The 57671-nt window shown below is 71.8% G+C and carries 38 protein-coding genes (1 of these 38 running past the window's edge); 6 read left to right on the forward strand and 32 right to left on the reverse strand.

The features are described 5' to 3' along the window. Window positions 1–2913, reverse strand: a 2913-nt coding sequence (locus ABZ267_RS32490; protein ID WP_356755534.1) for an amino acid adenylation domain-containing protein, incomplete at its 3' end; no start/stop codon positions are given. Between the two features lie 115 nt (window positions 2914–3028). Further along, window positions 3029–4156 carry a cytochrome P450 gene (locus ABZ267_RS32495; RefSeq protein WP_356755532.1) on the reverse strand — a complete coding sequence of 376 codons (1128 nt, stop codon included), beginning with the start codon at window positions 4154–4156 and terminating at the stop codon, window positions 3029–3031. A 298-nt stretch (window positions 4157–4454) separates the two neighbouring features. On the opposite strand from ABZ267_RS32495, the gene ABZ267_RS32500 reads away from it, so the two are divergent. Continuing rightward, complete coding sequence (locus ABZ267_RS32500; RefSeq protein WP_356755530.1) at window positions 4455–5345, forward strand: LLM class F420-dependent oxidoreductase; 891 nt, start codon at window positions 4455–4457, stop codon at window positions 5343–5345. A gap of 30 nt (window positions 5346–5375) precedes the next feature. Here the strand turns inward: ABZ267_RS32500 and ABZ267_RS32505 are convergent, their stop codons facing one another. The 13 genes from ABZ267_RS32505 to ABZ267_RS32565 all read right to left on the reverse strand — a co-directional run bounded on the left by ABZ267_RS32505 (window position 5376) and on the right by ABZ267_RS32565 (window position 31074). Next, window positions 5376–5864 carry a hypothetical protein gene (locus tag ABZ267_RS32505; RefSeq protein WP_356755528.1) on the reverse strand — a complete coding sequence of 163 codons (489 nt, stop codon included), beginning with the start codon at window positions 5862–5864 and terminating at the stop codon, window positions 5376–5378. A gap of 65 nt (window positions 5865–5929) precedes the next feature. Beyond that, complete coding sequence (locus ABZ267_RS32510) at window positions 5930–7051, reverse strand: tryptophan dimethylallyltransferase family protein (RefSeq protein WP_356755526.1); 1122 nt, start codon at window positions 7049–7051, stop codon at window positions 5930–5932. 21 nt (window positions 7052–7072) lie between these two features. Continuing rightward, the gene (locus ABZ267_RS32515; RefSeq protein ID WP_356755524.1) at window positions 7073–8257 is read right to left on the reverse strand and encodes a cytochrome P450; all 1185 of its coding nucleotides are present in this window, start codon (window positions 8255–8257) and stop codon (window positions 7073–7075) included. Next, entirely contained in the window at window positions 8235–9428 is a 1194-nt protein-coding gene (locus ABZ267_RS32520; RefSeq protein ID WP_356755522.1) for a nitric oxide synthase oxygenase, read from the reverse strand. The genes ABZ267_RS32515 and ABZ267_RS32520 overlap by 23 nt, the downstream gene beginning before the upstream one ends. Before the next feature lie 348 nt (window positions 9429–9776). Further along, complete coding sequence (locus ABZ267_RS32525; protein ID WP_356755521.1) at window positions 9777–10985, reverse strand: cytochrome P450; 1209 nt, start codon at window positions 10983–10985, stop codon at window positions 9777–9779. A 134-nt stretch (window positions 10986–11119) separates the two neighbouring features. Further along, window positions 11120–11953, reverse strand: coding sequence for an ABC transporter permease (locus tag ABZ267_RS32530; RefSeq protein WP_356755519.1), 834 nt, complete (start codon window positions 11951–11953; stop codon window positions 11120–11122). Then, the gene (locus ABZ267_RS32535; RefSeq protein WP_356755517.1) at window positions 11950–13032 is read right to left on the reverse strand and encodes an ATP-binding cassette domain-containing protein; all 1083 of its coding nucleotides are present in this window, start codon (window positions 13030–13032) and stop codon (window positions 11950–11952) included. The genes ABZ267_RS32530 and ABZ267_RS32535 overlap by 4 nt, the downstream gene beginning before the upstream one ends. Beyond that, complete coding sequence (locus tag ABZ267_RS32540) at window positions 13016–13483, reverse strand: DNA-binding protein (RefSeq protein WP_356755516.1); 468 nt, start codon at window positions 13481–13483, stop codon at window positions 13016–13018. Before ABZ267_RS32540 ends, ABZ267_RS32535 begins: the two co-directional genes overlap by 17 nt. A gap of 78 nt (window positions 13484–13561) precedes the next feature. Then, window positions 13562–14671, reverse strand: coding sequence for a histidinol-phosphate transaminase (locus ABZ267_RS32545; protein WP_356755514.1), 1110 nt, complete (start codon window positions 14669–14671; stop codon window positions 13562–13564). Window positions 14672–14700: 29 nt separating this feature from the next. Beyond that, complete coding sequence (locus ABZ267_RS32550) at window positions 14701–14940, reverse strand: MbtH family protein (protein WP_356755512.1); 240 nt, start codon at window positions 14938–14940, stop codon at window positions 14701–14703. Window positions 14941–15012: 72 nt separating this feature from the next. Next, window positions 15013–15771, reverse strand: a complete 759-nt coding sequence (locus ABZ267_RS32555; RefSeq protein WP_356755510.1) for an alpha/beta fold hydrolase — start codon at window positions 15769–15771, stop codon at window positions 15013–15015. Further along, a complete protein-coding gene (locus tag ABZ267_RS32560; RefSeq protein WP_356899736.1) occupies window positions 15761–29863 on the reverse strand; it encodes an SDR family NAD(P)-dependent oxidoreductase in 14103 nt (4700 codons plus the stop codon). Before ABZ267_RS32560 ends, ABZ267_RS32555 begins: the two co-directional genes overlap by 11 nt. Window positions 29864–30003: 140 nt before the next feature. Then, entirely contained in the window at window positions 30004–31074 is a 1071-nt protein-coding gene (locus tag ABZ267_RS32565) for a cytochrome P450 (protein WP_356755506.1), read from the reverse strand. A 226-nt stretch (window positions 31075–31300) separates the two neighbouring features. Here ABZ267_RS32565 and ABZ267_RS32570 point away from each other — a divergent pair, with 226 nt between their 5' ends. Then, window positions 31301–32152, forward strand: a complete 852-nt coding sequence (locus tag ABZ267_RS32570; protein ID WP_356755504.1) for an alpha/beta fold hydrolase — start codon at window positions 31301–31303, stop codon at window positions 32150–32152. A 68-nt stretch (window positions 32153–32220) separates the two neighbouring features. On the opposite strand, the gene ABZ267_RS32575 is transcribed toward ABZ267_RS32570, so the two are convergent. Together ABZ267_RS32575 and ABZ267_RS32580 are read right to left on the reverse strand one after the other, a co-directional pair. After that, a complete protein-coding gene (locus tag ABZ267_RS32575; RefSeq protein ID WP_356755502.1) occupies window positions 32221–33153 on the reverse strand; it encodes a ParB/RepB/Spo0J family partition protein in 933 nt (310 codons plus the stop codon). A 699-nt stretch (window positions 33154–33852) separates the two neighbouring features. After that, on the reverse strand, window positions 33853–34137 hold the full coding sequence (locus ABZ267_RS32580; RefSeq protein WP_356755500.1) for a hypothetical protein: 285 nt from the start codon (window positions 34135–34137) through the stop codon (window positions 33853–33855). A 337-nt stretch (window positions 34138–34474) separates the two neighbouring features. Here ABZ267_RS32580 and ABZ267_RS32585 point away from each other — a divergent pair, with 337 nt between their 5' ends. The 3 genes from ABZ267_RS32585 (at window position 34475) to ABZ267_RS32595 (ending at window position 38022) form a co-directional block, all read left to right on the forward strand. Further along, window positions 34475–35668 carry a helix-turn-helix domain-containing protein gene (locus ABZ267_RS32585; protein ID WP_356755498.1) on the forward strand — a complete coding sequence of 398 codons (1194 nt, stop codon included), beginning with the start codon at window positions 34475–34477 and terminating at the stop codon, window positions 35666–35668. Beyond that, window positions 35665–36297 (forward strand): transcriptional regulator, encoded by a 633-nt coding sequence (locus tag ABZ267_RS32590; RefSeq protein ID WP_356755496.1) that lies wholly within the window; start codon window positions 35665–35667, stop codon window positions 36295–36297. Before ABZ267_RS32585 ends, ABZ267_RS32590 begins: the two co-directional genes overlap by 4 nt. A 78-nt stretch (window positions 36298–36375) precedes the next feature. After that, entirely contained in the window at window positions 36376–38022 is a 1647-nt protein-coding gene (locus tag ABZ267_RS32595) for a pyruvate, phosphate dikinase (RefSeq protein ID WP_356755494.1), read from the forward strand. Between the two features lie 160 nt (window positions 38023–38182). On the opposite strand, the gene ABZ267_RS32600 is transcribed toward ABZ267_RS32595, so the two are convergent. From ABZ267_RS32600 to ABZ267_RS32635, 8 genes are all read right to left on the reverse strand, one after another. Further along, window positions 38183–39802 carry a GMC family oxidoreductase N-terminal domain-containing protein gene (locus ABZ267_RS32600; RefSeq protein ID WP_356755492.1) on the reverse strand — a complete coding sequence of 540 codons (1620 nt, stop codon included), beginning with the start codon at window positions 39800–39802 and terminating at the stop codon, window positions 38183–38185. A 2-nt stretch (window positions 39803–39804) separates the two neighbouring features. Continuing rightward, window positions 39805–41046: a cytochrome P450 gene (locus tag ABZ267_RS32605; protein WP_356755490.1), complete on the reverse strand. Its 1242-nt coding sequence runs from the start codon at window positions 41044–41046 to the stop codon at window positions 39805–39807. Between the two features lie 32 nt (window positions 41047–41078). Beyond that, window positions 41079–42530, reverse strand: coding sequence for an NAD(P)/FAD-dependent oxidoreductase (locus ABZ267_RS32610; RefSeq protein WP_356755488.1), 1452 nt, complete (start codon window positions 42528–42530; stop codon window positions 41079–41081). Between the two features lie 41 nt (window positions 42531–42571). Continuing rightward, window positions 42572–43471 (reverse strand): NAD(P)-binding domain-containing protein, encoded by a 900-nt coding sequence (locus tag ABZ267_RS32615; protein WP_356755486.1) that lies wholly within the window; start codon window positions 43469–43471, stop codon window positions 42572–42574. A gap of 260 nt (window positions 43472–43731) precedes the next feature. Further along, window positions 43732–44910: an acyl-CoA dehydrogenase family protein gene (locus ABZ267_RS32620; RefSeq protein WP_356755484.1), complete on the reverse strand. Its 1179-nt coding sequence runs from the start codon at window positions 44908–44910 to the stop codon at window positions 43732–43734. Between the two features lie 259 nt (window positions 44911–45169). Beyond that, window positions 45170–46015, reverse strand: a complete 846-nt coding sequence (locus ABZ267_RS32625; protein ID WP_356755482.1) for an AfsR/SARP family transcriptional regulator — start codon at window positions 46013–46015, stop codon at window positions 45170–45172. Window positions 46016–46163: 148 nt separating this feature from the next. Beyond that, entirely contained in the window at window positions 46164–47321 is a 1158-nt protein-coding gene (locus ABZ267_RS32630) for a transposase (protein WP_356755480.1), read from the reverse strand. 361 nt (window positions 47322–47682) lie between these two features. After that, complete coding sequence (locus tag ABZ267_RS32635) at window positions 47683–48339, reverse strand: ScbR family autoregulator-binding transcription factor (protein ID WP_356755478.1); 657 nt, start codon at window positions 48337–48339, stop codon at window positions 47683–47685. A 166-nt stretch (window positions 48340–48505) separates the two neighbouring features. Between ABZ267_RS32635 and ABZ267_RS32640 the strand changes: the two genes are divergently transcribed. Continuing rightward, a complete protein-coding gene (locus ABZ267_RS32640) occupies window positions 48506–49366 on the forward strand; it encodes a ScbA/BarX family gamma-butyrolactone biosynthesis protein (protein ID WP_356755476.1) in 861 nt (286 codons plus the stop codon). Between the two features lie 73 nt (window positions 49367–49439). On the opposite strand, the gene ABZ267_RS32645 is transcribed toward ABZ267_RS32640, so the two are convergent. The 7 genes from ABZ267_RS32645 to ABZ267_RS32675 all read right to left on the reverse strand — a co-directional run. Further along, window positions 49440–50204: a glucose 1-dehydrogenase gene (locus ABZ267_RS32645; protein WP_356363954.1), complete on the reverse strand. Its 765-nt coding sequence runs from the start codon at window positions 50202–50204 to the stop codon at window positions 49440–49442. Window positions 50205–50225: 21 nt separating this feature from the next. Then, window positions 50226–50732 carry a hypothetical protein gene (locus ABZ267_RS32650; RefSeq protein WP_356755474.1) on the reverse strand — a complete coding sequence of 169 codons (507 nt, stop codon included), beginning with the start codon at window positions 50730–50732 and terminating at the stop codon, window positions 50226–50228. After that, window positions 50729–51223 carry a flavin reductase family protein gene (locus ABZ267_RS32655; RefSeq protein WP_356755472.1) on the reverse strand — a complete coding sequence of 165 codons (495 nt, stop codon included), beginning with the start codon at window positions 51221–51223 and terminating at the stop codon, window positions 50729–50731. The genes ABZ267_RS32650 and ABZ267_RS32655 overlap by 4 nt, the downstream gene beginning before the upstream one ends. A gap of 142 nt (window positions 51224–51365) precedes the next feature. Then, the gene (locus ABZ267_RS32660) at window positions 51366–52679 is read right to left on the reverse strand and encodes a methylmalonyl-CoA mutase family protein (protein ID WP_356755470.1); all 1314 of its coding nucleotides are present in this window, start codon (window positions 52677–52679) and stop codon (window positions 51366–51368) included. Window positions 52680–52840: 161 nt separating this feature from the next. Next, window positions 52841–55042 carry a BTAD domain-containing putative transcriptional regulator gene (locus tag ABZ267_RS32665; RefSeq protein WP_356755468.1) on the reverse strand — a complete coding sequence of 734 codons (2202 nt, stop codon included), beginning with the start codon at window positions 55040–55042 and terminating at the stop codon, window positions 52841–52843. 199 nt (window positions 55043–55241) lie between these two features. After that, window positions 55242–56828, reverse strand: a complete 1587-nt coding sequence (locus ABZ267_RS32670) for an aminotransferase class III-fold pyridoxal phosphate-dependent enzyme (RefSeq protein ID WP_356755466.1) — start codon at window positions 56826–56828, stop codon at window positions 55242–55244. Window positions 56829–56992: 164 nt separating this feature from the next. Further along, window positions 56993–57671 carry the 3' portion of an aminotransferase class III-fold pyridoxal phosphate-dependent enzyme gene (locus ABZ267_RS32675; protein ID WP_356755464.1) on the reverse strand. 893 nt of this gene lie beyond the right edge of the window, so only the last 679 of its 1572 coding nucleotides appear in the window; the start codon falls outside the window, past its right edge; the stop codon is at window positions 56993–56995.

Consider the following 57671-nt stretch of genomic DNA (forward strand, 5'->3'; position numbering starts at 1 on the left):
AGAACGCACCGGATTCAGCCGCTCCACCACCAACTCGAACGGCACATCCTGATGCGCATACGCCTCCAAGCACGCCTCACGCACCCGCCCCAACAACACCTCGAACGACGGATCCCCCGACACATCCGTCCGCACCACCAACGTATTCACGAACAGGCCGACGAGACGGTCCAGCCCCTCGTCCGTGCGGCCGGCCACCGGCGAACCCACCACGACATCCGACCCCGCGCCGAGCCGCCCCAGCAGCGCGGCCAGACCCGCCTGCAACACCATGAACAGCGTGGCGTCCGCCGTGCGTGCCAGCTCCCTCAGGCCCGCGTGCAGATCCGCCCCGACCTCGAACGGCACCACGCCACCGTCGTACGACGCCGAAAGCGGACGCGGCCGGTCCCCCGGCACCGTGACCTCGTCCGGGAGCCCGGCCAACCGCTCGGACCAGTAGCCGAGCTGTGTTTCCATCGCACTGCCCGCGTCTCCCACCTCGCCCAGCACCTCGTGCTGCCACATGGTGTAGTCCGCGTACTGCACCGGCAGCACCGACCACTCCGGCGCCCGCCCGCCCGCGCGGGCCGCGTACGCCGCCACCAGGTCCCGCGCCAGCGGACCCGCCGACCAGCCGTCCCCCGCGATGTGATGCAGAACGAGAAGGAGGACGGTGGCGGCCGGGTCGTCCTCGACCGGGAAGAGCCATGCCTTGACGGGGATCTCGGCCGCGAGGTCGAAGGGGTACCGGGCGGCGGTGCGGAGCTCGTCGTCGAGGCGGTCGCGGTCGACGGTGCTGGTGTGCAGGGTCAGGTGGGCCCGGTCCGCGGGGAGGACCCGCTGGAAGGGGCGGCCCGCGGTCTCCGAGAAGACGGTGCGCAGGGGCTCGTGCCGGGTGACGAGGTCGTTGATCGCCGTTTCCAGCGCGGCCCGGTCGAGGTCGCCGGTGAGCCGGAGCGCCAGCGGCATGTTGTACGTGGCGGAGGTGCCTTCGAGCTTGTGCATGAACCACAGCCGCTGCTGCGCGAACGACAACGGCAGCAGCTCCGGACGCTCCCGCGCGACCAGCGCCGGACGCACCTCACCCCGGCCGAGACGACGGACCAGCTCGGCGACCGTCGGCGCCTCGAACAGCACCCGCAACGGCAGCTCCACCCCCAGCACCCGCCGCACCCGGCTCACCAACCGCGTCGCCAGCAGCGAGTGTCCGCCGAGGTCGAAGAAGCTGTCCTCCACCCCCACCGACGACACACCCAGAACGTCTGCGAAGAGGCCGCACAGCACCTCTTCCGTCCGGGTGCGCGGTGCGCGGGACGTTCCGGTGCCATCGTATGCCGGGGTAGGCAGCGCGGCCCGGTCGACCTTCCCGTTCGGCGTCAGCGGCAGCGCGTCCAGGACGACCACGGCGGAGGGCACGAGGTACTCCGGCAGCACCGCGGCCAGTTCAGCACGCAGCGACGCGGGCGTCACCTCGGCACCGGCCGCCGGAACGACGTACGCGACAAGCCTGGTGTCTCCGGTCGGGTGCGCGGACGGCAGCACCACGGTCTGTGCCACGGCGGGCAGCCGCCGCAGCGCCTCCTCCACCTCTCCCGGCTCCACCCGGAACCCCCGCACCTTCACCTGGTCATCCACCCGGCCCATGAACTCCAGCTGGGCGTCGGCGTTCCACCGCACGACGTCGCCGGTCCGGTACATCCGGCCGCCGGCCACCCCGAACGGGCACGCCACGAACCGCTCCGCCGTCAGACCCGGCCGCCCCCCATACCCCCGCGCCAACCCGGGACCGGTCACGTACAGCTCACCCGGGATGCCGGGCGGCACCGGGGAGAGGCCGTCGTCCAGGACGAACACCCGGACCTCCGCGACCGGGGTTCCGATCGGGACCTGGGCGGCGCTGCCGTCGGGGGTGGTCCGGGCAGCGGCGAGGGGGCCGGTGAGGGTGGTGGCGACCGAGCATTCGGTGGTGCCGTATCCGTTGACCAGTTCACGGTCGGCGGACCACCGGCGTACGAGGTCGGGCGGGCAGCTTTCGCCGCCGATGTGTATCCGGCGCAGTGCGGGCAGGGCGGCCTCGGTGCCCGGGGGAAGGGTGGCGAGGACGGGGACGGGCAGGGTGACGTGGCTGATCCGCTCGGCGGCCAGCACGTGGGCGAGTTCCTCGCCTAGGAGCCGGTGCTGTTCGGGGACGACGATGGTGCCTCCGCCGGCGATGGTGGTGAGCAGTTCCCAGACGGCCACGTCGAAGGTGGCGGGCGCCAGTTGGAGTACGCGGGAGCCGGCGGTGGTGGCCTGGTGGCGGGTTGCCGTCGCCGCGAGGGCGGCGAAGCCCGTGTGCGGGACGCCCACGGGTTTCGGGGTGCCGGTGGAGCCGGAGGTGTGGATGACGTACGCGAGGTGCTGCGGGAGCAGTGGCCTGGCCCGGTCGGCGTCGCGGGGTGCGGAGGCGGGGCAGGCGGCGAGGGCGGGGTTGGTGTCGGGGCCGTCGAGCAGGAGCGGGCGGGCGTCGCCCGGGGGGAGGCGGTGGGCGAGGTCGCCGGGGAGCAGGACGGCTTGGGGGGCGATGTCCCGTAGCAGGTGGGCGAGGCGCTCGGTGGGCTGCTCGGGGTCCAGAGGTACGTACGCGGCTCCGGCCTTCATGATGCCGAGCAGGGCGGCGATGTGTGCGGCGCCTCGGGGCAGGGCGACGGCGACCCGGTCGTCGGGGCCCGCGCCGCCGCCGATGAGCCACCAGGCGATGCGGTTGGCGTGTGCGTCGAGTTCGGCGTACGTCCAGGCGAGGGTGCCTGCGGAGACGGCGCCCGCGTGCGGGGTCGCCGCGACCCGGGCCTCGAAGATGTCCGGCAGCGTGACCGGGGTGAGTGCCGCACCCGGGTTCGTGCTTCCGCCGTCGGACCGTCCGCTCGTGTTCGACTCGTCAACGTGTCGCATGGTGAATCCTTCTGCCCCTGAGGTCCGAGTGGTGCGCGGTACGGCGGAGTGGTGATGGGTGCGGTGCGCCGGGAGTGTGTGGTGGCCGGGTGGCGGCCGGGCCGGAGGGTGGTGCTCAGCCTCGGCCGACGGCCACCGGGAAGGACCTGAGTCCGGCGATGCTCGGGTTCCGGTAGTACTGGAGGGGCCCGTCGGTCCGTTCCAGCACCGGGAACCGCCGCAGCAGTGCGGCGAGCGCGATCCGTATCTCCGTACGGGCCAGTGGGGCGCCCAGGCAGTAGTGGACGCCTTGACCGAACCCGACGTGCTGGTTGTGCTGCCGGCCGATGTCGAAGTGCTCGGGAGCGTCGAACTGCCGCTCGTCGTGGTTGGCCGAGAGCGCGGAGAGGGAGACGAACTGGCCGGCCGGGATGGTGACATCGGCGAGCCGGGTCTCGCGGGTGGTCATGCGCAGGCTGTTCACCACGGCGGGCCGGTAGCGGACCGATTCCTCGATGGCGGCCGGTATCAGCTCGGCGTCCTGCCGTAGGGCGGTCAGCGCATCGGGGTGGCGCAGCAGTTCGAAGACAAGGCTGGCGAGGGAGCAGGCGGTGGTGACGTGTCCGCCGATGAGCAGCAGCTTGCCGAGGTTGACCACGGCGTCCTCGGTGAGCCGTTCGCCGTCCACCTCCGCCGTGGCGAGCCTGCTGAAGAGGTCGTCCTTGGGGGCGGCGCGCCGCAGTCGGTAGTGCTCGCGGAGGTAGGCGAGCAGTTCCGCGCCGGCCGCGTCGATGGCCTTGACGAGCTCCTCCCCGGCCAGGTCGCCGACTTCGAACGAGAGCAGCCGGTCGGCCCAGCCGCGCAGCAACTCACGGTCCTCGAAGGGCAGTCCGATCAGCTCGGCGATCACCATGACCGGCAGCGGGTCGGCCAGGTCGCGGGCCACGTCGATCTCGGCGCGGTCGTCGACGGCGTCGAGCAGGCGTTCCACGGTGGCCTCGATCTCGGGGGCGAGACCGGCGACCGTCCGGTTGGTGAACGCCTTGCCGATCACGCCTCGCAGCAGCCGGTGTTTCGGCGGGTCCATCTCGGTGAGCCTGCCTTCGCCCCAGGTGTCGCCCTTGCCCCACTCGGCGGGGTAGGCGCGCCACAGTTCCGAGGAGTACGTGGCGTGGTCGAGGCTGGCCGCGACGACGTCGGCGTAGCGGAGAACCAGCCACGCGCCGGTCACGGGATCCTGGTGGACGGGCTGCTCGTCGCGCATGGTGCGGAACCAGTCCTGGAGCGCTTCTCCGTCGTCCTGGGAATAGGGCGGGGGTGCCGCCGATTTTCCTGCGGTTTTTTCTGTGTCCGCCTTTTCTGAGCCCACGAAAGATCCCTTCACCCAGCACGATAAATACAGCGGGACAGGCGACATTCGCATCGAGAGTCGATCATCCGGCTTGCCGGTGTCAAGTTCATCGAATTTGAACAGCGGTGGTGGGCAGCCGGATCCGGAGTTTCTTCCGGTGCGATAGGGCGGGAATATTCTGGGATTCCGGTGCCGCTGCTAACGTCGCCGCATGACTCTTCCCGAGAATCGTCCGTTCCGTTTCGGCGTCAATCTCGTCATGCCCGCTCCACGGCGTGCGTGGGCGGAAAAATCCCGCAAGGTCGAGGACCTGGGGTTCGATGTGCTGGGCGTACCCGACCACTTGGGGGCGCCCCCTCCGTTCCCCGCCCTGGTGGCCGCCGCCGAGGCCACCGAGCGGATCCGGGTCAGCACCTTCGTCCTCAACGCGGCCTTCCACAACCCGGTGCTGCTGGCCCGGGAGGTGGCCGGTACCGATCTGCTGACCGACGGCCGGCTGGAGGTGGGGCTGGCGGCCGGGTCCATCCGGCAGGGCACCGGCTCCGACGGCGTCCCGTTCCCGTCCGCCGGGGAGCGCGTCGACCGGCTGGAGCACACGGTGAAGGAGCTGCGCGGGCTGATGGTGAACCCCGACCACTCCCCGCAGCCGGTCCGGCCGGGCGGTCCGCCGCTGCTGGTGGCGGGGAACGGCGACCGGGTGCTGCGGCTGGCCGCCGAGCATGCCGACATCATCGGCTTCACCGGCATCTTCGCGGGGCGCGGGGAGTTCCCGCAGCTGGCGAGCCCGGAGGAGCTGGACGATCGAGTGGCGCTGGTCCGGGAGCAGTTGGGGTCCAGGGCCGCCGAGGTGGAGCTGAATCTGCTGGTGCAGCAGGTGATCGTGACGGACGATCCGCGGGGCACCGCCGAGGAGTGGGCCCGGCATCCGCTGGCGCACTTCACTCCCGAGCAGCTGCTCGCCGCGCCGGCCTGGCTGATCGGGACGGAGCGGGAGATCGCCGATCGGCTGCTGGAGTACCGGGAGCGGTTCGGGTTCAGCTACATCGTGGTCCTGGAGCCGTGGCTGGAGGCCTTCGCCCCGGTCGTCGAGCTGCTGAAGTGAGCGCGCGGACCGGATGCCGGGCGAGCGGGGTCACCGCGGACCCGGCTCCGGGCCGCCGCCGCCCGCTTCGAGCGCGTCGGCGGCACGGTTGATCTTCTCCAAGGCCTCTTCCCGGAGTTCCAGTCCGTGCCGGTAGTAGTCGCCCTGGCCCTCGGGGTGGTCGTGCAGGGAATGGCGGACCGCGAGGAGACCGGGCGGCCGGATCGGTTCGAGGCCGGGCAGGGGTCCGTCCACCGCACCGTTGAGCAGATCGACGGTGCGCCAGCCGAAAAAGTAGAAGGCGTCGGTGTACACCGACGCCCAGTCCCATGCCTCAAGAAAACGCCGGCGTTCGTCCGCGGTGGTCTCCCTGTCGTCCGCCGGCGCCCATGAGGTGGAGTCCAGCACCGAGACGATGGATTCCATCAACATGTCCAGCTGCCCGAATCGGGTATGGATTTCCGCCAGTACACCCGGCGATGCGCGCCAGGAGGTCGGCGGCTTGTTCAGCAATCCCGAATAGCGCTTCCACGCGTCCACCACAGGCTCATACACAAGTGACGATTATGGCACGGGCCCGCGGGGTGCCACAGTGTTCGGACGGATCATTCCTGGGCGTCGATGGCGTACCTGGCCATCGGATCCGCGTGCCGGAGTTCCGGTGAGAAGTACGCCTTGAGCCTGGGGCGGCCGGGGCCCGGCCGCCAGGCCACGTAGTTGTGGATGCCGCGTGCCGTGTCGAGCGGACGGTTCGCCACCGCGCGCAGCGCCCGCTCGTACGGTGCGGACGGCCGGCCGCAGGCGGCCAGGGCGTCGTTCATCCGGCGGCGCACGACCTCGTCGTCCGGGGCGTAGGTCCACATCGGCAGGTAGACGGTCGCCCCGGCGGCGGCGGTGGGGCGGGCGCCGGTGAACGACAGGCAGGTGACCGGTGGTTGGGGAGAGAGGTCGGCGGCCGCCTCGGGGAGCATCACACGGCAGAACTCGCGGACCGGGGATGCCTCGAACCCCGGGTACGGTGCCATCAGTTCGGCCAGGCGGTCGGCGTCGGTGGCGTAGTGCCGGAAGTACAGCTTGACCCGCGCCTCGGGGGCCGCCGAGAGGTCGAGCGAGAACATCACCGGCCGGTCGAGCCGTTCGCCGCGCGGCATATGGTCGGCCACAGCGGTCCAGGCCGCGCCGAGGCCGACGGCCGCGAGGCCCTGTTCGCACAGCTCCGCGGCCCGGTCGGGGCCGCCCACGGCCGGATAGAACCAGACCTTGAACTGGGGGTCCCCGTGCTGTCGTACCTCGGCGCCGAACATGGCGACGTGTTCGGTGGCGGGTTTCTCCGGCAGGTACAGGTCGGCGACCTGTGCCCATCGGCGCTCGTCCGCCTCGTGCCGGCGGACCAGGCGGTCCATGGCGGCGCGGGCGGAGACGACCCGGTCGACCGGGCGGTCTCCGGGGCTCAGGGCCTCCACCGCGAACTGGAGGGCGAGTTCGTCGTCGAAGCCGACGGCGAACTCCAGCGGCGAGCCGTCGGACGACACGTCGGACTCGGCGAGCTCCGCGGCGGTGGCCGCGCCCCATGAACGGGTCATGTCCCGGAACGCCTCTGTACAGACGGCGCTCCGGTCGCCGAGGCCGAGGCCGGTGGCCAGCGCGGCCAGACGTGCGGCGCCTGCGTCCTGGGCCGACGGGGGCGGCTCCATAGCTGTCTCGTTGGTCCCGCTCGCGGTCTCCATCGCTGCCGATACCCCTTCGGATCAACCGCAGGTGAGGGGCAGCCGGGAGAGCCCGCGCAGCGTGCCGTTGGGCCGGACCACCGGCTCGCCCGCCGGGCGGACACCGGGGTGCCGCAGCAGGGCTGCGAGCGTCACCTGGGCTTCCATGCGGGCGACGTTGAGGCCGAGGCAGGAGTGCGCGCCGCGGCCGAAGCCCAGGTGGTTGCTGGGTTTGCGGTCCAGCCGCAGGGTCTCCGGGTCGGGGAACTGGTCGGGGTCCCGGTTGGCCGCGCCGATCAGGGCGGTCACCACCTGGCCCGCCTTGACGCTCACCCCGCCCAGCTCGGTGTCCTCGACGCAGGCGCGGGCCAGCGCCTGGACCGGTCCGACGTAGCGGATCAGTTCCTCGACGGCGGTGTCGACACCCACCTCACCGCGGACCAGCTGCTGCCAGGCGCCGGGCGTGGTGAGCAGGGCGGCCAGGGCGTTGCCGAGGAAGCGGCTGGGCACTTCGAAGCCGGCGTGGAAGAAGGCGCGTACCGAGTTGACCAGGACGTCGTCGGCCTCCACTCCCGACCCGGGCAGCCGCCGCACCACCTCGGGGAGGACCCCGTGCGGGCCGGGGGCGGCGAGCCAGTCGCGCACCAGGCCGTTGAAGTGGGCGCGGGCGCGCAGCCCGGGCTCCTCCGCGTCGGGGTCGAGCTGGGCGTCCATGCTGTGGTCGAGGTCGTCGTTGAAGCGGGCGAACGCCTCGTCGGTCTCGGGTGGTTCGACGCCGATGAACCGGGTGATGGCGCGCAGGGTGAACACGTCGGCGTAGTCGTGGATGAAGTCGAAGGATTCCCGTCCGGCCAGTTCGTCGAGCAACTGGTCGGCGAACGAGGTGAGTTCCTTGCGCAGGGCGTCGAGGTCCTGGGCGCGTACCGCGTCGAGGGCGAGGTGGCGCAGCGGGGTCTGGTCCGGCGGGTCGAGGGTCTGCAGGCTGAGCAGGGTCGGCGGGGTGGGGATGCCGATCTTCCGGAAGTCGGTGCTGAACCGGCCGGGGTCGCGCAGGACCGCCGTGCAGTCGGCGTGCCGGGTCAGCAGCCAGGAGTCCAGGCCGGCGTGCCAGTAGACCGGCCGGGCCTCCCGCAGGCGCCGGTAGACGGGGTAGGGGTCGGCGAGGACGGCGGGGTCGAGGGGGCTGAAGAGGGGGTCGGTGTGCTCAGGGGCGGACGATACGGTCACGGCTGTCTCCGGTGTTGGCGCCGACGCTGACGGGCGGCTGTGGTTCCGGTCCGGTCCGCTCGCCCCCGGTCGCCGGAGCGTGTCCGGTGACCGGGCAGCGGCCGATGGCCGGGGGTGGCAGGAAGGCGGGCGACGACTCGTGGTCGTCGTAGTAGCGGTGGAAGACGGGGGTCACACCGCCGGAGACCGGGGGCACGATCCAGGACCAGTCGGCGGGCACCGTGCGTCCGGCCTTCTCCTCGCGGCGCAGGTGGCGCAGGAACCGCTCGGACTCGGTGTGGTGGTCGGTGATGGTGACGCCGCTCCGCTCGAAGGACCGGAGCACCGCCACGTTCAGCTCGACCAGCGCGCGGTCCTTCCACAGGGTCCGGTCCGTGCTGCGGTCCAGGCCCATCCGGTCGGCGATCTCGGGCAGCAGGTCGTAGCGGTGCTGGTCGACGAGGTTGCGGGCGCCGATCTCGGTTCCCATGTACCAGCCGTTGAAGGGGGCGGCGCCGTACCGTATGCCGCCGATCTCCAGCACCATGTCGGAGATGACCGGCAGCGCGTGCCAGCGCAGGCCGAGGTCGGCGAACCAGGGGTGGTCGGGGTGGTGGAGCGGGACCTCGCGCACGGCGTCGGGCGGGAGGGCGAAGAGACGGGGCGGTTCCGCCGGGGTGTGGACGAGCAGCGGCAGCACGTCGAAGCGGGTGCCCGGGCCGTCGGGCCAGCCCAGCGCCCGGATCCGGTCGGTGAGGTCAGCGGAGGCGGGGTCGCCGGTGATGCGGCCGCCCGGTCCGCGGTAGCCGGCGTACCGGATGAGCTGCGAGTTGTGGATGCGCGGGCCGGAGCCGTCCGGGCCGTCGGCGGCGAAGACGCTGATCATGGGGCGGATCCGGCCGCCGTTGTAGGCGAGCCGCAGGTGTTCGACGCACTCGCGGTGGATGTCCTCGGCGGTCCGGACGCGGCGCAGGTCCCGCACGACCAGGCTGGGCCAGTAGAGCCGGCCGATACAGCGGCTGCTGTTGCGCCAGGCGACCCGGGCGCCGAAGGCGAGTTCCCGGGCGGTGTGCACATAGCTGCCGGACTGGTGGATCTCGTGGCGGATCTCCGCCAGGCGGTCGGCGGGCGAGGGCTCGTCGGTGTTCTCCGCGCAGTACAGCCGTACGAATTCCTCGGCGCGTGCGATCAAGCCCGGTATATCGGTGCCTTCGGGCCCTGCCATTCTGCAACCCCCGTCCACAGCGCCGTAGCCCGGCACGTTGGCCACGCCGGGCTACGGCCCACGGTCTTGTCCCTACTTTCAGTGCAGGTAACGCATATCGATTCACCTCCCCTGCATAGCCCGATTCCCACGGCGCCTCTCCCGCTTGCCGAAACTCTCGGCGGTGGCGCAATGAATCGCCTTCGGAGAGGCGGGGAATTCGGGCAGTCGTCAATCTATGGTTCGCCCGGAGCGCCGTCAACGAATCACCCGAACACCTGCTGAATGCCGTTCCGGTCGATTCTGCGAATCCACGGGTTGATTTCGGTGTGCGGCTCAGAGGGTGACCGGGAGGGCGGTGAGGTGCCAGCTGCCGGGGTTGGGCAGCCTCGGTACCTCCTCGGGCGGGACGGCCAGTGCGAGCCCGGGGAACCGGTCCAGCAGGGCGCCGAGCGCCACCTCCGCCTCCACCGAGGCCAGCGTCGCGCCGATGCAGTAGTGGGGGCCGTGGCCGAAGCCGAACTGGACCGCGGTGCCGGCGGGCCGGGTGATGTCGAGCGTGTCCGGGTCGGCGAAGACCCGCGGGTCGCGGTTGGCCGAGGCGATCACCGCCACCACGGGGTCCCCGCGGCGCACCGGTGCGCCGCACAGCTCGAAGTCCTCCAGGGCGTAGCGGATGGCGGTCAGCAGGAGCGGGGGCCGCCAGCGCATCAGCTCCTCGACGGCACGCGGCATCAGCCCCGGGTCGGCGCGCAGGGCGGCGAGTTGCTCCGGGTGCGAGAGCAAGGCCACCACGGAGTTGGCGATGAAATTCGCGAGGTTGTCCTGACCTGCGAAGACGGTGTGCCACACCATGGTGATCAGCTCGGTGTCGGTGATCCTCTCGGCGGACTCGGCCTGCGCCTGGAGGAGGTCGGAGACGAGGTCGTCGCCGGGCTTCTCGCGGCGCAGCGCGACGACCTGCCTGGCTCCCTCGACGGCGTCGCGCAGGGCGTCGTCGTAGGTGGCGCCGGAGCTCATCCGGCCGACGTAGGCACGCCAGAGGGGCCGGTCCGCCTCGGGGATGCCCATCACGTCGCCGACGACGAAGGTGGGCAGCGGCCGGGCGAAGTGCTCCAGCAGGTCGACGGCGCCGTCCTCGGCGTGGCCGGGCAGCGCGTCGAGCAGCCGCTCGGTGCTCCGCCGGATCATCTCGCGGCGGGCGGCGACGCGGCGAGCGGTGAAGGCCCGCACGGCGAGCTTGCGGAGCCGGCCGTGGTCGGCGCCGTCCATGTGCGACATGGTCAGCATGTACGGCTTGATGTCATCCGGTATGCGCTGGTTCCAGCTGTCGGCGGTCATGGCGAGGCGCGGATCGTTGAGTACGGCCTTGGCGTCGTCATGGCGGGTGACCGCCCATATCGAGCCGAATCCGGGTGCCATCAGCCGCACTATGGGGGACCGTTCCCTGGCCTCACCGTAGGCGGCGATCGGATCTTTCAGCACGCCGGGGTCGATCATGGCGATTTCAGGGATGTCGGTCCGGGCGTTCTCACTGTTGAGCACGGCACTCCCCCAAGAGAATTCAAACGATTTCCGGTGCGGTGCGGACGATGTTATCCATGGTCCACACCGGCGGCAAATGTTCGAATTCTCTTGGAGGAGCAGCCCGCCGCGCGGGAAAGAATTCTGCCTTTTACTTATTCGCTCTTGTTGTAGCGCATCAGGCTGAGCGGCACGAACACGACCAGCAGCACCGCGCAGGAGATGAGCGCGGGGCCGACATCGGCCGCGCCGTCGCCGCTCATCAGGGAGCGGGAGGCGGTGACCACGTAGCCGATGGGGTTGATGTCGACAAACGCCTTCAGCCAGCCGGGCATGGTGGTCGGCTCGGCGAAGATGTTGCTGGCGAAGGTCAGCAGCGACAGCAGCATCATGCCGAGCGCGGAGACGGCCTGCGGGGTGCGCAGCACCAGGCCGAGGAACGTCCAGATCCACGAGACGCAGAAGCCGAAGAGGACGGCGAGGAGCACACCGCCGACGACCCCCAGCACTCCGCCGTCGGGCCGGAACCCCAGCGCGAGTCCGACCGCGACCACGACCACCGACGAGATCAGGTAGCGGACCACATCGCCGATCAGTGCGCCCGTCAGCGGTGAAGGCCGCCAGATCGGCAGTGACTTGAAGCGGTCGAAGATGCCCTGCTGGAGATCGGTGGTGAGCGCCACGCCGGTCTGCGTGGAGATGAACAGCACACCTTGGACCAGGACTCCGGGCAGCAGGAACTGCAGGTACTCACGGCTGCTTCCGGAGATCGCACCACCGAAGAGGTAGGTGAAGATCAGCATGAACATCACCGGGGTGATGGTCGCGTTGAACATCTGTCCCGGTGAGCGCTTGATCTTCACCAGGGCCCGCCAGCCGAGGGCCAGCGACGTCGACAGGGCGCCGGGGCGCTGCTCGGGGCGGGTGTCCTCGCCGAGGACCCGGCGCAGCCTCTCGTCCGCCTCGGTGGGCAGCGTGGCGGTAGTCATCGGGTCTCCTCGGTCGTCGGAGCGGTCGTGCCGGCGCGGCGGCTCCTGGAGCGGCTCGCTTTAGCGTCCCGGCGGCCGGGTCCGCCGTCCTGGGAGCCCGGCTTGCGGCCGGGACGGCGGGCCGGGGGGACCTCGGACACGGCGGGGCGGCCGGTCAGGGCGAGGAACACCTCGTCCAGGCTCGGGCGGTCCATGGAGAAGTCGTCCACCTCGATGGTCTGGGTGAGTTCACCCAGTGCGCGCGCCACACTCCGCGGATCGGTTCCGCGTACGGTGAGTTCGGCCCGGCCGGTGCTCTCGGCGGACGCTCCCAGGGCGCCGGTCAGGATGCGGTTCGCCTCCGGCAGGTCGTGCGGGTCGCGCAGCTCGACACGGAGGGAGCCGCGTCCCACCGATCGCTTCAACTCGTCGGGGGTGCCCTCGGCGACGAGCTTTCCGTGGTCGATGACCGCGACGCGCTGCGCCAGCTGGTCGGCCTCTTCCAGGTACTGGGTGGTCAGCAGGACGGTCGTACCCCGCCGGACGGTGGCCCGGATGATGTCCCAGACCTCGTTGCGGCTGCGCGGGTCGAGTCCCGTGGTCGGCTCGTCCAGGAACATCAGCTGGGGCCGCACGATGAGCCCGGCGGCCACGTCGAGCCGGCGGCGCATCCCTCCGCTGTATCCCCGGGCCGGCCGCTCCGCCGCCTCGACCAGGTCGAACGCCTCCAGCAGGTCGCGGGCCCGTTCCCGGGCGGCCGCCCGGCGGTAGCCGTGCAGCCGGGCGAGGAGCACCAGGTTCTCCACGCCCGTGAGGTCGTTGTCCACGCTGGCGAACTGGCCGGTCAGGCTGATCCGCTCCCGCACCCGGTTCGCCTCGCGGACCACGTCGTGGCCGAAGACCCGCGCGCTGCCGGAGTCGGGGGCGAGGAGCGTCGCCAGGATGCGCAGGGTCGTGGTCTTGCCCGCGCCGTTGGGTCCGAGGACCCCGTAGACGGCGCCGGCCGGGACGGACAGGTCAAGGCCGTCGACGGCTTTGGTCGCCCCGAAGGACTTGACCACGCCGGTGGTCTCCACCGCGAGTTCAGTGTTCACATTCACCCTTGAGTTCGCTTGCGGCTGGGACCGTGGGGCCGGCCGGTGGGGTCGTGCCCGGGCCGTGGACGCCGCGTCCGGCCCGCTTCTGTGCCGCCTGGGGGGACCGGAGTCCGAGACCGTAGGCGATGTCCTGCCACGTCAGCCCGAGGTCCCGGGCGACGAACAGCAGGCTCGCCTCCAGTACGTCCAGGTCGGCGCGGGCTCGCGGGAGCAGCGTGAGGGCCGCCATGACGTCGGCCCGGTCTATCTCGGGCGTACCGCCGGACCGCCCGGCCCAGGAGGCGATGAGGTGGACGGCCTCCTGGGCCGTCGGACGACCCGCCGGATCCGGCTTGTCGGTGCCGGCCGCCCGCTCGGCCACGTGACGCAGCGCCACATGCTCCCGGCGCGCGCGGGCGTGGTCGGGGTCCTCGGGGCGGCTCAGGGCGTCGGGACCCTCCGCATGATCGGTCATGGGAGGATAGTGACGACATCAACTGCTGGTTGTCAACCAATGGTTGAAGTCAGGGGTGGCGTGTCGGCCGTCTCCTCCTCAGCCGGACGGGGCCCGCCGGGCGGTCCGCGCCGTACCGGCCGGGGCGAACTGCCGTGCCGCGGCCAGGAAGGCATCGTTCTCGGCGTCCGCGCCGACCGTCACCCGCACCCCCTCGCCGGGGAACGCCTTGACCAGGATCCGCCGCCCCCGGCAGTGCGCCGCGAAGGGTTCCGCGGCCGGACCGAGCGGCAGCCAGAGGAAGTTGGCGCTGCTGACCGGCACGTTCCAGCCGCCGTCGAGCAGCGCGGCCCGCATCCGCTCCCGCTCCCCCACGAGGTACCCGCAGCGCTCGCGTACCTCCTGCTCGCACTCCAGTGCCGCGAGCGCGGCGCGCTGCGCCAGGGTGGCGACCGCGTACGGGACGGCGACCCGGCCCAGCAGTTCCGCCACCGGGGTGGCCGAGAGGCAGTAGCCGACCCGCAGCCCGGCCAGTCCGTACGCCTTGGAGAAGGTGCGCAGCGCGACCACGTTGGTCCGGCCCCGCCCCAGCAGCTCACGCACCAGACCGAATCCGTCGAGCGGGTCGGCGTCCCCGGTGGTGAACTCCGCGTACGCCTCGTCCAGGACGATCAGGACGTCCGGCGGGATCTCGGCGAGGAACCGCTCCACGTCGGTGCGGGTCACCGCCGCCCCGGTCGGGTTGTTCGGCGAGCACACGAAGACCAGCCGGGTGCGGTCGGTGATCGCCGCGGCCATGGCCGGCAGGTCGAGGGCGTGCCCGGCGGTCACCGGGACCCGGCGCACCACGGCACCCGCCGTGCGGGCGATGGCGGGATAGACCTCGAAGGAGCGCCAGGGGATGACCACTTCGTCTCCCGGCCCGCAGGTGATCTGGATCAGCCGCACGCACAGGTCCACCGACCCGGCGCCGAGCGTGAGGCCGGCCGAAGGCACTCCGTACCGCTCGGCGAGCCGGGCCGTGAGGTCGGCGGACGCGTTGTCGGGGTAGCGGTTCAGCTCTCCGGCGGCGGATATCGCGGCCGCGACGGCGGCGGGCGGCGGGAACGGCGACTCGTTGCGGTCCAGGCCGATCATCCCGGCCTCGGCGGCCCGCCCCCGGAACAGCGGCAGGCCGTCCAGATCCGGCCGGACCCGCGGGCGGGGCACGGCCGCACGTTCCGCGCGGGCCGGGCCCATCACCCGGCTCGGCGGACCGTGTCGCCGGCCGCCGCGCTCATCGCGTCCACCAGGCTCTTGGGCCGCATGTCCGTCCAGTGCTGGTCGATGTACTCAAGGCAGGCGCTCCGCCCCGCCTCGCCGAACACCGCGCGCCAGCCTTCGGGAATGTCGATGATCACCGGCCACAGCGAATACTGCAGTTCGTCGTTGATCAATACGACGTACGACGCGTTTTCATCCTCGAACGGATTCGACATCGCTTCTCCGATTCTTTTCCCTGCATTCTCACGTCAGGAAAGGTGACGTTTTCGGTGACGGCGAAAAGCGTCTCACGGGCGTTGCGGCACAACAAGGCTTCGCCGGACGAGTTCCAGCAGTTCGGCAGCGTTCTCGTTCAGGAAGAAGTGACCGCCGGGAAAGACCCGGAAATCGAATGCCGCGTCGGTGTGCCGCTGCCAGCCGGCGGTGTGCTCCGGCCCGGCCCTGGGGTCGTCGCGGCCGACGAGCACGGTGAGCGGCGCCCTGACGCGGGCTTCGGGAGGAGAGCGGTAGCCGGCCAGTGCCCGGTAGTCGTCGCGCAGCGCGGGCAGGGCGGACCGCAGCCGCTCCTCGTCGGCGATGAGCTGGTCCCCGGTCCCGCCCAGCGCGCGCAGATCGGCGATGATCCGTTCGTCGCTCCACCGCTCCGGCCGGACTTCGAACGCCGGGCAGGACGGAGCCCGGCTGCCCGACGCGAAGAGGTGGCCGACGGCCCCCGGCCGCTCGTCCTCCAGCAGCCGTACGGTCTCGAACGCGACCAGCGCGCCCATGCTGTGCCCGAGAACGGCGGTCGGCAGCTCCCGCTCGGCCAGCAGGGCGTCGGCCGCGCCGCGTGCCAGCCCGTGGATGCCGGTGGCGGCCGGCTCCGTACGACGCCACTGGCGTCCGGGGTACTGGACGCCCACCACCTCCAGACCGGGCGGCGCGGCGCGCACCAGCGGGAAGACGGCGCCGGCCGAACCGCCTGCGTGCGGGAAGCAGACCAGACGGAATCGTTTGTCCCGGCCCGGATTGAAGGACATCGTCCAGCGGCCCGCTTCAGTGGTCACGGCCGGCCTCCGACCCGTCGTCGATTCGGCGGCCGGCGTGTGCGTTCCTGGATTTCCCGAGGCTCGCCCCGGCCGCTTTCCCGCCGTTCTCCGATTCCTCCGGCCAGTCGGGGCGCTCCTTCCGCAGATGGCCTGCCAGCGCGCTCGGGGTCGGGAAGTCGAAGATGAGCGTGGCCAGCAGCGGAATTCCGGTCGCCGCGACAATGCGGTTACGCAGTTCGATCGCCCCGAGCGAGTCGAATCCGAGTTGCGGGAAGAGCGCGTCGGGCGCGACGGCCTCCGGCGAGTCGTGTCCGAGTACGGAGGCGGCTTCGGCCCGCACCAGTTCGAGCAGTGACCCGCGCCGCTCGGGGGTGGCCGACGGGGCGGAGTCCGTACCGCTGCCGGTATCGGCCGCCGCCGGGGCGCCGTTCGCGCGGGCAGGCGGCCGAGGCGGGTCGAGGCGGGCCGCGACGACGGCCGGTACGCCGGTGGCGAGCGCCTCGTCGAAGAGGGCCAGGCCGCGTTCCGCCGACAGGGCGAGGATGCCCTGGCGGGCGAGCCGTTCGTGGTCCTGGGCACGCAGCCGCCCGGTGATGCCGCTCGCCGGCTCCCACAGCCCCCAGGCGATCGACAGGCCGGGGAGCGACCGGGCCCGGCGGTGCTCGGCCAAGGCGTCCAGGAAGGCGTTGGCGGCGGCGTAGTTGCCCTGGCCCGCCGAGCCGTTCACCCCGGCGACCGAGGAGAACAGGACGAAGGACGACAGGCCGAGGTCTGCGGTCAGTTCGTGCAGGTTCAGCGCGGCCACCGCCTTGCCCCGGACCACCTCCGTCACGGCGTCCCGGGTCAGCGAGCCGATCGCCGCGTCCTGGGTGGTGCCCGCGGCGTGCACCACCGAACCGATCCGGATGCCCCCCTCGGCCAGCTCGGCCAGGAGTGCCGCGAGCGCCTCCCGGTCTCCCGCGTCACACGCCGCGACGGTGACGCGCGCTCCCAGTCCGCGCAGTTCGGCGGCCAGTTCGGCGCTGCCGGGGGTCGCGGGGCCGCGTCGGCCGGTCAGCACCAGGTCGCGTACCCCGTGCCGCGTCACGAGGTGCCGGGCGGTGAGCCCGCCCAGCGTGCCCAGACCACCGCTGACCAGCACCGCGCGGTCGGTCTCGAAGTCCCGCACGGTGAGGACCACTTTGCCCACGTGGCGCGCTTCCGCCACATACCGGTAGGCGGCCGGAGCGTCGCGGAGGTGGCGCAGGGTGACCGGCGGCGGGGTCAGCGTCCCGTCCTCGAAGAGCCGCAGCAGCTCCGCGAGCATCCGCCGGATGCCGTCGGGCCCGGCCTGCCGGATGTCGAAGGCGGTGTACGCGGCGCCGTCGTGCGCGGCGGCCACCTCGCCGGGGTCGCGCGGGTCCGTCTTCCCCATCTCCAGGAACCGTCCGCCCGGGGCGAGGGTCCGCAGGGACGCGTCGGTGAGCGGGCCGGCCAGCGAGTTCAGCACCACGTCCATGCCCGCGCCCCGGGACGCGGCGCGGAAGGCGCTCTCGAACGCGTCGTCCCGGGACGAGGCGAGGTGGTCGGTGTCGAATCCCGCGGCCCGCAGCACCGGCCACTTCGCCGGACTCGCGGTGGCGAAGACCTCGGCACCCACGTGCCGGGCGAGTTGCCGGGCGGCGAAGCCGACCGCACCGGTCGCCGTGTGCACGAGGACCCGCTCCCCCGCTCGCAGCCGCCCCAGCTCGACCAGCCCGTAGTAGGCGGTGAGATAGGCCACCGGTACGGCGGCGGCCTGGGCGAGGGACCAGTGGGCCGGGACCGGGGCGAGCAGCCGCTCGTCGGTCACCGAGACCGGTCCGATCCCGTCGAACAGGCCCATCACACGGTCTCCCGGCCGCAGCCCGCCGACGCCGGGACCGGTCTCCACGACCACGCCCGCGCCCTCCACGCTCTGCTGCCCCTCACCCTCGGGCACCCCGGCCCGGGGCTCGACGACACCCAAGGTGAGGAGCACATCACGGAAGTTGACGCCGGCGGTGTGCAGCGCCACCCGCACCTGGCCCGCGCGGAGGGGCGCGTCGGCTTCCGGCCAGTCCACCAGAGCCAGGTCGCCGGGGGTTCCCCGGCCGACGAAGTCCAGCCGCCAGGCTCCCTCTCCGGCCGGTACGTCGAGCAGCCGGCCGGTGAGAGGGGTCGGCTCCGGGGTGAGCCACACCCCCTGCCGCAGAGCGACCTGGGAGAGGCGGGACGCGATGGCGCGCCCCAGCGACCGGGCCGACTCCGGGCTCGTGTCGAGGTCCACCAGCTGCACCCGCCCCGGCTCCTCCTGCTGCGCGCACCGGGCCAGCCCCCAGACGGCGGCCGCCGCCGCGTCCCGGGCCGGATCGTCCTCGCCGGTGCCGACCGCGTGGCGGGTCACCACGACGATCCCGCACCCCGCGAGCGCCGGTTCGGCGAGCACCTCCTGGACGACGGCCAGGACACCGGCGACCACCTCGCCGACCTCGCCCATCGCGCCTGCGGGGCAGGGGACCACCACCGCGTCGGGGACCGCACCCTGCCGGACCAGCTGCGCGACGTCGAAGCAGTGCTCGGCGTCCAGGGTGCGCAGGGCGTCGGACGCCGGATGCGTCGTGGGGCCGCCCGGACCGATCAGCACGAACCGCTCGGGCGTCACCCCGCGTTCGGGCCGCTCGTCATCGGAGCGTTCGGGCCGCTCGTCGTCGGGGAGCTGGTCGGTCGCCGTCCATGTCAGCTGCCGCAGTCGGCTGTCGTCCGCCGGTGAGGGGGCGCGCAGGCTCAGGCCCTCGACCGTCAGGACCGGGTTGCCGTCGGTGTCGGACAGCTCCACCGCGACCTCGTCCTCCCCCACCGGCGTCAGCCGCACCCGCAGCCGCTTGGTGTTCGCAGCCGCGTGATGGGTCATGCCGCGCCAGGTGAAGGGGATGCGGAGGGCGCGCGCGCCCGCCTTGCCGGCGAGGCCGTGGAGTTCGACGGGGTGCAGGGCCGCGTCGAGCAGGGCGGGGTGCAGGCCGAAGAGCGAGGTCTGCGAGGCGATGGCGGCGGGCGGTTCGAGCTCGGCGCAGATGCCGTCGGCCGTACGCCACAGGGTGCGGAGCCCACGGAACGCGGGGCCGTAGGAGAGCCCGCGGGCAGCGAGGGCGGCGTACTCCGCCTCGCCGTGCTGCGGGAGCGGCTCCGCGTCGGCCGGCGGCCACAGGGCCGGCGGCACCGGGGCGGTGGCGCCGGACGGAGCGGTGGCCAGTATGCCGGTGGCCGTGGTCCTCCACTCGCTGTCGACGGCGCCGGGTGTCCGCGCGTGGACGGCCAGGAGGCGACGGCCCGAAGCGTCCGCGGCGCCCGCCACCAAACGGAGTTCGACCGCCGCCCCGTCGGACAGGGCGAGCGGGCTCTCCAGGACCAGCTCCTCCACCCGGTCGCAGCCCGCGTCCCGCGCCACCTGGCAGGCCAGTTCGGCGAGCACGGCACCCGGCACCAGGCCGCGTCCGGCCACGACGTGTTCCGTCAGCCAGGGAAGCCGGGCCGGGTCGAGGTGGCCGGACCACACCAGCTCGCCGGAGCCGGGCAGATCCAGCGGTCCGCTCAGTACGGGGTGGCCTCCCGCGCGCGGACCGACCGGTCCCGTTGCCGCGGCCGGGTGCCCGTCTGCGGGTTCGGTCGGGTTGAGCCAGTACCGGCGGCGTTCGAAGGGGTAGGTCGGCAGCGTGGTCAGTTCGCCGCCCCAGGCGGCTGCCGCGGCGGGCCAGTCCACGTCGAGCCCGGCGGTGAAGCCGGCTGCGAGCCCGTCGGCCACGGCCCGCGCCTCGTCGCGGCCGCCGCGCAGGAGTGGGACGACCACGGGACGGCCCGGCGCCTCGTCCGGGTGCCGGTCCTCGGTGGGAGCGGTGAGCACGGCCGACGCCATGGACGACAGGGTGCTGTCGGGGCCGATCTCCACGAAGTGCCGGCCCCCTTCGGCGCGGGCCGCGGCGATGCCGTCCGCGAACCTGACCGGGCGCCGTATGTGCTCCGCCCAGTAGTCCGGGGACATCAGCTCCGCCGCCTCCGCAGGCCGCCCCGTCACGTTCGAGATGACCGGCAGCACCGGTCGCCGGTACGTCAGCCCCTGCGCGATCTCCCTGAACTCGTCCAGGACCGGCGCCATCAACGGCGAGTGGAAGGCGTGGCTGACGGTGAGCGCGGTGGTGCGGTGACCGGCGGCGCGCAGCCGCGCGACCACGGAGGAGACCGCCTGGCTCGCGCCGGAGACGACCACCGACCGGGGACCGTTGACCGCGGCGACACCCACCTCGTCCGCCAGACCCGCGAGCAGCGGTTCGACATCCGCCAGACCCGCCCGTACGGCGACCATGGTGCCGCCGGCCGGCAGGGACTGCATCAACCGACCCCGGGCGGACACCAGTTGGGCTGCGTCCGGCAGCGAGAGGACACCGGCGACATGGGCGGCGACCAGTTCGCCGACGGAGTGCCCCAGCACGATGTCCGGCCGGACTCCCCAGGACCGCACGAGCTGGAAGAGCGCGAACTCGGTGGCGAAGAGCGCGGGCTGGGTGAAGCCGGTCCGGTGCAGTGCCGCTGCCTCGGCGACCGCCGGGTGCGCGAAGACGACGGAGGCCAGGGGCCGGTCCAGGTGGGGAGCGAACGCGGCACACGCCTCGTCGAAGGCTTCGGCGTACACCGGGAACCGCTCGTACAACTGCTGGCCCATGCCGAGCCGTTGCGTACCCTGCCCGGCGAACATGAAGACCCGGCGTTCCTCCGCCGGGCTCACCACGCCCCGGGAGACGCCGGTCATGGTGCGGCCCTCGGCCAGGGCGGCGAGTCCGGCGCGCAGTCCCGCCTCGTCCTCGGCGACGACGGCGGCGCGGTGGCCGAACCCGGACTGGACGCGGGCGGCGGTGTAGGCGACGGCGGCCGGATCGGGGGAGCCGGTCGGTGCGCTGACCAGTTCGTGGAGCCGGCGGGCTTGGGCGCGCAAGGCCGTCGCCGTCTTCGCGGACAGCACCAGGGGCAACACCTCTTTCGCGCTTGCGACTTCAGCAGGCTCCTCGGCGTCGGGTGCGGGGGGTTCCTCCAGAATCACGTGGGCGTTGGTCCCGGAGATCCCGAACGACGACACACCCGCCCGCCGCCGCCCACCATCCACCGGCACCCACGGCACCTCCCGCGTCAACAACCGCACCCCCTCCCACTCCACCCCACCCACCGGCTCCACCACATGCAACGACCGCGGCAACACCCCATGCCGCAACGCCTCCACCATCTTGATCACCCCACCCACACCCGCAGCCGCCTGCGCATGCCCGATATTCGACTTCAACGACCCCAACCACAACGGCCGCCCCACCGGCCGAGAACGACCGAACACCTCCACCAACGCACCCACCTCAACCGGATCCCCCAACACCGTCCCCGTCCCATGCCCCTCCACCACATCAACCTCCCCCGCCGACACCCCCGCATCAGCCAACGCCAACCGCACCACCCGCTGCTGCGCCACACCACTCGGCGCCGTCAACCCATTCGACGCCCCATCCGAATTCACCCCACTCCCCGCCACCACCGCCAACACCCGATGACCCAACCGCCGCGCCACCGACAAACGCTCCACCAACAACATCCCCACACCCTCCGACCACCCCGTCCCCGAAGCATCCGAAGAAAACGAACGACACCGCCCATCCCCCGACAACCCACCCTGCCGAGAAAACTCCACAAAAGCCCCCGGAGTCCCCATCACCGTCGCCCCACCCACCAACGCCACATCACACTCACCCGACCGCAACGAACCCACCGCCAAATGCAACGCCACCAACGACGACGAACACGCCGTATCCACCGTCAAAACCGGACCCTCCACCCCCAACACATACGCCAACCGACCCGACAACATCCCCCCAGCAGAACCCGTCAACAAATAACCATCCGACCCCCCACCCCCCTCCCACAAACGCGGCCCATACTCATAACCCATCCCCCCAACAAAAACCCCCACCCCACCACGACCCCGCAACGAACCAGGCGCCACCCCCGCCCGCTCCAAAACCTCCCACGACACCTCCAACAACAACCGCTGCGCCGGATCCATCCCCGCCGCCTCCCGAGGCGACACACCAAAAAACCCCGCATCGAACAACCCCACACCCTCAACAAAACCCCCCTCACGCACCCCACACACCTCACCCGACAACACCCCAGCACCCCACCCCCGATCCACCGGAAAACCCGACACCACATCCCCACCAGACACCACCACATCCCACAAACCCTCAGGCGAAACCACCCCACCCGGAAAACGACAAGCCATCCCCACAATCACCACAGGATCATCCCCGGAATCGGAATTCTTCGATCGCGAGGGCGCGGGGAGTTTCACCGGAGACGGTGCGGACGGAGAGACGCCGGAAGGGGGATCCACGAGCAGTGAGCCGAGGAAATCACCCAACGCAAGCGGCGTCGGGTGATCGAAAACAATCGTGGGCGGCAACCGCAGTCCCGTCACCTCGCACAGCCGGTTGCGCAATTCCACCGCCAGCAGCGAATCGAAACCCATGTCCCGGAATGCCAGACCGGCGTCGACACCGCTCCCGCCCATGACATCGCCGGCGATCGATATGACCAGTCGTCGGCTCTCCGCTGTCCTCTCCCCCTCCGGAAGACCGGCTATCCGCTCCGACCACACGGTCCCCGCCGGCCCGGCGACGGCCGTGGCCGTGGCTGTCGCTGTGGACGTAGCTGTGGCATCGCCGGAGTCGGCGGCGGTGGCGTCGGTGGAGGCGGCGTCGGTGGAGGTGGTGGACGGCGCGAAGGACGGGTCGAGGACTGCGGCCACCACGGTCGGCAGGTCCAGGGTGCGGGCGGCGTCGTACATGCGCAGGCCGCGGGCGGCGCCGATCGGCCGCAGACCCGTGCGGCGCGCGAGCCGCTCGACGTCGGGCGCCGTCAGCCGTCCCGCCATCCCGTCCGGCAGGTCCCACAGGCCCCATGCCAGCGAACGGGCCGGGAGCCCCAGGGCCGAGCGATGCTGGGCGAGGGCGTCGAGGAACGTGTTGGCCAGGCTGTAGTTCCCCTGTCCGGCGGCACCCAGCGTGCCGGAGGCGGAGGAGAAGAGGTCGAAGAAGGCGAGCGGGGCCGAACGGGTCAACTCATGCAGATTCCACGCGGCTTCGGCCTTCGGCCCGAATACGGCAAGGAGTTGCGCGACGGTCAGCGACCGGACGGTCGCGTCCTCGACGATGCCGGCGGCGTGGACGATGCCGGTCAACGGGTGTGCGGCGGGGATGGACGCGAGCACCCCGGCGAGTGCCTCCCGGTCACCGCAGTCGCAGGCGACGATCCGTACGTCGGCACCCATCTCCTCCAGATCGGCCGCCAGTTGGTGTGCTCCTGGAGCCTGGGGGCCCCTGCGGCTGGTCAGAAGGAGACGCCGTACGCCGTACCGGGCCACCAGGTGCCGAGCGACGCGGGCACCGAGTGCGCCGGTGCCGCCGGTCACCAGAACGGTCCCCTGCGGGGCCGGGTCCGGGGCAGGGCCGGTGGTGCCGGGTTCCGTCACCCGGCTCAGTCGCGGTACGAGCAACGCACCCTGGCGCACGGCAAGTTCGGGTTTGCCACCGGTCGCCAGCGCAGCCAGGACAGCCCGCCCGAGGCCGGTCGCGTCCAGGTCCTGGTCCAGGTCGAGGAGGACGAAGCGGCCCGGCTCCTCCGACTGCGCGGTGCGGAGGAGTCCCCACAGCGGTGCGTGCACCAGATCCACCGGGGCCTCGTCGGATCCGGTGGCGGTGTGCACCGCCCCCCGCGTCACGAACACCAGCCGGGTGTCGGCGAACCGCTGGTCCGCCAGCCAGCTCTGCACCAGCCCCAGGGTTTCCCGGGCGACGCGCCGGACATCCTCGGGTATCCGTGCCGCGCCGTCCTCCGGCACCGGCAGGCAGGGCACGAGTACGACGGCCGGCGGCCGAGCCCCGGCGTCGACGCGCGCCCCCGCCGCCGAGACATCCGCGACGGTGGTGAGTCCCGGCGCGGAGGTGGGCCCGAGCACCCAGCAGGTGTCGGCGTCCGGGGCCGCCTGGGCGGTGGGGCCGTCGGCCAGGGGACGCCACGCCACCTGGAAGAGTCCGTCGTACGCGGGGTCGGCCGAAGGCGCCCGCAGCGTCAGCGAGTCCACGGCGGCCATCGGCGTGCCGTACTGGTCCGCGATCCGCAAGGCCACCGCATCCGGGCCTGCGGGCGAGACCCGCACGCGCAGCTCCGTCGCGCCGGTCCCGTACAACCGGACGCCGCTCCACGAGAAGGGCAGCCGCACACGGCCGTCGGTCGCGGCCTGCCACACGGTCGCGTGCAGCGCGGCGTCCAGCAGCGCCGGGTGCAGGCCGTACCCCGATGTGTCGGTTCCGGCGGGCAGCCGTACGTCGAGAAAGGTGTCCGCACCCAGCCGCCAGGCGGCCCGCACGCCGCGGAAGGCGGGGCCGTACCCGTACCCGGCCTCGGCCAGCCGTTCGTAGAGGCCGTCGACGGCGACGGGCTCCGCGCCCGGGGGCGGCCATGCGGCCAGGTCGAAATCGGCGGGTGTCCGAGGCGCGCGCGGTGCGAGCACGCCGGTCGCATGACGGGTCCAGTCGGGGGCGCTCCGGTCCGCTCGGGTGTCCCGTGTGGTCTCCTCGGCGCCGCCGGTACGCGCGTACAGGGTGAACGGCCTCTCACCCGCCGCACCGATCGCGCCGACCAGGAACTGGACCTCGACCGTTCTGCCGTCCGCACCGAGCCTGACCGGCGCTTCCTGGGTCAACTCCGTGACCGTCGCGGCGCCGTCGAGCGCGGCGATGTGCGCGGCCAGTTCGACGAGCGCCGCTCCCGGCACCACGGCCTCCCCGGCGATCGTGTGATCGGCCAGCCAGGGGTGGGTGAAGGTGGACAGGGCACCGGAGAACGCCTGGGCGTCGCGGTCCGCGAGGGAGACGGCGGTGTCGAGAAGCGGATGTGCGCCGCTGTGCGCCGGGCGGGGCGCTTCGGCGTTCAGCCAGTACCGGCGCCTCTCGAACGGGTAGGTCGGCAGCACGACCAGCGGCCGCCGGGGGAGGACGGCCTTCCAGTCGACCGGCAGCCCCCGGGTGTAGGCGGCGACCAGTGCGTCCAGGAGGCCGGCCGCGCCGCTGGAGCCGGGGCGCAGGGCGTCCAGCACGAGCGCACGGTCGGCGTCCCGGTCGCGGAGTCCTCCGACGAACCGGTCGGCGGACGGCATGGCGACGATGGTCCGGTGCCCGTTCTCCGTGAGGTGCCGCAGCGCGGTGTCGAGACCGGTGGTCTCCCGCAGGCCGCGGAGCCAGCTCTCGGAGGTCACCTCGCGCCCGGCGTCGAGCGGCAGCCCGGTCCGCGACGAGCAGAGGTCGGCCGTCGTCCGGCGCGGGGCAGTCGCGGAGAGGGCGGCACGCAGCTCCTCCACGGAGCCACCGCGCACGAAGGCCGCACACAGCCGCGCCGCCTCCTTGAGGCCCAGCGCTCCGGTGACGTGGGCAGCTGCGATCTCGCCCACGCCTCGGCCCAGCGCCGCGTCCGGTCGTACGCCGTACCGCTCCCAGAGCCGGGCCAGCCCGATCCCCAGCACGAAGGCAACGGCCTCCGGCGGGTCGGCAGGTGACATCTCGCCGACGTTCCGTCCGAGGTGGGGGGCGAGTGCGGCGGCGCAGGTACGCACCTGGTCGGCGAACACGGGTGAGGCGTCCATCAACTCACGCGCTGCGGAGATGACTTCGGGGCGCCCGTCGGCCGTGGCCTCGCCCGAGCCGGCACCGAAGACGAAGACGGTCCGGCTCCGCGCGCTCGCGGTCCCGGTGGACAGCAGGTCGTCCGTCCGCCCGGTCGCCAGGGCCTGGAGCCCCGCCCGGTAGTCGCCGCCCTCGCCCGGCAGCACGGCGGCCCGGTGGTCGAACCCGGACTGGACGCGGGCGGCGGTGTAGGCGACGGCGGCCGGGTCCAGGGGGGCCTCGCGTCCGGTGCCGCCGACGGTCGAGCCGGGATCGTCCGAAAGGAAGTCGTGGAGCCGGCGGGCTTGAGCGCGCAGCGCTGTCACCGTCTTCGCGGACAGCACCAACGGCAACACCCCTTCCACTCCGGCGAGTTCGTCCGACGCCTCACCGTTCAACGCGGAAGATTCCTCGGCGTCGGGTGCGGGGGGTTCCTCCAGAATCACGTGGGCGTTGGTCCCGGAGATCCCGAACGACGACACACCCGCCCGCCGCCGCCCACCATCCACCGGCACCCACGGCACCTCCCGCGTCAACAACCGCACCCCCTCCCACTCCACCCCACCCACCGGCTCCACCACATGCAACGACCGCGGCAACACCCCATGCCGCAACGCCTCCACCATCTTGATCACCCCACCCACACCCGCAGCCGCCTGCGCATGCCCGATATTCGACTTCAACGACCCCAACCACAACGGCCGCCCCACCGGCCGAGAACGACCGAACACCTCCACCAACGCACCCACCTCAACCGGATCCCCCAACACCGTCCCCGTCCCATGCCCCTCCACCACATCAACCTCCCCCGCCGACACCCCCGCATCAGCCAACGCCAACCGCACCACCCGCTGCTGCGCCACACCACTCGGCGCCGTCAACCCATTCGACGCCCCATCCGAATTCACCCCACTCCCCGCCACCACCGCCAACACCCGATGACCCAACCGCCGCGCCACCGACAAACGCTCCACCAACAACATCCCCACACCCTCCGACCACCCCGTCCCCGAAGCATCCGAAGAAAACGAACGACACCGCCCATCCCCCGACAACCCACCCTGCCGAGAAAACTCCACAAAAGCCCCCGGAGTCCCCATCACCGTCGCCCCACCCACCAACGCCACATCACACTCACCCGACCGCAACGAACCCACCGCCAAATGCAACGCCACCAACGACGACGAACACGCCGTATCCACCGTCAAAACCGGACCCTCCACCCCCAACACATACGCCAACCGACCCGACAACATCCCCCCAGCAGAACCCGTCAACAAATAACCATCCGACCCCCCACCCCCCTCCCACAAACGCGGCCCATACTCATAACCCATCCCCCCAACAAAAACCCCCACCCCACCACGACCCCGCAACGAACCAGGCGCCACCCCCGCCCGCTCCAAAACCTCCCACGACACCTCCAACAACAACCGCTGCGCCGGATCCATCCCCGCCGCCTCCCGAGGCGACACACCAAAAAACCCCGCATCGAACAACCCCACACCCTCAACAAAACCCCCCTCACGCACCCCACACACCTCACCCGACAACACCCCAGCACCCCACCCCCGATCCACCGGAAAACCCGACACCACATCCCCACCAGACACCACCACATCCCACAAACCCTCAGGCGAAACCACCCCACCCGGAAAACGACAAGCCATCCCCACAATCACCACAGGATCATCCCCGGGAGATTTCCGGGAGTGCGCGGCGGGAATGCTCGCGGAATCGGCATCCGGAGCGACCGAAGAAACCTCCGAACGATCCGTTGAATCGTTCTGGGAGTTCTCCGAAGAATCCTTCTGCAAAGCGGTCAGCAGTTCGCTCAGGGCCTCCGGCGTCGGGTGATCGAACACCGCCGTCGACGGCAGGTCCAGGCCCGTCACTTCGCCCAGCCTGTCCCGCAGTGCGCCCATCATCAGGGAATCGAAACCCAGGTCCCGCAGGGCGACCCGCCCGTCGAATTCACCGCCCAGCACTTCACGGACGACGGAGAAGACGGTCTGCTCGGCGGAGGCGCGGGAGCGGCCGGGCGGTGCGGGCTCCGGTTCGGCGGCTGCCGCCGGCCACCAGTAGGACTCGCGCTGGAAGGCGTACGTGGGCAGGTCGACGGTCCGGGGCCGTGCGCCGGCGAAGGCGGGGCTCCAGTCGACCGGTACGCCCCGCACGTACAGCTGTCCGACAGCCGCCGCGAAGCTCCGCCCCGACGCCGTCGGCTGCGGGATGGGCCACGCCCCGGTGTCCGGCGTGCGGACACCGAGCCGGCCCGTCGCGTCCAGCCACACGGTGTCGGCGGCAGGAGGTCCGGTGAGCTCCTCGTCCCCCGGCGGCACACCGTCCGTACTCACCAGGCGAGCGCCCTCCTGGGGCGTCAGCAGGCCCCGGACGACGGCGGCGGCGACCGCGCCGGGCCCGGGCCCGGCGCTCACCGCGTCCGGCGTGACCCCGTACGCCCGCCAGACCGCGGCGAGCGCCACCATGACGGCGAAGGCGCACGCCTCCGCGGCCCCCGGTGCCGGCTCACCGGTCGCGGTGGAGCGCAGGTGATCGGCGGCGGATCCCAGGCCGCACGGTGCGAACATCCGGTCGCACTCGGCCAGTTCCGCCTCGAACTCCTCCGATACGGCGATGAGTTCGCGCCCGGCGTCGAGGCACGCGTCGACCGTGCCGGGGAAGACGAGCGTCAGGGGCTGCGCCTCCGGTACGAGATCGTCCGTGACGAACACGACCGCGTCCGAGCCCTCGTCCGTTCCCTCGCCCATGCCCGGGTCCGTGGTCAGGTCCGGGCCGAGGGCCAATGCGTCGAGGGCCGCGACGAAGTCCGCCCGGTCCGTCGCGAGCACAACCGCCCGGTGGGTGAAGGCCGTTCGGGTGGTGGCGAGCGAGTAGCCGATGTCGGCGATCGTGTCGGACGGGTTCGCCTCCACGTGGTTCCGCAGCCGCCGTGCCTGGTCCCGCAGGGCCTGCGCGCCGCGTCCCGACAGCACCCACGGCACCGGGGCGGAGGCCGGTCGGTGCGCGCCGGCGTCGTCGGCCGACGGGCCCAGGAGGGCTGTTGCGCCGGACGCGGACCGGGGCGCGGCCGTCACCACGAGGTGGCAGTTGGTGCCTCCCATGCTGAACGAGGAGACGCCCGCCGTACGGCTCGCGCCCTCCGCCGCCGGCCACTCCTCGGTCCGTGTCTGCACCCGCAGGCCGAGCCCGTCGAGGTCGATCTCGGGGTTGGGGGTCTCGAAGTTGAGGCTCGCCGGGATGATGCCGTGGGTCAGTGCGAGGGTGGCCTTGATGAGTCCGGCGATACCGGCTGCCGCCTCCAGGTGGCCGATGTTGGTCTTGACCGAGCCCACCCGGAGCGGATCGCGGTCTCGCCGGTCCGCACCGAACACCGCGCCGAGGGCCTCGGCCTCGATCGGGTCGCCCACCTTCGTCCCGGTGCCGTGGAGTTCGACGTACTGCACGTCCTCGGGCGCGACCCCGGCCTGGCGGTGGGCCGCCCGCAGGACGTCGGACTGCGCTGCCGCGCCGGGCACGGTCAGTCCCTCGCCCTTACCACCGTGGTTGACGGCGCTGCCTCTGATCACCGCGTGGACGCGGTCGCCGTCGGCGAGCGCCCGGGCCAGCGGTTTGAGCACCACGAGGCCGGCCCCCTCGCCCCGGACGAAGCCGTTGGCCCCGGCGTCGAAGGCACGGCTGCGACCGTCCGGGGACAGCCCGCCGAAGGCGGCGGCCACCTCGGCGCCCGCCTCGGTGCTGTTCAGCTGGACACCGCCGACGAGGGCCAGGGACGACTCTCCGGCGCGCAGGCTGGTGCAGGCCAGATGTACGGCCACCAGGGAGGACGCCTGTCCTGTGTCGACGGTGATGCTCGGACCGTGCAGATCGAGGGCGTACGACACCCGGTTGGCGATGATGCTGCGGTGGATCCCCGTCATGGCGTGGTGGGTGAGGGGCGCCGCGCCGTCGCGCCGGATGACACCGTCGTAGTCACCGGACGAGACTCCGAGGAAGACCCCGGTGTCGCTGCCGTGCAGGTCGGCGGGGAGCAGTCCGGCGGACTCCAGGGCCTCCCAGCTCACTTCCAGCGTCAGCCGCTGCTGCGGGTCCATGGCGTTCGCCTCGCGCGGGGATATACCGAAGAAGCCGGCGTCGAACCGGTCCCGGTCGAGGTGTACGCCCTCGTGCCTGCCGGTCGCGGGCGAGCGGGTGATGGCGGAGCGGCCCTCCCGCAGCAGACGCCAGTAGTCGCCCGGCGAGGGGGCCTGCGGGAAGCGGCACGCCAGGCCGACGATCGCGATCACCTCGCCCCCCGTCGCTCCCGCTCCCGCGATGCCGTCCACCCCATGTGCTGCCACTGTCGTTCCCCGCCCCTTCTGGTCACTCCGGTACTGCCTGCCTTGGTTTCCCCGGGTCTTCCGGAGCCGTCAGCCCCTCACGAGCCGCCCACCGGCCCCGTCGGCCCTCCGGATCGGGCGTGGGTGGCCCGGCCGCCGACTCACCAGGTCACGCGCAGCGAGCTGAGCCCCCGCGTGATCAGCCCGTCCTTCCACACCACGGCGGCGCGCGCCGGGGACTCGTCCTCCGCCAGCCGCAGTTCCGGGAAGAACGCGAACAGCTGGAGCAGCGCCGAGCGCACCTGGAGCCTGGCCAGCGGTGCTCCGAGACAGCGGTGGATTCCGTGCCCGAAGGTGAGGTGGGCGGCCGACCGGTCGTCCCGCAGGAATTCAGGTCCTGTGAATGCGCTGCCGTCGCGGTTTCCATGCAGCAGGGAGACGACGACCGCCTCTCCCGCACGAATACCGATACCGCCGATCTCGATATCCTCAAGGGCCACTCGCGGGAAACTGATGGCCGTCGACGGGGTGGCGCGCAGCAATTCTTCGACCAGGGCGTCGACCCGGTTCTCGTCCTTGACCCATTCCCGGGGGACTCCGCCTTGGAGTACCGCCAGGGCGGCGAGGCCGATCTGTCCCACCGTCGTCTCGTAGCCGGCGGTGAGCAGTGCCAGGCCGAGACTGACCAGTTCGGCCTTGGACAGGGCGTCGCCGTCGTGGGCCCGGATGAGGTCGGTCAGCAGGTCGTCATCGTCCCGCAGCCGCTTGCGGTCGATGAGAGTGGACATGTAGTCGACCAGCAGGAGCTGTTGCCTGCTCTTCTCCAGATCGCTGCTGGCGGTGATGTCGAACAGCACCTCGACGGAGGAGTCGAAGACTTCCCGGTCCTCGACGGGCACCCCGAGCAGGGCGCCCAGCACGGCCACCGGGAGGGGTTCGGCGAACGAGGCCACCAGGTCGGCTGAGCCGCCGCCGCGGCTCATGCCCTCCAGCAGGTCCGTCGCGGTCCGCCGCACCAGCGGGGCCATCGCGGACACCTTCCCCGTGGTGAAGGCCGCGACGACGATCCTGCGCAAGCGGGCGTGGTCGGTGCCGTCCAGACTCATCATCGAGGTCGGGGACGGTGCCGCCGAGTTCAGCCGCGGCGCACCGGGGGCCACCGCGGCGGCCCTGCTGAACCGCCGGTCGGACAGCACCAGGCGGCCCAGGGCGTAGTCGCTCACCAACCACATCGCGTCACCGGGCGGCGTCCGTATGCGTTTTACCGGATCGGTCGGAGTGCCCGCCATGAATTGCGGTAACGGACCCAGCTGATGCAGATGCAGCACGGCGGACAACCCCGACACCTCGCCCCTTCTCGAAAACCGGCCGGACAATCGATCCGATGACCAACTCGCTTCATTCGTGCGATATTCGGTGGCCCCGGTCCGAACGTCAGCGTAGCCGCACACCTGAGATGTGACCACGGACGATCGGGAACGCCGGAACAAGGACGAGAGGGTTTCCATGGATTTCTCGCTCAAGCAGGGAACATTCAGCACCGGGCTGCCCTACCTGGCCTTCGGCTCCGGAAAGCCGCTGGTTTACCTGTCGGGATTCACGATGACGCACACGGTGCCGCCGCCCGGGCCGCAGCGCGGCAGAGCGGCCCGGCTGGTGGCTCCGTTCGTCGCCGGGGGGTACGAGGTCTTCTGGACCAACCGCCGCCCGGGCATGGCGGCCGGCATGACGATGGGCGATGTGGCCGCCGAGCACGCCGAGGCGCTGCGTACCCGGTTCGCGGGCCCCGTCCCCGTACTGGGACACGCGACCGGTGGCTCGATCGCCCTCCAACTGGCCGTCGATCACCCCGAGGTGGTGGACCGGCTGGTCCTGGCCAGTACGGCGTACGCCCTGGGGCCGGTCGGCAGGCACTTCCACCGGGACATGGTCGCGGCAGCCGGACGCGGCCGCTCCGGCATGCACCGGGCCGCTCCCGGCATCACCCGCAACCCCGTGCTGCAACGGCTGCTGGTGGCGCCCCTGTGGCTCGCCGGGCGGCTGAATCCACCGCCCCCGGATCCTTCGGACATGACGGCGATGCTGCTGGCGGAGGACTCCTTCGACGTCCGGGACCGGCTGGCCGAGGTGACGGCGCCCACCCTGGTGCTGTGCGGTGGCCGGGACCACTTGTGGCCGCCGGAGATGTTCGACCGGACCGCCGCCGGCATACCCGGCGCCCGGCTGGTGCGGTATGCGCGGCGGGGCCACAACATCCTGGCCGCCCCGGAGTTCGTCCAGGATGTCCGCTCGTTCCTCGACGCTCCCTGACGCGCCCGCCGACGGGCCGGGACGCGGGCCGGGCGTCCGGTCCCGGCGTGCGGCCCCCGAACTCCGTTTCAACCGGCCTCCGTCGATCCTTCGGCCGTACGTTCCGCCAGCCGGTCCGCCAGGAGCTGCCACGTGTTGGCGCACTCCCGGGCGAGTCGCGCCACGACCTCCTGGCGGTGGGGCGGCACCGCGTCCACGATCCGGGACCATCCGTCGGCGTCGACCGCGCAGACCCGCAGCGCGCGCAGCAGGACCTTGCCCGCCATGGTGAGCCGCAGTGAGGGGTCTTTGCTCAGGCTCACCAGAAGGACGTCGCTGTCCGGGCGGCCCGGCCCGAAGGAGCGCGGGGGCGCCGGTCTCGACGGGCTTTCGCGGCCGCCGGCCTGTTGCTGCTGCGGCGTCACCAGGGGCTCACCACGGTTGAGCCGGGCGCGGACGTCGCTGGCCGTGGCCGCCGAGATCCCGGCGAGCCTGGCGATCTCCCGCAGCGAGGCGGCCGGGTTCGCCCTCATCAGCTCCCCGGCGCGCAGCCGTCCCTCGGCTCCGTTGCGGGGGCGCATCCGTCCGTCCCGGCCGATGCTGGCGTTCGGCTGCTCATTTTGCGCAGTCGAACGCTGGCGTATCGCCCCCACCGTGTTGGCGGCCAGCCCCACGACCTCGGCGATCCGGCGGTCGGACCACTGGGTGTGCGACGCGATGATCCGGGCCGCCGCGGCCTTCCGGTCAAAGAGCGACAGAGGCAGTCCGTGTTCGCTGTTCAGCCGGACCGCCAGCACGAAGGCGTCCGCCTCCGAACCGTCGAAATAGCGGACCATGATCCGGTCGTCGCCGCGCACGACCGCCGCGCGCAGCCGGTGCGCACCGTCGATGACGCGCATCGTGGGACGATGCACCAGGATGGGCGGGAGGCGCGCCTGGAGCGTCGCCAGCAGCTCGACGTGCTCCTCGTCCTCCTTGCCGGATCGCGGGCCGTCGAAGGCCGCCAGGGCCGCGACGGACACGCATTCGGCGGCCGCTAACCGAGCGCCTCCGGCGGCCGATCCTCCCGTGGCCGAGGCGGCTTCCGTCCCGGTGTCCCCTCCCGGCGCGTCGAAGCCGGAGCCCTCCGGCGTACGCGCGGCGGGTGCTTTCAATCTACCGATCATTGATCAATCACCTCGGGTGCGGGTTGAGGGCGGGAGGGCGATCGTGCGTCGGAGGAATGGAGCAGCCGGAAGGGCCGCTGCGGGCGGGTGCTTCCGGTGTGGCTCGGCGGCTCGCCGCGCCTGACCGGCGAAAGCGGCACGCGCGCCGCGGGGGCGCGCCGAAAGGATTTCTCCATGGCTTTTCGGCGCCATGTCGCCGCGGACAGATCGGAATAGAAAAGGGGACGACGGCCGGTGTGGTGGCGGGTAAACGGGAACAGGCCGCACAGCCGTCGCACAGAAACATCGCCCCCCGTGGCAGATAATCCTCGTCCGGCGGATTCCTTGCTCGCCTCTTCGAGCACGGAGCACCGTGACACTGAGAAAATTTCATCGCTTTTGATCGATGTCTGTCAAGATGAAGAACCTGTACAGCGCATTCGTCAGCATTGCTGCGGACTGGTCATTTCCTCGTACGCCGACAGCGCTGAAGCCTGGCGCCGCACGGGCGACGCGGCGATGATGGTCGTTGGACCGGACCGCTGCCGGAGCGGCCCCAGGGGACAAAACGCACGGTCACCACGTGCGGAAGGAGGTGTTCCGATCACGGCGGCGCACCTCGGCGAGCAGGCCCGGCCAGTCGAACGAGGCGCCCCCGTGGGCCCGTCGGAGCCGGCGCAGCAAACGCCGGCGGGTCAGCCGGAAGGCTATACCGCACACCATCAGCGAAATTGCTGGCGCCACCGCCATGAAAGAAAGCCCGAAAAAGTGGCGTGTGCGCGGCTCATATGTTCCGAGAGCAGCGCAGTGGGCAACATTTTCGATCTCGTCACGGCTGAGAAACTCATAAGGTGCGACCATCGCCCGAGAATCTCAGCGTCCGGGGATTCGGGCAAGGATTTCCTTGGTGCATTGCGCGACGGTCGGCGCCTGCGGAATGGAGGACTTTCGGGAGAACACGGAGAAAGCAGGGCCGCCGCTCCATGGGCCGACCCTGCTCGGTACGTCTGACGGCACGTCCGGCGGGCCTTCCGGCGGCCTCGCGCCAAGGGACGCCAAGGGCTTCAGCGTTCGGTGATGCCGTCACGACGCCATCCTCAAGCCGCCTTTGCCACCAACTCGGATGTTCCCATCATCGGGATGCTCCGTGTATATTTCAGTTCCGAACAGCGGACGACCGGACGGAGAGGAGTCGCGGATGGTGCGGTTGACCCGGGCTCAGCAGCAGGAGCGCACCCGCGCGGCTGTACTCGCCGCAGCTCAGGCGGAGTTCACCGAGCGCGGATACGCGGCGGTGAAGGTGGACGAGATCGCTGAGCGGGCCGAACTGACCCGTGGCGCGGTGTACTCGAACTTTCCGAGCAAACGCGCTCTCTATCTGGCGGTGCTGATCGACATGGTCGAGCGCAGTGCCAGGGCCGAGAGCAGCGGCGTGGCAGAGCACACGGCCGCAGCTGGGCGCAAGGCCGCTGCCGAGCGCGAGGCGACCGGCGCGGCTCAGCCGCCCGCATCATCCGTCGCCGACACATTGGGCGCGTTCGCCCGGACCTGGCTCGAACGCATGCCGCTGGCCGGCGACACCCCCTCGCCCGGCCGGATGCGTCTGCGCTCATCGGCCGCGCTGCTCGACGACGAACCGATCCGCAACGCGTTCGGACAGGTGACCCACCTGGAGGCGCTGCTGCTCGCACTCGCGCTCGAGGCGCAGGCACCCGGCGGTGTACCGTCCGGGCGGCAGGTCCGGCGGGCCCAGCTGGTCATGAGGCTGCTGGACGGTGCGGGTCCCTCGGCGGATCCGGCACTCGGCTTCGGCGATCCCTTCGACATCGTCCAGGCCTGCGCGCATCTGGGTGGCCTCGCCCTCGACGACACCTGGAACCCGCCGCATCTGCCCTACGTCCCGCCGGCCCGCGCCTGCCACGACCCCTGGTCCCCGCCACGGGAGATGCTGGACCTCATCACGCACCGTCCGGTGGCCTTCACCGATGACGGGGTGATCACGCTCCTCGGCACCAACCGTCTGAAGGCCGCCGAGGAAGCCGTCCGCGCCGCACGCGCCGGCGACCTCGTCACCGTGGTCGTCACGACGGCCGACCCGGCCGAGACCGGTCGCCTCGTCCAGCTGAGGGCCGGTGACTTCGCCCGGTGCCTGCGGCGCGTGTTCGAGCCCGGTGTCTGGCCGCGCCTCCGCCTGATCCTCGACGAGCGCGGTCTGCTGGCGTCCGCCGTCGGCGTGCCGGACGCCGACGACACCACCGAGTACGCGGTACGGGTGCGGCACGGCGCGATCGTCACCCGAGCCCAAGGACCCGGTGCCGCTCATGGAGCGGCCACCTTCGATCTCACGACCGCAGCTGTCTCCGACACCACACCTGATGGGGCCGCACCATGACCCAGCCCGTTTCGTCCTACGCGACCAGCACCGATCTGCTGGTGCTCCACACCCTGCGCTGCATCGGCTTCTCCGGCCTGGCCGGAGTGGCCAAGGCGTCCGGACTCCCTGAGTCCGACGTCGAATCGGAACTGATCGACCTCGCCGTGGCCGGACTCGTCACCCATGCCTCCGGCGACTTCGGCGGCTGGGGCCTTTCGGAGGAGGGCCGGGCCGCGGACGCCGAGCGGATCGCCGAGGAGCTGACGGCGGCCGGAGCCCGGGAGCGGGTGACGGCGGTGTTCGATCAGTTCCTGGTGCTCAACCCCGAGCTGCTCGACCTCTGCACGGCGTGGCAGACCCGTACCGCGGACGGCACCATGACGATGAACGACCACAGTGACTCCGCGTACGACGCCCGGGTCCTCGATCGGTTCACGGAGTTCCACCAGCGCGCCGAGCCCCTGTGCGCCGAGCTGTCCGGTGTTCTGCTCCGCTTCCAGCGCTACCCCGTCCGGCTCGCCGACGCCCTCGCCCGGGCGAGGGCCGGCTCCCTGGAGTACGTGACGGACAGCACCGCCTCGTACCACACCGTCTGGTTCCAGCTGCACGAGGACCTGCTGGCCACCCTGGGCCTCACCCGCCACTGACCCCGCAGTTCCGCCACCCCGCGCGGGCTCCGGGCCCCGCAGCCGCACCAGCGAAGGCGACGCAGAGATGACTACGCGATGACCTGGATCCATCCGCTCTCGGCCGAGGTCGAGGAGACGGCGGAGGTCCTCGGCGGAAAGGCACACGGCCTCGTCGTGCTCCACCGTCTGGGGCTGCCCGTGCCGCCGGGTTTCGTCATCACCACGCAGGCGTGCCGCGCCTTCCTCCGTACCGGGGAGCTGCCGACCGGTCTCGACGCCCAACTGGCCGACGCCGTCGCCGGATTGGAGGCGGCCACGGACCGCCGGCTCGGCGGTCCGCAGCGGCCGCTCGCGGTGTCGGTCCGCTCCGGGGGCAGCGTGTCGATGCCCGGCATGATGAGCACCGTGCTCAACCTCGGACTCACCACCGGGGCGACCACCGCGCTGGCCGACGAGACGGGCGACCTGCGGTTCGCCCTCGACTCCCGGCTGAGGTTCCTGACCAGCTTCGCCGCCGGGGTCGCCGGTGTGGGCCCGGAGAGCCTGGCGGCCGTCGACCGGGCGCTCGCCGGACAGGACACCGACCCGAGCCGGCTCGCCGAGGCCATCGGGAAGGTCGAGCGGCTCATCGCGGAGCGCGGCGGCGACACCGTGCCCGAGGACGCCACCCGGCAGGTGGAGCTGGCCGTCGCCGCCGTGTTCTCGTCCTGGAACACACCGCGCGCGAAGACCTACCGCGAACTGCACGGCATCCCGCACGACCTGGGCACCGCCGTGACCGTACAGGCGATGGTGTTCGGCAACCGCGACGGGCGCAGCGGAACGGGCGTCGCGTTCAGCCGTGACCCCAACACCGGCGAGCATGTCCCCTTCGGTGAGGCCCTGTTCGGCCGCCAGGGCGAAGACGTCGTCTCGGGTACGTCGTTGACCGAGCCCCTGGGTGAACTCGCCGTCCGGGAACCCGAGGTGTGGGCGGGCCTGCTGTCCGCCCTGGCCCGGCTCGAGGAGCACTACCGCGACGCGTGCTACGTCGAGTTCACCTTCGAGGCGGGCGAACTGTGGATTCTCCAGGTGCGCCCCGGAAGGTTCGTCGGGCGCGCCGCGGTCCGGGTCGCGGTCGACCTCGCCGAGGCGGGAACGATCACCCGCGAGGAGGCGCTGCTGCGTGTGGCACCGCAGCATCTCCCGCAGGCCCGTACGCCGCGCATCACGGGGATCGAACCCGGTGACCTCTTCACCCGAGGGCTCGGCGCCTCCCCCGGTGTCGCCGTCGGCCGGGTGGCGACCACCGCCGACAGCGCGGCGCGGATGGCCGCCGCAGGGCCGGTCGTCCTGGTGCGCCCCGAGACCTCTCCGCTGGACATGCACGGCCTGGCCGCCGCCGCCGGGGTCGTTACCGCTCGCGGCGGCCCGACCAGCCATGCGGCCGTCGTGGCGCGGTCGATGGGGAAACCCGCCGTCGTGGGCGCGGCGAGCCTCACCGTGGACGCCGTCGACGGTTGCGTCCGGGCGGGCGGGCGGACCCTGCCCGAGGGCACCCTGATCGGCGTGGACGGGACGGGTGGCGAGGTCGTCGTCGGGGAGCCCGGCGTCGCCACGGCATCGACCGACCCACAGCTGCACCGCTTGCTCTCCTGGGCCGACGATGTCGCGGGCGGCGGGGCCACCGGCCGCGACGAGCCCGAGCGCCTCTCGGCGGCCCAAGCGGTCCTGCGCGGCGGCGGAGACCGGACGAGGAGCTGAGCGTACGCGGATGGCTCCGCACCGACCCTGACCCGCCCCTTGGCGGGTGAGGGTGGAGGGCTGCGGGATCACGGCGCGGGGGAGGGCCGTGATCCCGCAGGTTCGAGGGTGACGAACTGTGGTCGGACCGTACGTCGACGTATGGTCCGACCACAGTGCGTCAGTGCGGCACGCCGCGGATCAGGTCCGCCGCCCGTTCGGCCAGCATGACCGCCGGGGCGTGGGTGTGGCCGCCGGTGATGCGCGGCATCACGGACGCGTCCACCACCCGCAGGCCCGGGACCTGACGGACCCGTAGCTCCGGGTCGACCACCGCGTCCGGGTCGTCCGCGAGGCCCATCCGGCAGGTGCCGACCGGGTGGAAGAGCGTGCCCGTGTGGTCCCGGATGTGCTGGTGCAACGCCTCCTCGCCCAGGCCGTCGGTCCACGGGGCCATGGCCTCGCCGACCAGGGACCGCAGGGTGTCCGTGGCGAAGAGACGTTCGGCGAAGCGGATTCCGGCCGCGAGGCGGTGGAGGTCGGCCTCGGCGGAGAGGTAGCCCGGGTCGATCAGGGGCGGGGTCTCCGGGTCCGGGCCCTGGAGGGTCACCGCGCCCCGGCTCTCGGGTTGCAGGAGGACCACGCCGATGGTCAGACCGTCCGCCAGGGACTCTCCCTGGAAGGCGATGGGGGCCCAGATGACCTCCAGGTCGGGAGGTCCGCCGGTGCCGTTGCGGCCGTCGCTGCCGTGGGTGCCGCCATCACCGTCACCGGCGTCGCTGCGGAAGAAGCCGACCGCCTCCGCGATGTTGGACGTCAGCGGGCCGAGCCGGTCCTCCTCGTACCGCTTCGCCGCCTCCGGGGTGTCCGACTGCGCCAGGCGTACGGGCGTGACCGCGTGGCGGATGACGTCGACCGTGGCGTGGTCGTGGAGGTTACGGCCCACTCCGGGAAGATGGACGCGCGGCTCGACGCCCGCCGCCGCGAGGTCCCGCTCGTCGCCGATGCCGGAGAGCATCAGCAGATGCGGCGAGCCGATGGCGCCCGCGCTGAGGATGACCTCACGACGGGCCGAGAGCCGGCGGGTGGCCAGCTCCACTCCGCGCGCGCGGCCGTCCTCCAGGACGATGCGCCGGGCCTGCTCGCCGGTGAACACCGTGAGGTTGGGGCGTTCGAGGGCCGGGCGGAGGTAGCCGTCGGCGGAGCTCCACCGGACGCCGTCGCGCTGGTTGAGCGGGGTGAGCGCGCTGCCGTGGAGGTGGGGTCCGCCCAGTCCGCCGGGGAGCGGGCCGAGGCCGAGTTCGGCGCAGGCACGCAGGAAGTGCGGGGTGGTGGGGTCGGGGTCGCGGGGCGGCGAGATCCAGAGAGGGCCGTCGTCGCCGTAGGTGGTTCCCTCCGCTTCGGGGCCCGCCCAGCGTTCGGCTCGGCGCAGGTACGGGCGGACGGCGCGCCAGGACCAGGTAGGGCCGGCGGCGCTCCCCCACGCGTCGTAGTCCTCCGCCGAACCCGGTATCCACATCTGGAAGTTGACCGACGACGAGCCGCCCAGGACCTTGCCGCGCGGCCAGTCGACGGTGCGGTCGCCGAGGCCGGGCTGGGGCACCGTGCGGTAGCCCCAGTCCAGCTCCGTACCGAGCAGCGCGAGCGAGGCGCTGGGGATGCGGACGGCCGGGTCGGAGTCGGGTCCGCCGGCCTCGATCAGCGCGACCCGCACGTCCGGGTCCTCGGTGAGCCGGGCGGCCAGCACGGAGCCGGCCGATCCGGCGCCCACGATCACGTAGTCGAAGAGTTCGTCATCCATGGTCAGGCCTGCTTCAGGTGGACCGGGAGCGTCCGGTGGCCGTTGGAGACGAACGACTCCAGCGGCTGGAGCCGGTCCGAGGTGACGGCGAGGCCGATGTCCGGGAAGCGGGCGAAGAGTTCGGGCAGCGCGACCGACGCCTCCAGGCGGGCCAGCGGCGCGCCGACGCAGCGGTGCACACCGTGTCCGAAGGCGATGTGGTCGTTGCGGGTGGTGCGGGTGAGGTCGAAGGCGTGGGCGTCGGCGCCGTGCACGGCCGGGTCCCGGCCGACTCCGCTGTAGGAGACGATCAGCGCGTCACCTCGTGCGATGGTCACACCGCCCACCTCGATGTCCTCGACGGCGAACCGCATCGGCAGGTTGGCGATCGGCGCCTGGTGGCGCAGCGCCTCGTCAATCGCGTCGTCCCAGGTCGCCTCGCCGCTCCGCAGGAGCGCCAGCTGCTCGGGATGGGTGAGCAGCGAGTGGATGGCGTGGTCCAGGAGGTTGACGGTGGTCTCGTGGCCCGCGCCGATCATCAGCAGGATCATGTCGACGAGTTCGGTCTCGTCCAGACCGGAGTTCTCCTCGTCGTCGCGGGCGGTGATGAGCGCGCTGACCAGGTCGTCGCCGGGGGTGCGTCGTTTGTGGTCGGTGAGCGCGGTCATCAGGCCGACCATCTCTTCGCCGTTGGCCTGCACCTCCTCCAGCGTGGCGGAGGTGCGGAACATGTCGGCGACGACCCGGAAGAGGTCCTCGCGCATGGCGTCCGGGATGCCCAGGAGTTCGCAGATCACCCGGATCGCCAGCGGGTAGGCGAAGGCGGCCCGGATGTCGAGCGGCCGGCCGGGCTCGGTGGCGGCGACCTCGTCCAGCAGCTCCTGGACGAGGGTGCGGACCGCCGGTTCCAGGGCGGCGGTGCGGCGGGCGGTGAACGCCTTGGCGATCAGCTTGCGCAGCCGCCGGTGGTCCCCGCCGTAGGTGTTGATCATGCTGCGTTCGGAGACCCAGGAGGCCAGCGGCCACGTACGGGCGAGTTCGCCTTCGCCGTTCTCCCAGGCGGGCCAGTGCCGGTAGGCGTCCTTGGAGACCCGGTCGTCGGTCAGCAGGCTCTTGGCGACGGCGGAGTCCGTCACCATCCAGACGGCCACGTCGCCGGGGAGTTCGGCGCGGGCGACGGGTCCGGTGGCGCGCAGACGGTCGCTCTCGGCGTGGAGGTCGCTGCCGCTGGGGTCGATCCGCAGCGGCGTGGGTTGCTCGGTCATCGGCTCTCCGGCACGGTCGCGCGGCTGAGGGTTCACCGGTCGAGGACCTGGCCCGCGGCGCGCAGCCCGGACTCGATCGCGCCGTCGACCCAGCCGCTCCAGCCGGTGGCGATGTCGCTGCCGGCGAAGGCGAGGCGGCCGACCGGACGCTGGACGGTGCGCAGTGCGCCGGTCAGCTGGCCGGGACGCTTGTAGGTCCAGCCGCCGCGCGCGTAGGGGTCGTTGCCCCAGTCGTGGCCGCGGACGGCGAGGACCTCGGCGTCCGGCGCCCAGCGGCGCAGCGACTCCTGGATCTGCCGCCGGTTGGAGATGCCGAGGTGAGGGTCCCGGCTGAACGCGAAGGCGAGGTGGCCGTCGCCGAGGCGCTGGACCGGGATGACGTCACCGAGGCCGGGCGCGTCCTCCGCACCGGCGGCGTAGAAGAGGCCCTCGGCGCTGCGGATGTGGAGCCAGATCTTCTTGGCGGCGGGAACGGCGACGGTCTGCTCGGCGAGGGTGCGGTAGGCCTTGGGCAGGCCGGGTGCGAAGGTGATGTGGTTCCATACGTTGACGGGGACGGCGACCACGACCGCGCGGGCGCGGTAGGTCGTGCCGTTGCCGGTGGTGACGCAGACGTGGCCGCCCCGGTCCTCGACCCTGGTGACGGGCGAGTTGAGGCGCAGGTCCGCCTCGGCGTCGGCGAGCATGGCCTGGATGAAGGCGGCCGTGCCGTGGACGAGGCGGGAGGAGGTGGCGCTGGAGAACTTGGCGAAGTCCCAGTCGGACAGCGACCACCACTGGGCCATCTGCGTGAACGAGCCACGGGCCGAGCCGCCGGAGAGGCCGCCGAGGTTGCCGGTGACCCAGGAGTGGTCCACCGGCGACAGGTTCAGCTCGTTGATCCGCTGGATCAGGGTCAGCCGGTCGAGCGGACGCACCAGGTCCTCGCGGGCGAACGGGTCGAGCGGACGCGGGAAGTACTCGCGGGAGCCGTCGAAGACCGGCGTGACCAGCTCGGCGAGCCGGCCGAACCCTTCGGCGGGGCTGTAGGCGCGGTAGCCGCCCTCGGCCGGGAAGAAGGCCACGTCGGGCGCCTGGTCGGAGGTGAGCTGCTGGTTGTAGTGGAGCAGCTCCTTCCACGCGTGCGGGTGGCCCTCCTCGAACCAGGCGCCGCCCAGCTCGACCTGCTCGCCGGCGAAATCGGCGGTGTAGGTGCGGCCGCCGATACGGTTCTGCGCTTCCAGGATGAGAGGCCGCAGCCCGTTGCGGCGCAGCTCACGGGCCGCGGTGACCCCGGCGAAACCGGCGCCGATGACGATGACGTCGTGGTCGCCCGACGCCTTCTTCTTCCGGCGTTCGGCGGCGGTGGCCTGGGAGATGCCGGTGGCGCCGGTGGCGCCGAGCAGGGCGGTGAGGCCTGCGGCTCTCAGTACGTTGCGTCGTCCGGTGCCGGGGGCTGCGGCCGCGGGTATCTCGGGGTCGCCGGGGAGGTTCTCGGGGCTCACGGTCTCTCCTTCGTGGTCTTGGCTCGGTGCGGGTGCGGGGGTCAGGCGGACGGGTTGCGCAGTTCCTCGATGAGGCTGGAGAGGCTGTCGGAGCCGTGACCGCGCGCCACCCGGCGTTCGATGAGGGCCTGGAAGGGCAGCACCAGGTCGGCGCTGACGCCCTGGGAGCGGGAGGCGCTCACCAGGTGGGCGATGGCTTCCTTGTTGACGTTGAGCGTCGAGACGTCGGTGGCGTAGTCCTGGCGGTCCACCTCTTCGGCGAGGCGCGGCAGGTACGGCACGGCCACGTGGTTGAGCCAGGCGGTGGCGTACGGCAGGAAGGCCTCGGCCGTGACGCCTTCGGTGCCGAGGAGGGCCAGGGCCTGGATGTTGCCGGCGACGGTGGACCAGAGGATGCCGAGCAGGGCCACGTCGTAGAGGGACGGCAGGCCGGTGTCGTCGCCGAGGTAGGTGGCGGCGCCGCCCAGGACCCGCAGCGTCTCCTGGTGGTCCTCGAAGGCCGGGGCGGAGCCCCCGTAGAAGATCAGCGCCTGAGGCTGTCCGACGAGCGGCGGGGTCGCCATGATCGCGCCGTCGAGGTACGTGATGCCGTGCCGCTCCGCCCAGGCGGCCGTGGCGCGGGCCTCCTCGGGCGTGCTGGACGTCAGGTTGACGAGCACCCGGTCCTTGAGGTTCTCGACCTCGGGGTCCAGGACCTGGTGCACCGCCTCGTCGGTGGAGAGGCAGACGACCACGAGAGGGCCGGCCGTCAGGGCCGCGCCGACGGTGTCGGCGCCCGTCGCGCCCCGGCTGACGAGCTGTTCGGCCTTCTGGGAGGACCGGTTCCACACGGTGGTCGGGTGGCCCTGGCCGAGGAAGGCTTCGGCCAGGGCGGTGCCCATCATGCCGAGGCCGATCACGGAGACGGGCGTGGTGGCGGGCGAGGTGGTGTCGGTGCTCATACTCGGAAGTCCTCCGGCTCAGCCGTGCGGCAGGGCTGGGCGTGGTCGATGCTTCGGTTCGGGGAGCGGCCGCCCGGCCGGGGCCGGGCGGAGGCGGTGCTAGGGGGTGTCTGGCCGATCAGGCCGGATCAGGGAGCGGGGCTTGGTGCCGTGCATCGCAAGGCGGAGGAGGGAGTCAACGCGGAGCGTTGGTGACCGACGACAACGCCGCGAGGTGCGGTGCCAAGCCCGCGAGCCCGGCCTGATCGGCCAGACACCCCCTACAGGAGAGGCGTCTCGGGGTCGAGGCCGAGCAGGACCCGCCCGTGCAGTTCGAGGTTGGTGCTGAGCAGCAGGAAACCGTGGAGCGAGAAGCCCTCGACGTCGCGGAAGAAGCGCTGGAGCGGGACGCTGCGCTGGATGACCGAGGCGCCGCTGGTCCGGTAGAGGATCTCGACGGCTTCCTTGGCGAGCTGTACGGCGTAGGCGCCCTGGCCGCGGATGGCGGCCTTCTCCTCCAGCGTCGGCTGCTCACCGGCGTCGGCGCGGTCCTGGAGGACCTTCAGCCAGCCGGCCTCCAGGCCCTTCGCGGCGGCGATCTTGTTGGCCGCCTCGGCCACGTTGATCTGGGTCAGCGGGTGGTGCGCCTGGTTCTCCCAGGAGGTGTAGGCGATGGCCCGGCCCGGGATGCGGTCGAGGAAGAGCTCCAGCGCGCCCTGGGCGGTGCCGAGGAAGGTCGCCACGGTCTCGGCCATGATGAAGGCGAAGAGCCCGTAATTACGGCCGTTGGCACCGGTGTTGGAGCGGTCCGGGGTGACGTTCCAGATCGCCTCGCCGAAGTCGACGACGCGGTGCGCGGGGACGAAGACGTCCTTGGCGGTGCTGGTCGAGCTGCCGGTGCCGGAGGCGGAGGAGGTGTGCCAGTCGTCGGCGATGGTGAACTCGGACATCGGCACGATCGCGATGACCTCGGTGTGCGTACCGTCGGGGCCTTCCAGGACGGTGGCGGCGATGTTCCAGTCGGCGCCGCGGCAGCCGGTGTTGAAGCGCCAGGAGCCGTTGAGGACGTAGCCGTCCTCGGTGGGCGTGAGCGAGCCGGTGGGGGTGAAGCCGCCGGAGACGCGTACGGACGGGTCGGCGAAGATCTCCTCCTGGGCGCGGTCGGAGAAGAGCGTGGCCAGCCAGGTGCTGGAGACCCAGACCGAGGCGACCCAGCCGGTGGAGGGGCAGCCGCGGGCGATCTCGGCCAGGATCTTCGTCTGCTCGGCGACCGGCAGGTCGAGCCCGCCGAACCGGCTCGGGGTGGCGATGCGGAACACTCCGCTCTTCTCCAGCAGGTCGATGTTCTCCTGCGGGATCCAGCGCTGTTCCTCGGCCTGTCGGCCGTTCTCGCGGAGCTTGGGAAGGATGTCCTGGACGGCGTTCACGACGGTGTTGGCGTCGAAGGCTGCGGTGGTCACCACGTCTCCTTGTTCTGGTCCGGGTTGTGAGGTCGCGACGGGGTGCCGCGCGGGGGCGCGGGTCGCTGCCGGGGCGTCGCGGAAGGCCGGCGGCACGGCGTCGGCCCGGCGCCCTGGAGGGGTCCTGGTGGACGCTTTCGCGTCACCGGAGGGGGTATGGGAGCACGCTAACGGGGTGTCCCGAACCGGCTGCGCATCGTGCGGTAACGGGCCGCCCACTGCCGTTGCGTGGCTGGTGGGCGACGGTGGCGAGGGCCGGTCAGCCGGCGATCGCGGTGGTGTGCACGGGCCCGATGACGGCGCCCGGGTGGCGGTCGGCGCGCCACCGCAGCGGCACGGGCGCATCGGGGCCGGACTGGCCGAGGATCTGCGACTGGAGCCGCTGCAGTTCCGGCGATGGCACGAGGCCCAGTTCGCGTTTGAGGATGCGGTAGAGGTTCTGGTAGGCCTCCAGCGCCTCGGCCCGGCGGCCGGAGCGGTGGAGCGCGGTGATGAGCTGTCCGTGGAGCCACTCGTGGAGCGGGTGGTTGCTGACGAGTGACCGCAGCTCCGGGAGGAACTCCCGGTGCCTGCCGAGCCGGAGCTCGGTCTCGGCGCGCAACTCCAGTGCCCGGATGCGCAGTTCGTCGATCCGCGCCACCTGGCCGAGCAGGACTTCTCCGACCGGTACGTTGCTGAGCGCGGGGCCGCGCCATAGGGCCAGGGCCTCCTTCAGCCCCTCCGCGGCCCGCTGCGGGTCACCGCTGTCGAGGCGCGCCTGGGCCTGCTGGACCAGGCGTTCGAAGCGGCAGACGTCCACCTCCTCGTCCGCGACGTCGAGGCGGTAGCCGGGGGCCTGGGTGACCAGCAACTGCCGTTCCGTCGGGACGATCCCGAGGCCGCCGAGCATCCGGCGCGCGTGGTAGATGTGCGTCTGCAGCGTCCTGGCCGCCCCAGCCGGGGCCTCCTGGCCCCAGAGCTCCTTCACCAGAGTGCCCATCGCCACCGGCTCCCGGGGTCTCAGTGCGAGGACCGCCAGTAGCTGACAGAGCTTGGGTGCGTTGGGAGCGAAGGTCTCGCCCTCGTCGGTGACTATGCCGAAGGGTCCGATGAGACTGAACTGCACTACGCACACTCCTGTTTCCTGGCCGGTTCCCGGCGCGCATCGAGGGGGGTTGGTGTGGCGTATCGAAGGTAGAAAGAAATGGCGGTGCGCGGGGCGGCCAGGCTCCGAGAATGTCAAGTTACCGGACGGTAAGTAGGTTCGTGCGAGGTCAGTCGGCGCCTGAGGTGCGCATCGGCCAGGCGGCGATGCAGTGGGCGACCGACGCCAGAGTGACGTGCCGGTGCCATCCTTGGTACGACCGGCCGGCGAAGTCGGTCATCCCGACGCTCTCCGAGATCGCGTCGAAGTCCCGCTTCACCACGGCCGGGAGGCGGGTGAGCGCCAGCACCTGCGGCAGCGCGGAGGGCGGCGACCCGGTCAGCCAGAGCCTGCCGCCGGCGCGGCCGTCGCCGGCCCACTCGCCCACCAGGAACAGTCCGGCGCCGCCTGGCATCGCGGGCCGGTGCCGGCCGACGACGGGTATGGCCGCGGCGAGCGTGGGGCCGTCGCCGAGGTTCACCGCCCGCCGGAGGTGGGTCAGGGTCTTCACCAGCTCGCCGGCGGTGCGCTCGCGCCCGCCGTACAGCGGCAGCCTGCCGGGGTCCAGGCGCAGTTGCTCCATCGGATCGACCCGTACGAGGAAGGGCAGCCCGAGCGCTGCGAGATGGCGGGCCAGCCCGACGGAGTCGGCCAGTTCGGCGTCGACGACGACCGGGATACGGGGCACCTCCCGGGTCTCCACCACGTCGTCCACCGCTCCGCGGACGCAGGCGTCCAGGTCGCCGGCGGCCGCACCCTCCGGGATACCGGCCTGCCGCCGCGAACGGGCCTCCATCCAGCGGTCGGAGAGGAGCAGACGCCAGCCGACGGGCAGGGCCGAGCGGTCGGAGGCGAGCCAGACCCCGGCCGCCTGCTGGCCGTTGACGGCCTGGCCGAGCCGCGGAACGTAATGCTCGTCGACACCGATCGTGCTGTTGCCCGCCTTCGGGATCATCGTCGGCCGGATCACCCAGGCGAGCGGCGAGAACGCCTCGTGCACACACCGCGCCAGGACCCGGCGCACCGGCATCCACTCCCACGGGGAGGAGGCGATGAAATGGTGGACCCTCTGCTGTGCCGCCTCGCCGCCGAACTGCGCGGCCACATTGCGCAGCGTCTTGCGTCCCGGCCGCATGAGAAGGCCGCAGACGTACTGCTCCGCCTTGTAGCGCTGCTCCTTGCGGCGCAGGGACGCGAACAGCAGCGAGGAGAACTCGCCGCAGAACCGATCGGATGTCGGAGGCGTCAGAGTGCTCGCGACGCCCGAATGAGAAGCTTTCCCGCCCATGTCATCCCCCCAAATGTGGACGGCGACCGCAGCCACGGCCGCACTTCGGTCTCCTGTCGGTCCCGCCCCCGCCAGGGAAGAGACCTGTTGTCCGGTTTTGAACGACCTCTCTCCCGCCTCCGATCCGCCTCGTCGGCCTGCCGGAAACCCTCCTGACGGAGGGACAGGTCCACGAACCCGCCGGGCCGGACACGGAGAACGAGGCAAAGATCGCCCCAAAAACCGGACGCTAGGCATCTTAGGCAAAGTGCAGATCGAGTCCACCCCCAAATGCGCGGTCACCCGTCCGCGCGGACACGGTGACCACCCGGGACCAGCCGTTGGCCGATAGGAAACCGTCAGCCGGTCCGGTTTCCGTACGTCATTCGGCTCCCACGCCCTGGACGGTGGAAGAGTCCATCGCCGCCAGAAGGCGTTCGGCCCGGTACGGCGACGTGTCCAGACGGGCGAGCACCCCGCTCGTGGCGATGCTCGGCAGGATGAGCTCGTACAGGCTGGAGATCTCCTCCGGCAGGGTGCAGTCGGGCATCACCTCGGTGATCAGCAGGACGCCGGTCCACGCGCCCACGAGCAGGCGCGATGTCTCGGCGGTGTCGACATGCGGCAGCAACTCCCCCTTCGCCTTGGCCGCGTCGAGCAGCTCCTGGCCCACCGTCACCCAGTCCGGCCACCGGGTGCCGAACAGACCGCGCGACAGAGGGTCGACCGAGAGCCGCACCGAGGCCTGCAGCAACGGTTCACGGGGTACCCGGTGGGCCAGGAGGAGAGCGATGTCCACCCATTCCTGCAGCTTGAAGGTCTGCGGCTGCAGTCCTTCCAGCGTCACTGCCTCGTCCAGGACCGCGCGGGCCAGCTGCTCCTTCGTCGCGAAGTGGAAGTAGAGGCCGCCACGCGTGAGGTCGACCCGCTCCAGCAGCGCGCCGATGGTCGCCGCCTCGTACCCCACCTCGTTGAACAGCTCGGAGGCCGCCACCAGGACGGATCTCCGGGTGCGTATCGCGCGCTCCTGCTTCGCCATGCGTGCCTCCATAGGAAATCTTGACCAGTGCTTTAAGTCACATTTACTCGGGGTTGAAACCGACCGGAGGGCCGGTACTTTACAAGCCCAACTCACGAGCTCCGCGCATGGACCTGGGGGAACCTTGCACAAGCGATGTGAACGTCATCGGCCTGCCCTGGACCGGATGGACCAGCTCCGCGCCTACACCCATCTGCACCACAGCCCGTCGATCCTCGTCACCGACTGGGACCGGGTCTCCGAGCACCGCGTCGGCCTCACCACCCACTGGCCCGCGGCCCACGAGAAGTGGCCCTACGATCCACGGCTGCTGACACAGACCATCAGACAGACCGGACTGCTGGTCGGGCACGCGGAGCGGAACGTACCGCTCACCCATCAGACCCTGCTCCATCATCTCAACTTCACCGTCCGGCCCGGTTTCCGGCTGCCGCACGGCACGTGCGCGCGGATGGACGTCGAGGTCACGCTGACCGAAGGCGCGGGCCGCAAGCCCGCCGGCAAGAACCTGGCCCTGGACTTCCGCATCTCGCATCAGGGCGAGACCGTGGTGCGCGCGGACTCCGTCTTCGGCTGGGTGTCACCGGCCGCCTACCGGCGCCTGCGCGGTGACCACCTCACCGTCGACTGGGGCCGGTGGCCGGTGCCGCCGCCGGTGGAACCGGCCGTCGTCGGACGGCCTTCCGCCGGCGACGTGATGCTCTCGGCCACGGACGAACCGGGTCGCTGGCAGGTCCGGAACGACGCGGAGAACCTGCTGCTGTTCGACCACCCGGTCGACCATGTCCCCGGCCTCACCTTGCTGGAGGCCGCGCAACAGGCCGCACACGCCACGGTGGTCCCGGGGACGTTCGAGCCCACCGGGGTCGCGGTCACCTACCAGCAGTACGTCGAGTTCGACCGGCCCAGCTGGGTCGTGGCCGGCACTCCTGCCGTCCGGCCGGACGGCGAGGTCTCGCTCGTCGTCACCGGTGTGCAGGACGACCGGGAGGCCTTCCGCGCCACGTTCACCGGCCGGGTGGGCTGACCGGGCATCAGAACGCCGACCGGGTCCGGAGTGACGGGTTCCGCCCGCCGCTCCGGACCCGGCAGCGCGCGGATCACTGGTTGACGAATCCGCCGTCCACCGGGACCACGGCACCGGTGAGGAAGGGACAGCGGTCGCTCAGCAGCCAGGCCGCCGCCTGCGCGATCTCCTCCGGATCCGCCGTCCTGGCCTGCGGCGTCAGGGAGTTGACGTGATCCTCCAGGCCGGGGTTGCGCTCGAACCAGTCCGCGGTGATCTCGCTGCGCGTGGTCCCGGGAGCGATGGCGTTGACCCGGATGCCCTGCTTGGCGTACTCGTCGGCCGCGGCGCGGGTGAAGCCGACGACCGCGTGCTTGGAGGCGATGTACGGCGCCGCGGCGGGAATGGCCACCAGCCCGGCGACACTGCTGTTGTTGACGATGCTGCCGCCGCCGTTCGGCAGCATGGCCGCTATCTCGTGGCGCAGACAGTTCCACACGCCACGGACATTGATGTCCATGACGGAGTCGTACACATCGTCCTGCATGAGATGGAGAGGAGTGCGGTCGCCGCCTCTTCCCGCATTGTTGAAAGCGGAATCGAGACGTCCGTATTCACTCAGGACGAAATCCACCGCCGCCGCGACCTGTTCCGCATCAGTGATGTCGGTGACGACGTACGACGCCTCCGATCCTTTGCCCCGCAATTCGTCGGTCAGCGCCGACAGATGGTCTTTTCTCCGTGCCGCGAGCACGACGGTGGCGCCTTCCCGGGAGAAGACACGCGCGGCCGCCGCACCGATTCCGCTGCTCGCACCCGTGATGAGGACGACTTTTCCGAGAAGGAGGTCACTGGTCATGGACCGGATTCTGACAGAAACTCACCCGGACATTCCTGTGATCCAGGTCACGTGCGTTTTTCCGGCGGTATCCGGAATCAAGGGTTCGCGTACCGCCTCTCCCATCGCCCGCAGCACGTCGGCCGGTTTCCGGTCCGGCCGCTCGGACCACGCCGGCTCCATGAGCAGCAGCGCGGCGCACTCCAGGAGCACGGCCGGGACCAGCGCCTCCAGGCGGGCGGGCAGCGGCGGATGCGGCGGCGCCGAACCGCGCGGGTCCGCCGGTCCGGCAGGAGCGAGGGCTCTGGCGAGGATGTGGCGGGCGCGGCGGTGGAGGACGGCCAGCAGAGCGGCGTCCGTACGATCCGGCGCGCCGAGCACCGTCGGCAGAGAGGTCTCGAAGCGTCGCATCACCGCGGCGGCGAACGGGTCGCGCGGAACGTCTCCGTCCGGTGCGGTACGGCGGCGGGTGTGCACCACCGACCGGTTGAGACCCTCGTTGAGGGCTTCCATGAACCACTGGCCCATGGCGGCCTCCGGGCCGTTCATGAGCCGTCGGCGGACCCGGTCCCCTGGAACGCCCCGTCGAAGAAGAGCAGTCCGGGTCCTTCGGGGCTCCTGCTCGCGTTGACCACCTCTCCGAGGAATATCGAGTGGTCACCGGATTCATGGATCTCGGTCAGTTCGCATTCCAGCCAGGCCAGCGCACCGTGCAGCAGAGGCGCCTCACTGACCGCACCCGGTTCCCAGGCGAGCTGCTGGAACTGCTCCGGTCCGAGAGGACGCCGCTTGTCGGCGAAATAGCGGGCCAGATCCTCCTGGTCCGCACCGAGTACGGATATGGCGAACCGCTTCTGCGAGGTCAGCGCCTGGTGCATCACCGCACTGCGGGCGATACAGCAGAGCACGGTCGGTGGTTCGAGCGATACGGAGGTGAAAGCGTTGGCGGTCATTCCGTGGATATCGTCGCCGCCGACGGTCAGCACGATGACGCCGGTGGCGAAACGCGCCATCGATTCCCGCAAGGAGGAAGGTGCCATCGAGATTCGGTTGGCAATCTTGTCACTGGATACAGAAATCATGCCGAACCCTTCAGGAGATTGGTGCTCAGAACATAGAGCGGAGAAATCCCTGACCACTCACTTACGGGTAACCCCACGCCCAGCGCCGCAGGGAGGACGCTCAGCCGCCGGCGTGTGGATGACGGCCCCAGACCTCGCGCAGCGCGTCGCAGACCTCGCCGACGGTGGCGCCCGCGGCCAGGGCTTCCTTCATCGGGTGGAGGACGTTGCCGTGCCCGGCGGCCCGGGTCCGCAGCCGGTCCAGGCCCGTCGTCACGCGCCGCCCGTCGCGCCAGGCGCGCAGCTTGGCGAGGCGCTCGGTCTGCCGGTCCGCGACGGCGGGATCGACGGAGCGGCCCGGGCTCGGCCGGGTCGCGCCGCGAGGCCGAACGGCCCCCCTGCTCCAGAAGCCGTCCTCGATCGCGGCCACCGCTCCTCCGGCTTCCGCGATCTCGTGGAGCAGCGCGCGGGCGGCCGACTCGATGTCGTGGGCCATCGAGTCGACGATGTCCGGACCGCCGCACGCATCGGCCCAGGCGGGCCGTAGCTCCGCGCCGCGCCGACGCGTCAGCCGGAGCGGTGGCGCGCCGGTGGCGCGTGAACCCGGCAGCTCCGTCGCCGTCCCGGCCCAGATCCGGCGGGCGGCCCGTACCGCGGCGGCCTCCTCGACCAGCGTGGAGCGGGCCGCGAAGGAGAAGGAGAGCCGGGACGCGGCCACGTCCGCCGGAGTGCCCGCCGCCACGGCGGCGCGTACGTACGCGGCGCCGTTCGCCACCATGAACGCGACCTCGCCGGCCGTGGAGGTGCCCGCAGCCGCCGCCAACTCTCCGGAGACCGAGATGGCCGTCCACCGGGGAAGGGCAGATCCGCAGTACGCCAAGGTGTCGGCGACGAGCCGGAGCGAGGGGCCGGGCGGGAAGATGGAGCCGCCGCCCAGGTACTCCCCCAGGATGTCGTTGTCCATCGCGCCGCACAGGCGCTCTCCGGCCACGCCCTGTTCCTCCGCCGCCAGTTGGAGGAGCAGCACGAGGACGGCGGCCGGTGCGCCGGCCGCCAGGTACGTCGACACGCGGTCCAGCGGCACTCCGCCGAAGAGGATCCGCATGTCGTCCAGCGAGTCGACCGCGACACCGCCGCCGCCCACCTGCCCGCGCGCGTCCGGCGCGTCCGAGTCGTACCCGCGCCGGGTCGGCGGATCGAAGGCGACCGCCAGTTCGCGGACGCCGTCGGCGACCAGCCGCCTGTGCCGCGCACCGGCCTCCACGGGCGACCCGGACCCGGTGGGCCCGCGGGCCGCCCGTGCCCGTCCCGGCGAGGCCGGCGCCGGCACGCCCGGCAGGAGCGGAGGCAGGCGGGACCCGACGGGGTAGGCCCGGCGACCGGCACCACGTGGTTCCCGGGCCGTCGCGGCCGGTGGCTCCGTCTCGTACCCCATCTGTCCACCTCCTGCTCGGCTGTGCATGGGCTCGTCGCCCGGGACGGACGTACGAGGAGGTACGGGCCGAACGCTCGGTCTCCGGCGCCCCGGCCGGACGTACAGGTCCCGCGTACGGCTCGGACGCCCGGACCACGTGCGGGCGGCCTCCCCGTCGCCCCTCAGGGCGCCGAGGGCCCGCCGACGCTCGCGGTCCGTTCGCGGGCGGCCGCCCGGAGGAACTCCACCAGCTGCCTGCTGGTCGTGGTCTCCTCGGTCCGGCCCAGCGTCACGGTGGTCGCGTGGCTCCGGCCGCCGGCCCAGGCGGGACGGCGCAGCAGCAGTTCGGGGCCGGCGGAGGCGACCACGAACAGCGGGGCCGAGGCGCCGGACTCGGCCAGCTCCTCCACGACGTCCAGCACGTCCGAGCCCGCGCGGTGCAGGTCGTCGATGCACAGCACGACCGGCAGGTGCTGTGCCGCCGCCTGGAAGAAGTCGCGCCAGGCGGCCAGGATCCGTGGAGCGGATACGTCGGTGGGCGCCGCACCGGGCCGGACGTCCAGCAAGGGCGTGAGGCCGGCCAGGACCCGCGAGCCGCTGCGTTCGGAGCGGAAGAGGTGGCGGACCCGCGCGGTGAGGGCGGACCGGGCGGAGTCGGGTCCGTCGCCGGGCCGGATGCCGCAGTAGGCCATAAGGACCTGCGCCTGCGCTTTCAGCGGGTGGTCGGTGGGAGCGGTCGGTGTACGGCCTGTCAGTACGGTGGCCGGGCCGGGCCGGGCGGCCAGCCGGGCCCCGAACTCCCGTAGCAGGCGGCTCTTTCCGGAGCCGGACTCGCCGAGCACCGTGACCAGGTGCGGGATCTCCCGGTCCTGGCTGCGCTTGACCAGCCCGCAGAGGAGGTCCAGTTCGTACGCCGTGCCGGGATCCTCGGCGCCCGCCTCCTGGCCGCTCGTCCGGCGGCCGACCGCGAGCCAGACGGTCGGCCGGCCCTCGGCCCGCCGGTAGACGACGGCGCTCTCGGTGGCGCGCCGCACCTCATCGGCGACCAGGACATGGCCGTCGGCCAGACCGGCCAGCAGCGACTGCGACTCGTCCAGCACCGCGCCGACGGCCGTGGGCGCGTCGTTCCGGCCCGAGTATCGGAGCAGCACCTCGCCCGTCGTCGCCGCGGCCTGCACCGACAGCGGCGGCCGGTCCGGCTCGGACCCGCACGGCACGTCCAGTACGTCGCGGATCGCGAGCGCCGCCGCCACGGCCTGTCCGGCACCGCCCTCGTCCGGACCGTCCAGCCCGAACAGGGCCTGGGTGAGCGAGCCCATGGAGGCGGTCACCGTGCCTCCGTACCGTTCGATCTGCTCCCTGACCACGGTGGCGGCCGCGTCCAGGAGCGTGTCGACGCAGCCGTCCAACGGTGCGGTGAGGCGGGTGCGGACGGACAGGACGCTCACCAGGCGGCGCTGGATGCCCGGCGCCGTCTCCTCGTTCCGCCGGGTGGCCTCCGCGGCCTGCACCGCCACCTCCGTTCCGGCGGAGGCGGCGTCCGACGTACGCGGCTCCGCCGCCCGTATCCGTACCGGCTGCGGGCGGGCCGAAGGCGCGGCCAAGGGGCTCGCGTCCAGGGACAGCAACGGGTCCTGGGTGAGGATCGCGCGCTGCAGCTGCTGGAGCTGCTGGCCCGGTTCCAGCCCGAGGTTCTCGATCAGCAGCGACCGTACGCGGCTGAAGGCGCTCAGCGCGTCCGCCTGGCGGCCGCAGCGGTACAGCGCCATCATCAGCTGGCCGCACGACCGCTCGCGCAGCGGCTCGGCCGCCACCATGGACTCCAGCTCCGCGAGCACGGCGTGGTGCCGGCCGCACAGGAGCTGGGCGTCGAAGTAGTCCTCCGTCACGTCCAGCCGGGTCTTGCGGAGCGAGTCCAGCTCCGGCCAGTCGATACCGGCCTCGACCAGGTCCGCCAGCGCGGAGCCGCGCCAGAGGTCCAGGGCGTCGCGCAGCAGGACCGCCGCCTCGGCCGGAGCGCCCTGGTCGCGCTTCTCACGGCCCTGGCCGACCCACTGGTTGAACCGGTGCAGGTCGACCTCGTCGGGCGCCACGCGCATCATGTAGCCGGGCGGGCGGGTCAGCAGCATCGCGTCGGCGGCGGCGTCCTGCGGTGAGGGTGCGAGGACTCCGCGGAGCCCGTACACGGCGTTCTGGAGGATCTTCCGCGCGGTCGTCGGCGCGTTCTCGTCCGGCCAGAGCGCGTTGAGCAGGCGGCTGGTGGGGACGACGCGGTTCGCCTGGAGGAGCAGGAAACCCAGGGTGCCGCGCTGTTTGGTGCCTCTCAGCTCCACCGGCTCCCCGTCGCGGAGAACTTCCAGTGGTCCCAGTACCCGAAATTCCATGTCTCCCCCATCCGAACGCTTCCGGCGGCCCGGCGGCGAGGACGCGGCGGTGAAGCCGCGTGTCCTGTCTGCCAGGTTCGACCACCATGCTGCGTCGCCGTGGTCCAACCGCTCACAAAGCTGGGACAAGGCGGCCCGGAACAGATCGTTCCGGACCGCCTCGGGATCGGGCCGCCGTACGGGAGGAGCCTGCCGGGTCTCAGCCGCCGAAGAAGCGCGCCTCGTCGCCGTCGCGCAGGACGGAGCAGACGTCCCGCAGCCCCGTCTCCAGCTGCGCGATCTCCTCGTCCGTCAGCTGGACGGACGGCTCCAGGCGGAGCGTGTTGACCGCGCTGCCGGTCGGGAAGAGGCGCACGGAGTGGGCGCGCAGCAGGTAGCCGGCGACGGCGTAGCCGAGGAAGCCGGAGCGGGCCAGCTCCTGGATGTTCCCGGTGGCGGAGTCCGACCGGTCCTGGAACTCCACGCCCAGCATCAGCCCGGCGCCGCGTACCTCCTTGAGCACGTCGGGGAAGTCGGCCCGCACCGCGTCGATCCTGGTGCGCAGGGCCTGGCCGCGCTCCGCCACGGTGCGGTAGAGCCGGCCGCCGTCGGCCTCCAGCAGCTCCAGCGTCCTGAGCGCGATCTGGCTGGAGAAGGCGTCCTTGGCGAAGGTCGAGCTGTGGACCAGCTCGAACTCCTTGCGGTAGCGGGAGGCGCGGATCAGCGCCACGGAGGTCTTGGCGACGCCGCCGCCCAGGCTCTTGGCCAGCGTGTAGTAGTCGCCGCGCAGGCCGATGAGCGAGCTGGCCAGGAAGGCGCCGGAGCGGCCCATGCCGCTCTGGATCTCGTCGACGATCACCGGGCAGTCGAAGGCGTCGCAGGCCTCCCTGACCGCCTCGGCGAACTCGCGCGTGAGGACGTTGATCCCGCCCTCGCCCTGGATCGGTTCCAGGACGAAGGCGCAGAAGACCGGGTACTCGCGCTCGACCACGGTGATCCGGCCGTCCCCGACGGCCAGGTCGAGCAGGACCCGCCGCTCGGCCTCGAAGGTCTTGCGGATGGCGTCGGGCTGGTCGAGCGGGAGGAAGCGGGCCTGCGCCGCGAGCGCCTTGAACGGGACGCGGAAGCCCTCGTTGTGCGTGAGCTGCACGCTGCCGACGAGCTTGCCGTGGAAGGCGCCTTCGGGAGCGAGGAAGAGCGGGGCCTCGGAGAGCCGCAGCGCGTTGAACCGGCCGACGTGCGCGATGAGTTCCTCCGCGTCCCGGACCGGGTCGCCGGAGGCGCCGGTGCCGAACCGCGCGTGCGCCGTGTCCGCAGGCACCGCGAGCCCGTCGCGTACCTGGGACCGTGCGTACGCGAGGTGCTCGTCGATCTCCTCGGTCAGCGCCGCCACCTTGAGCGTGCGGTCCAGCTCGGCGTGTTTGACCGCCGCCTCGACCGCTTCGGCGCCGCTGTTGGCGAAGATCGCGAAGTACTGCTCGTCCTCGCCGAGTTCGCGGCGCAGTACGGTGTTGAGCGCGGCGGCCAGCCGGTTGGCGTGCGGGGCCCGGGAGAACTGGGCGTGGATGGGGAGCTGGGCGCTGAGCAGCTCCTGGGCGCGGGCCACGATCTCCGGGTGGTTGTGGCCCAGGATCAGCGATCCGAAGCCGCCGACGAAGTCGAGGACGGGGATCTCGCGGCCCTCCTCGTCGAGCCGGTGGATCGTGTTGCCCTCGGCCCTGACGTACTCGACGTCGAGGCCGACGGCGGCCAGGATTTCGGCGAGGTGCGGTTCGGCGAGTCCGGCTTCGGGGGCTGCGGTGTTCATGTCGACTCCCTGATGTTCGCGGGACGTTGACGCCCCGGCGGTTCGGTTGCGGTGCGGGTGCGCGCCCGAAGCGGCGCACGACGGAGCAGGGGCACGGCCGTCCGTCGCCGGTCGGCCGTGCCCCTGTCGCTCGGCTGGGGTGGTGGTTTCTCCGCCCCGGCGGATCAGGCGCCGCCGAAGCCCTCCTCGTCCTGGCGCCGCAGGACGCCGGCCACGGCGCGCAGAGCCGTCTCCAGCTGGGCGATGTCCTCGTCGCTGATGTAGATGGACGGCTCGAACCGGAAGGTGTGCAGGGCGCTCGCCGTGGTGAACGTACGGATGCCGTGGTTGCGCAGGAGGTATCCGGCGACGGCGAACCCGATCATGCCGTGCTGGGTCTGCTCGCGGATGACCTCGGAGGTGGCCTCCGACTGGTCGTGGAACTCCAGGCCGAGCATCAGGCCGGCGCCGCGCACCTCCTTGACGACGTCCGGGAAGTCGTCGCGGACCGCTTCGAGCGCCGAGCGCAGCTTGTTGCCGCGCTCCTCGGCCGCGCGGTAGGCCTGTCCGCCGTCGGCCTCCAGCAGCTCGACCACCTTGAGGGCGATGAGCGAGGAGATGCTGTCCTTGCCGAAGGTGGAGCTGTGGATGGTCTCGAAGCCGTGCTGGTAGCGGCCCTCGCGGACCAGTACCACACCGGTCTTGGAGATGCCGCCGGCCAGGCTCTTGGCCAGGATGATGTAGTCGCCGCGCAGGCCGATGTGCGAGGCGGCGAAGAAGGCGCCGGAGCGGCCGCTGCCGCTCTGGATCTCGTCGGAGACGACCGGGCAGCCGAGTTCGGCGGAGACCTGCTGGATCGTACGG

This window comes from Streptomyces sp. NPDC006174, from assembly GCF_040614075.1.
Taxonomy (GTDB): Bacteria; Actinomycetota; Actinomycetes; order Streptomycetales; family Streptomycetaceae; genus Streptomyces.

What these genes read in the sequence shown, in the direction of transcription:
- ABZ267_RS32605 (WP_356755490.1), bottom strand. Translation starts at nt 41,046, where the DNA reads ATGACCGAGCAACCCACGCCGCTGCGGATCGACCCCAGCGGCAGCGAC.
- ABZ267_RS32500 (WP_356755530.1), top strand. Translation starts at nt 4,455, where the DNA reads ATGACTCTTCCCGAGAATCGTCCGTTCCGTTTCGGCGTCAATCTCGTC.
- ABZ267_RS32660 (WP_356755470.1), bottom strand. Translation starts at nt 52,679, where the DNA reads ATGGGGTACGAGACGGAGCCACCGGCCGCGACGGCCCGGGAACCACGT.
- ABZ267_RS32495 (WP_356755532.1), bottom strand. Translation starts at nt 4,156, where the DNA reads ATGCGCGACGAGCAGCCCGTCCACCAGGATCCCGTGACCGGCGCGTGG.
- ABZ267_RS32530 (WP_356755519.1), bottom strand. Translation starts at nt 11,953, where the DNA reads ATGACTACCGCCACGCTGCCCACCGAGGCGGACGAGAGGCTGCGCCGG.
- ABZ267_RS32565 (WP_356755506.1), bottom strand. Translation starts at nt 31,074, where the DNA reads ATGTGGTTGGTGAGCGACTACGCCCTGGGCCGCCTGGTGCTGTCCGAC.
- ABZ267_RS32615 (WP_356755486.1), bottom strand. Translation starts at nt 43,471, where the DNA reads ATGAGCACCGACACCACCTCGCCCGCCACCACGCCCGTCTCCGTGATC.
- ABZ267_RS32630 (WP_356755480.1), bottom strand. Translation starts at nt 47,321, where the DNA reads ATGGGCGGGAAAGCTTCTCATTCGGGCGTCGCGAGCACTCTGACGCCT.
- ABZ267_RS32645 (WP_356363954.1), bottom strand. Translation starts at nt 50,204, where the DNA reads ATGACCAGTGACCTCCTTCTCGGAAAAGTCGTCCTCATCACGGGTGCG.
- ABZ267_RS32510 (WP_356755526.1), bottom strand. Translation starts at nt 7,051, where the DNA reads ATGGAGACCGCGAGCGGGACCAACGAGACAGCTATGGAGCCGCCCCCG.
- ABZ267_RS32595 (WP_356755494.1), top strand. Translation starts at nt 36,376, where the DNA reads ATGACCTGGATCCATCCGCTCTCGGCCGAGGTCGAGGAGACGGCGGAG.
- ABZ267_RS32540 (WP_356755516.1), bottom strand. Translation starts at nt 13,483, where the DNA reads ATGACCGATCATGCGGAGGGTCCCGACGCCCTGAGCCGCCCCGAGGAC.
- ABZ267_RS32635 (WP_356755478.1), bottom strand. Translation starts at nt 48,339, where the DNA reads ATGGCGAAGCAGGAGCGCGCGATACGCACCCGGAGATCCGTCCTGGTG.
- ABZ267_RS32665 (WP_356755468.1), bottom strand. Translation starts at nt 55,042, where the DNA reads ATGGAATTTCGGGTACTGGGACCACTGGAAGTTCTCCGCGACGGGGAG.
- ABZ267_RS32640 (WP_356755476.1), top strand. Translation starts at nt 48,506, where the DNA reads ATGGACCAGCTCCGCGCCTACACCCATCTGCACCACAGCCCGTCGATC.
- ABZ267_RS32590 (WP_356755496.1), top strand. Translation starts at nt 35,665, where the DNA reads ATGACCCAGCCCGTTTCGTCCTACGCGACCAGCACCGATCTGCTGGTG.
- ABZ267_RS32670 (WP_356755466.1), bottom strand. Translation starts at nt 56,828, where the DNA reads ATGAACACCGCAGCCCCCGAAGCCGGACTCGCCGAACCGCACCTCGCC.
- ABZ267_RS32550 (WP_356755512.1), bottom strand. Translation starts at nt 14,940, where the DNA reads ATGTCGAATCCGTTCGAGGATGAAAACGCGTCGTACGTCGTATTGATC.
- ABZ267_RS32600 (WP_356755492.1), bottom strand. Translation starts at nt 39,802, where the DNA reads ATGGATGACGAACTCTTCGACTACGTGATCGTGGGCGCCGGATCGGCC.
- ABZ267_RS32650 (WP_356755474.1), bottom strand. Translation starts at nt 50,732, where the DNA reads ATGAACGGCCCGGAGGCCGCCATGGGCCAGTGGTTCATGGAAGCCCTC.
- ABZ267_RS32655 (WP_356755472.1), bottom strand. Translation starts at nt 51,223, where the DNA reads ATGGCACCTTCCTCCTTGCGGGAATCGATGGCGCGTTTCGCCACCGGC.
- ABZ267_RS32585 (WP_356755498.1), top strand. Translation starts at nt 34,475, where the DNA reads ATGGTGCGGTTGACCCGGGCTCAGCAGCAGGAGCGCACCCGCGCGGCT.
- ABZ267_RS32580 (WP_356755500.1), bottom strand. Translation starts at nt 34,137, where the DNA reads ATGGTCGCACCTTATGAGTTTCTCAGCCGTGACGAGATCGAAAATGTT.